The sequence below is a fragment of the Paenibacillus sp. S02 genome (assembly GCF_019454065.1).
In the GTDB taxonomy this organism is placed as follows: Bacteria; Bacillota; Bacilli; order Paenibacillales; family Paenibacillaceae; genus Paenibacillus; species Paenibacillus polymyxa_B.
In genome coordinates, this window is record NZ_CP073682.1 from 1,396,102 (window position 1) to 1,453,338 (window position 57,237).

At 47.1% G+C, this 57,237-nt stretch carries 62 protein-coding genes (1 of these 62 only partly in view); 49 read left to right on the plus strand and 13 right to left on the minus strand.

Annotated features, from left to right (window positions below; all coding sequences use genetic code 11):
• Window positions 1-25 precede the first annotated feature (25 nt).
• Window positions 26-208, plus strand: a complete 183-nt coding sequence (locus KAI36_RS06020; protein WP_025720481.1) for a hypothetical protein — start codon at window positions 26-28, stop codon at window positions 206-208.
• Between the two features lie 53 nt (window positions 209-261).
• Here the strand turns inward: KAI36_RS06020 and KAI36_RS06025 are convergent, their stop codons facing one another.
• Entirely contained in the window at window positions 262-630 is a 369-nt protein-coding gene (locus KAI36_RS06025; protein ID WP_023987431.1) for a helix-turn-helix domain-containing protein, read from the minus strand.
• 327 nt (window positions 631-957) lie between these two features.
• Here KAI36_RS06025 and KAI36_RS06030 point away from each other — a divergent pair, with 327 nt between their 5' ends.
• From KAI36_RS06030 to KAI36_RS06105, 16 genes are all read left to right on the plus strand, one after another.
• Window positions 958-1,707, plus strand: a complete 750-nt coding sequence (locus KAI36_RS06030) for a YveK family protein (RefSeq protein ID WP_023987432.1) — start codon at window positions 958-960, stop codon at window positions 1,705-1,707.
• Window positions 1,688-2,374 carry a CpsD/CapB family tyrosine-protein kinase gene (locus tag KAI36_RS06035; RefSeq protein WP_023987433.1) on the plus strand — a complete coding sequence of 229 codons (687 nt, stop codon included), beginning with the start codon at window positions 1,688-1,690 and terminating at the stop codon, window positions 2,372-2,374. Before KAI36_RS06030 ends, KAI36_RS06035 begins: the two co-directional genes overlap by 20 nt.
• Before the next feature lie 85 nt (window positions 2,375-2,459).
• The gene (locus KAI36_RS06040; RefSeq protein WP_023987434.1) at window positions 2,460-3,158 is read left to right on the plus strand and encodes a sugar transferase; all 699 of its coding nucleotides are present in this window, start codon (window positions 2,460-2,462) and stop codon (window positions 3,156-3,158) included.
• A gap of 36 nt (window positions 3,159-3,194) precedes the next feature.
• Window positions 3,195-4,133 (plus strand): GDP-L-fucose synthase, encoded by a 939-nt coding sequence (fcl, locus tag KAI36_RS06045; protein WP_220027250.1) that lies wholly within the window; start codon window positions 3,195-3,197, stop codon window positions 4,131-4,133.
• Window positions 4,134-4,154: 21 nt separating this feature from the next.
• Entirely contained in the window at window positions 4,155-5,144 is a 990-nt protein-coding gene (gene gmd, locus KAI36_RS06050; protein ID WP_013309172.1) for a GDP-mannose 4,6-dehydratase, read from the plus strand.
• 77 nt (window positions 5,145-5,221) lie between these two features.
• Entirely contained in the window at window positions 5,222-6,565 is a 1,344-nt protein-coding gene (locus tag KAI36_RS06055) for a flippase (protein WP_053324853.1), read from the plus strand.
• On the plus strand, window positions 6,552-7,817 hold the full coding sequence (locus tag KAI36_RS06060; protein ID WP_220027251.1) for a hypothetical protein: 1,266 nt from the start codon (window positions 6,552-6,554) through the stop codon (window positions 7,815-7,817). Before KAI36_RS06055 ends, KAI36_RS06060 begins: the two co-directional genes overlap by 14 nt.
• A 696-nt stretch (window positions 7,818-8,513) precedes the next feature.
• Window positions 8,514-9,746: a glycosyltransferase family 4 protein gene (locus KAI36_RS06065; protein WP_220028063.1), complete on the plus strand. Its 1,233-nt coding sequence runs from the start codon at window positions 8,514-8,516 to the stop codon at window positions 9,744-9,746.
• On the plus strand, window positions 9,743-10,984 hold the full coding sequence (locus KAI36_RS06070; RefSeq protein ID WP_025720465.1) for a glycosyltransferase family 4 protein: 1,242 nt from the start codon (window positions 9,743-9,745) through the stop codon (window positions 10,982-10,984). The genes KAI36_RS06065 and KAI36_RS06070 overlap by 4 nt, the downstream gene beginning before the upstream one ends.
• Complete coding sequence (locus KAI36_RS06075) at window positions 10,962-11,771, plus strand: WecB/TagA/CpsF family glycosyltransferase (RefSeq protein WP_220027252.1); 810 nt, start codon at window positions 10,962-10,964, stop codon at window positions 11,769-11,771. The genes KAI36_RS06070 and KAI36_RS06075 overlap by 23 nt, the downstream gene beginning before the upstream one ends.
• A gap of 51 nt (window positions 11,772-11,822) precedes the next feature.
• Window positions 11,823-13,163, plus strand: coding sequence for a UDP-glucose dehydrogenase family protein (locus KAI36_RS06080; RefSeq protein WP_220027253.1), 1,341 nt, complete (start codon window positions 11,823-11,825; stop codon window positions 13,161-13,163).
• Between the two features lie 14 nt (window positions 13,164-13,177).
• The gene (locus KAI36_RS06085) at window positions 13,178-14,155 is read left to right on the plus strand and encodes an LCP family glycopolymer transferase (RefSeq protein WP_220027254.1); all 978 of its coding nucleotides are present in this window, start codon (window positions 13,178-13,180) and stop codon (window positions 14,153-14,155) included.
• 131 nt (window positions 14,156-14,286) lie between these two features.
• On the plus strand, window positions 14,287-14,778 hold the full coding sequence (locus tag KAI36_RS06090) for a hypothetical protein (protein ID WP_220027255.1): 492 nt from the start codon (window positions 14,287-14,289) through the stop codon (window positions 14,776-14,778).
• A 109-nt stretch (window positions 14,779-14,887) separates the two neighbouring features.
• On the plus strand, window positions 14,888-15,808 hold the full coding sequence (locus KAI36_RS06095; RefSeq protein ID WP_220027256.1) for an ABC transporter ATP-binding protein: 921 nt from the start codon (window positions 14,888-14,890) through the stop codon (window positions 15,806-15,808).
• The gene (locus KAI36_RS06100) at window positions 15,801-16,583 is read left to right on the plus strand and encodes an ABC transporter permease (RefSeq protein WP_025720453.1); all 783 of its coding nucleotides are present in this window, start codon (window positions 15,801-15,803) and stop codon (window positions 16,581-16,583) included. The genes KAI36_RS06095 and KAI36_RS06100 overlap by 8 nt, the downstream gene beginning before the upstream one ends.
• 242 nt (window positions 16,584-16,825) lie before the next feature.
• Window positions 16,826-17,911: an AI-2E family transporter gene (locus KAI36_RS06105; RefSeq protein WP_023987447.1), complete on the plus strand. Its 1,086-nt coding sequence runs from the start codon at window positions 16,826-16,828 to the stop codon at window positions 17,909-17,911.
• 39 nt (window positions 17,912-17,950) lie between these two features.
• Here the strand turns inward: KAI36_RS06105 and KAI36_RS06110 are convergent, their stop codons facing one another.
• On the minus strand, window positions 17,951-18,412 hold the full coding sequence (locus KAI36_RS06110) for a bactofilin family protein (protein ID WP_025720451.1): 462 nt from the start codon (window positions 18,410-18,412) through the stop codon (window positions 17,951-17,953).
• A 45-nt stretch (window positions 18,413-18,457) separates the two neighbouring features.
• Window positions 18,458-19,489, minus strand: coding sequence for a M23 family metallopeptidase (locus KAI36_RS06115; protein WP_075153895.1), 1,032 nt, complete (start codon window positions 19,487-19,489; stop codon window positions 18,458-18,460).
• A gap of 121 nt (window positions 19,490-19,610) precedes the next feature.
• Between KAI36_RS06115 and cls the strand changes: the two genes are divergently transcribed.
• On the plus strand, window positions 19,611-21,041 hold the full coding sequence (gene cls / locus KAI36_RS06120) for a cardiolipin synthase (protein ID WP_023987450.1): 1,431 nt from the start codon (window positions 19,611-19,613) through the stop codon (window positions 21,039-21,041).
• 195 nt (window positions 21,042-21,236) lie between these two features.
• On the plus strand, window positions 21,237-22,181 hold the full coding sequence (locus KAI36_RS06125) for a YitT family protein (protein ID WP_025720446.1): 945 nt from the start codon (window positions 21,237-21,239) through the stop codon (window positions 22,179-22,181).
• A gap of 69 nt (window positions 22,182-22,250) precedes the next feature.
• Here the strand turns inward: KAI36_RS06125 and ligD are convergent, their stop codons facing one another.
• A complete protein-coding gene (gene ligD, locus KAI36_RS06130; RefSeq protein ID WP_220027257.1) occupies window positions 22,251-23,153 on the minus strand; it encodes a non-homologous end-joining DNA ligase in 903 nt (300 codons plus the stop codon).
• Window positions 23,154-23,365: 212 nt separating this feature from the next.
• On the opposite strand from ligD, the gene KAI36_RS06135 reads away from it, so the two are divergent.
• The 8 genes from KAI36_RS06135 (at window position 23,366) to KAI36_RS06170 (ending at window position 32,220) form a co-directional block, all read left to right on the plus strand.
• Window positions 23,366-24,634 (plus strand): sulfotransferase family protein, encoded by a 1,269-nt coding sequence (locus tag KAI36_RS06135; protein ID WP_220027258.1) that lies wholly within the window; start codon window positions 23,366-23,368, stop codon window positions 24,632-24,634.
• Window positions 24,631-26,556 carry an asparagine synthase-related protein gene (locus KAI36_RS06140; RefSeq protein ID WP_220027259.1) on the plus strand — a complete coding sequence of 642 codons (1,926 nt, stop codon included), beginning with the start codon at window positions 24,631-24,633 and terminating at the stop codon, window positions 26,554-26,556. The genes KAI36_RS06135 and KAI36_RS06140 overlap by 4 nt, the downstream gene beginning before the upstream one ends.
• Window positions 26,557-26,608: 52 nt before the next feature.
• Window positions 26,609-26,737: a paeninodin family lasso peptide gene (locus tag KAI36_RS06145; RefSeq protein WP_023987454.1), complete on the plus strand. Its 129-nt coding sequence runs from the start codon at window positions 26,609-26,611 to the stop codon at window positions 26,735-26,737.
• Window positions 26,738-26,927: 190 nt separating this feature from the next.
• Window positions 26,928-27,971, plus strand: coding sequence for a dephospho-CoA kinase (locus KAI36_RS06150; protein WP_220027260.1), 1,044 nt, complete (start codon window positions 26,928-26,930; stop codon window positions 27,969-27,971).
• Entirely contained in the window at window positions 27,958-28,260 is a 303-nt protein-coding gene (locus KAI36_RS06155; RefSeq protein ID WP_025720436.1) for a lasso peptide biosynthesis PqqD family chaperone, read from the plus strand. Before KAI36_RS06150 ends, KAI36_RS06155 begins: the two co-directional genes overlap by 14 nt.
• 1 nt (window position 28,261) lies before the next feature.
• Window positions 28,262-28,747, plus strand: coding sequence for a lasso peptide biosynthesis B2 protein (locus tag KAI36_RS06160; protein ID WP_220027261.1), 486 nt, complete (start codon window positions 28,262-28,264; stop codon window positions 28,745-28,747).
• A gap of 28 nt (window positions 28,748-28,775) precedes the next feature.
• A complete protein-coding gene (locus KAI36_RS06165; RefSeq protein WP_220027262.1) occupies window positions 28,776-30,272 on the plus strand; it encodes a nucleotidyltransferase domain-containing protein in 1,497 nt (498 codons plus the stop codon).
• Between the two features lie 142 nt (window positions 30,273-30,414).
• Window positions 30,415-32,220 (plus strand): ABC transporter ATP-binding protein, encoded by a 1,806-nt coding sequence (locus tag KAI36_RS06170; protein ID WP_220027263.1) that lies wholly within the window; start codon window positions 30,415-30,417, stop codon window positions 32,218-32,220.
• Window positions 32,221-32,242: 22 nt separating this feature from the next.
• Here KAI36_RS06170 and ku read toward each other — a convergent pair whose 3' ends face one another.
• Complete coding sequence (gene ku, locus KAI36_RS06175; RefSeq protein ID WP_013309197.1) at window positions 32,243-33,157, minus strand: non-homologous end joining protein Ku; 915 nt, start codon at window positions 33,155-33,157, stop codon at window positions 32,243-32,245.
• Window positions 33,158-33,582: 425 nt separating this feature from the next.
• On the opposite strand from ku, the gene KAI36_RS06180 reads away from it, so the two are divergent.
• The 3 genes from KAI36_RS06180 to KAI36_RS06190 all read left to right on the plus strand — a co-directional run bounded on the left by KAI36_RS06180 (window position 33,583) and on the right by KAI36_RS06190 (window position 34,792).
• Window positions 33,583-33,981, plus strand: a complete 399-nt coding sequence (locus KAI36_RS06180) for a RidA family protein (protein WP_025719294.1) — start codon at window positions 33,583-33,585, stop codon at window positions 33,979-33,981.
• Window positions 33,982-34,316: 335 nt separating this feature from the next.
• Window positions 34,317-34,556, plus strand: coding sequence for a hypothetical protein (locus tag KAI36_RS06185; RefSeq protein ID WP_023987461.1), 240 nt, complete (start codon window positions 34,317-34,319; stop codon window positions 34,554-34,556).
• A 56-nt stretch (window positions 34,557-34,612) separates the two neighbouring features.
• Window positions 34,613-34,792, plus strand: coding sequence for an H-type small acid-soluble spore protein (locus tag KAI36_RS06190; protein ID WP_023987462.1), 180 nt, complete (start codon window positions 34,613-34,615; stop codon window positions 34,790-34,792).
• A 241-nt stretch (window positions 34,793-35,033) separates the two neighbouring features.
• Here KAI36_RS06190 and KAI36_RS06195 read toward each other — a convergent pair whose 3' ends face one another.
• The 5 genes from KAI36_RS06195 to KAI36_RS06215 form a co-directional block, all read right to left on the minus strand.
• Window positions 35,034-35,690 carry a 3-oxoacid CoA-transferase subunit B gene (locus tag KAI36_RS06195; RefSeq protein WP_220027264.1) on the minus strand — a complete coding sequence of 219 codons (657 nt, stop codon included), beginning with the start codon at window positions 35,688-35,690 and terminating at the stop codon, window positions 35,034-35,036.
• Window positions 35,687-36,352: a CoA transferase subunit A gene (locus KAI36_RS06200; RefSeq protein WP_220027265.1), complete on the minus strand. Its 666-nt coding sequence runs from the start codon at window positions 36,350-36,352 to the stop codon at window positions 35,687-35,689. The genes KAI36_RS06195 and KAI36_RS06200 overlap by 4 nt, the downstream gene beginning before the upstream one ends.
• A 43-nt stretch (window positions 36,353-36,395) precedes the next feature.
• On the minus strand, window positions 36,396-37,136 hold the full coding sequence (locus KAI36_RS06205) for an acetoacetate decarboxylase (RefSeq protein ID WP_220027266.1): 741 nt from the start codon (window positions 37,134-37,136) through the stop codon (window positions 36,396-36,398).
• 55 nt (window positions 37,137-37,191) lie between these two features.
• Window positions 37,192-38,376 carry an acetyl-CoA C-acetyltransferase gene (locus tag KAI36_RS06210; RefSeq protein ID WP_220027267.1) on the minus strand — a complete coding sequence of 395 codons (1,185 nt, stop codon included), beginning with the start codon at window positions 38,374-38,376 and terminating at the stop codon, window positions 37,192-37,194.
• 610 nt (window positions 38,377-38,986) lie between these two features.
• On the minus strand, window positions 38,987-39,517 hold the full coding sequence (locus KAI36_RS06215; RefSeq protein ID WP_028543084.1) for a cysteine hydrolase family protein: 531 nt from the start codon (window positions 39,515-39,517) through the stop codon (window positions 38,987-38,989).
• A gap of 134 nt (window positions 39,518-39,651) precedes the next feature.
• Here KAI36_RS06215 and tsaE point away from each other — a divergent pair, with 134 nt between their 5' ends.
• Genes tsaE through tsaD form a run of 4 tightly spaced genes read left to right on the plus strand, consistent with a single transcriptional unit; the run spans window position 39,652 to window position 42,565 of the window.
• Window positions 39,652-40,131: a tRNA (adenosine(37)-N6)-threonylcarbamoyltransferase complex ATPase subunit type 1 TsaE gene (gene tsaE / locus KAI36_RS06220; protein ID WP_220027268.1), complete on the plus strand. Its 480-nt coding sequence runs from the start codon at window positions 39,652-39,654 to the stop codon at window positions 40,129-40,131.
• 3 nt (window positions 40,132-40,134) lie between these two features.
• The gene (gene tsaB, locus KAI36_RS06225) at window positions 40,135-40,971 is read left to right on the plus strand and encodes a tRNA (adenosine(37)-N6)-threonylcarbamoyltransferase complex dimerization subunit type 1 TsaB (RefSeq protein WP_220027269.1); all 837 of its coding nucleotides are present in this window, start codon (window positions 40,135-40,137) and stop codon (window positions 40,969-40,971) included.
• A gap of 17 nt (window positions 40,972-40,988) precedes the next feature.
• A complete protein-coding gene (gene rimI / locus KAI36_RS06230) occupies window positions 40,989-41,504 on the plus strand; it encodes a ribosomal protein S18-alanine N-acetyltransferase (RefSeq protein WP_071639897.1) in 516 nt (171 codons plus the stop codon).
• Window positions 41,501-42,565, plus strand: coding sequence for a tRNA (adenosine(37)-N6)-threonylcarbamoyltransferase complex transferase subunit TsaD (tsaD, locus tag KAI36_RS06235; protein ID WP_220027270.1), 1,065 nt, complete (start codon window positions 41,501-41,503; stop codon window positions 42,563-42,565). The genes rimI and tsaD overlap by 4 nt, the downstream gene beginning before the upstream one ends.
• 547 nt (window positions 42,566-43,112) lie before the next feature.
• On the opposite strand, the gene KAI36_RS06240 is transcribed toward tsaD, so the two are convergent.
• Window positions 43,113-45,077, minus strand: coding sequence for an ABC-F family ATP-binding cassette domain-containing protein (locus tag KAI36_RS06240; protein WP_220028064.1), 1,965 nt, complete (start codon window positions 45,075-45,077; stop codon window positions 43,113-43,115).
• 270 nt (window positions 45,078-45,347) lie between these two features.
• Here KAI36_RS06240 and KAI36_RS06245 point away from each other — a divergent pair, with 270 nt between their 5' ends.
• The 7 genes from KAI36_RS06245 to groL all read left to right on the plus strand — a co-directional run bounded on the left by KAI36_RS06245 (window position 45,348) and on the right by groL (window position 50,704).
• Window positions 45,348-46,001 carry a 5-formyltetrahydrofolate cyclo-ligase gene (locus KAI36_RS06245; RefSeq protein WP_025718300.1) on the plus strand — a complete coding sequence of 218 codons (654 nt, stop codon included), beginning with the start codon at window positions 45,348-45,350 and terminating at the stop codon, window positions 45,999-46,001.
• A 38-nt stretch (window positions 46,002-46,039) separates the two neighbouring features.
• Window positions 46,040-46,528: a cyclic pyranopterin monophosphate synthase MoaC gene (gene moaC, locus KAI36_RS06250; protein ID WP_013309211.1), complete on the plus strand. Its 489-nt coding sequence runs from the start codon at window positions 46,040-46,042 to the stop codon at window positions 46,526-46,528.
• Between the two features lie 113 nt (window positions 46,529-46,641).
• Window positions 46,642-47,124 carry a MogA/MoaB family molybdenum cofactor biosynthesis protein gene (locus KAI36_RS06255; RefSeq protein WP_013309212.1) on the plus strand — a complete coding sequence of 161 codons (483 nt, stop codon included), beginning with the start codon at window positions 46,642-46,644 and terminating at the stop codon, window positions 47,122-47,124.
• 103 nt (window positions 47,125-47,227) lie between these two features.
• A complete protein-coding gene (locus tag KAI36_RS06260; protein WP_220027271.1) occupies window positions 47,228-47,479 on the plus strand; it encodes a twin-arginine translocase TatA/TatE family subunit in 252 nt (83 codons plus the stop codon).
• 111 nt (window positions 47,480-47,590) lie between these two features.
• A complete protein-coding gene (gene tatC, locus KAI36_RS06265; protein ID WP_023987474.1) occupies window positions 47,591-48,358 on the plus strand; it encodes a twin-arginine translocase subunit TatC in 768 nt (255 codons plus the stop codon).
• 362 nt (window positions 48,359-48,720) lie between these two features.
• Complete coding sequence (gene groES, locus KAI36_RS06270; RefSeq protein WP_007429271.1) at window positions 48,721-49,002, plus strand: co-chaperone GroES; 282 nt, start codon at window positions 48,721-48,723, stop codon at window positions 49,000-49,002.
• A gap of 73 nt (window positions 49,003-49,075) precedes the next feature.
• Window positions 49,076-50,704, plus strand: a complete 1,629-nt coding sequence (groL, locus tag KAI36_RS06275; RefSeq protein ID WP_013369880.1) for a chaperonin GroEL — start codon at window positions 49,076-49,078, stop codon at window positions 50,702-50,704.
• A 73-nt stretch (window positions 50,705-50,777) separates the two neighbouring features.
• Here the strand turns inward: groL and KAI36_RS27135 are convergent, their stop codons facing one another.
• Together KAI36_RS27135 and KAI36_RS27140 are read right to left on the minus strand one after the other, a co-directional pair.
• Window positions 50,778-51,227 carry a tyrosine-type recombinase/integrase gene (locus tag KAI36_RS27135; RefSeq protein ID WP_258382258.1) on the minus strand — a complete coding sequence of 150 codons (450 nt, stop codon included), beginning with the start codon at window positions 51,225-51,227 and terminating at the stop codon, window positions 50,778-50,780.
• 35 nt (window positions 51,228-51,262) lie between these two features.
• Window positions 51,263-51,787, minus strand: a complete 525-nt coding sequence (locus KAI36_RS27140) for a site-specific integrase (protein WP_258382259.1) — start codon at window positions 51,785-51,787, stop codon at window positions 51,263-51,265.
• Window positions 51,788-51,800: 13 nt separating this feature from the next.
• Between KAI36_RS27140 and KAI36_RS06285 the strand changes: the two genes are divergently transcribed.
• The 8 genes from KAI36_RS06285 to KAI36_RS06320 form a co-directional block, all read left to right on the plus strand.
• Window positions 51,801-52,175: a hypothetical protein gene (locus tag KAI36_RS06285; protein WP_258382260.1), complete on the plus strand. Its 375-nt coding sequence runs from the start codon at window positions 51,801-51,803 to the stop codon at window positions 52,173-52,175.
• 489 nt (window positions 52,176-52,664) lie between these two features.
• Entirely contained in the window at window positions 52,665-52,922 is a 258-nt protein-coding gene (locus KAI36_RS06290; RefSeq protein WP_220027272.1) for a hypothetical protein, read from the plus strand.
• A gap of 318 nt (window positions 52,923-53,240) precedes the next feature.
• Complete coding sequence (locus tag KAI36_RS06295; protein ID WP_220027273.1) at window positions 53,241-53,747, plus strand: superantigen-like protein SSL4; 507 nt, start codon at window positions 53,241-53,243, stop codon at window positions 53,745-53,747.
• Between the two features lie 591 nt (window positions 53,748-54,338).
• Window positions 54,339-54,791 (plus strand): hypothetical protein, encoded by a 453-nt coding sequence (locus tag KAI36_RS06300; protein WP_220027274.1) that lies wholly within the window; start codon window positions 54,339-54,341, stop codon window positions 54,789-54,791.
• Window positions 54,792-55,032: 241 nt separating this feature from the next.
• Window positions 55,033-55,656, plus strand: a complete 624-nt coding sequence (locus KAI36_RS06305; RefSeq protein WP_220027275.1) for a LysE family translocator — start codon at window positions 55,033-55,035, stop codon at window positions 55,654-55,656.
• An 85-nt stretch (window positions 55,657-55,741) separates the two neighbouring features.
• Window positions 55,742-56,164, plus strand: a complete 423-nt coding sequence (locus KAI36_RS06310) for a ParB N-terminal domain-containing protein (protein ID WP_220027276.1) — start codon at window positions 55,742-55,744, stop codon at window positions 56,162-56,164.
• A 3-nt stretch (window positions 56,165-56,167) separates the two neighbouring features.
• Window positions 56,168-57,046, plus strand: a complete 879-nt coding sequence (locus tag KAI36_RS06315; RefSeq protein WP_220027277.1) for a DNA-methyltransferase — start codon at window positions 56,168-56,170, stop codon at window positions 57,044-57,046.
• 127 nt (window positions 57,047-57,173) lie between these two features.
• Window positions 57,174-57,237 carry the start of a hypothetical protein gene (locus KAI36_RS06320; RefSeq protein WP_220027278.1) on the plus strand. Its footprint extends 155 nt past the window's final position, so 64 of the gene's 219 nt are visible here — the first part of the coding sequence; its start codon is at window positions 57,174-57,176; its stop codon lies off the right edge, out of view.

Genomic DNA, 57,237 nt, shown 5'->3' on the forward strand with positions numbered 1-57,237 from the left:
AATAATAAAGCGAGGTTAGTGCTGAATGAACAAGGAGACAGAATTAGGGGTGAACAACCCTCTTTTTCGAAACAACGTACAGAAAGCAGACAAAGCTGCCATCCACTTGGACATCCGGGACATTTTGCTCCAATGTGGTATCACGATACCAGAATGGCTAGAAAGCGACGCTGATGGAACCACATACCGGAAGGACAAGCGCGTGTAAATTCCAACGGCTGGTCTTACTTGAGCGAGACGTATGGCAGTCGGCCGCGTTCTTTATTCCATCATTCGTTCCATTCGGACAAATGCAATAAAACGTTTGGCTTCTTCCTCAGACAAGGTGCGTCCGTCAATGGTCAGGTTGAAACGTCGCAGAATATCCTCGTCGGACAGTTCAAGCTGGTCCACAAATTCCCTCACATCTGAATCCAATATTGCCGCCGGATGACTCGTACGTCCCACCAAGTAGTCAATCGTTACCCCAAAAATATCAGCGAGCTTGGTCAGGATCTCAAAATCTGGCTTGCGCCTATTTTTTTCATAGTGAGAAAGAGCTGCCCGCGTAATTCCGAGGGATTGCGCTAGTTCCTCTTGTTTTAATCCCTTATGTTCTCGTAATTCAGCGATGCGGGTGCCATAATTCATCTGTTTTTCCTCCTGAAGGCAAGGTTAAGAAAGGTAAAAAAGCAATTTTACGCTTGACAAGATACGTTTTGTATCATAAATTAGTTATGTAAGTTACATAACGTATCTTTATTTCATAGTTTTCACTTATGTCTTCGTTTATATACCCTAAGAGGCCACCGATGATTGAGCATTTTGTGCTTATTCGCTGGCTGGACCTTCTATGCGCTATTATACAACATTTTACTATAGATTAGAGGGTCATGCATCGTTCTTTTCCCCGTTATGCAGAGGATCAGTACAAGCGTTATTGCATCGAAAACAAGTCAATCAGGGAGGACTGGTCTTGTGCAGTTGAAAGAGTACATCCGTTTGATCCGTAAAAGAATGTGGTTGATTGGTAGCATCGTACTGCTGGTATGTACTGTAGTGGGCATAAAAAATGTATATTTTACCCCGCAGATTTACGAAGCTACCGCAAAGCTCATTATCAACCAGACGCCACGACCGGATCGTGCAGGTGTCGTTGATTACAGTGTAGTGCAAACGAATATAGCCTTAACGAACTCCTATAAGCAAATTATGATCTCCTCGGCGATTATGGATCAGGTGGTCGCCAGCTTCCCCGACCTTAAGGTCACTCCGTCAGCTTTGGCGTCAAAATTAAGAGTGAACACCGCAGGTGATTCACAGGTCATGGATGTAACAATCCGCGATTTATCGTATACGAAGGCTGTGAAAACCGTCAATGCGGTAGCCAAAGTATTCAAACGGCAAATCCCCTCTATCATGAAAATGGACAATGTCACCATCCTAAGCGAAGCCAGTCTGAATGATCCAGCAGTTCCCGTGAACAGTAATCCCGCTATACAGATATTTATTGCTTTTGCCACCTCTTTATTGTTGGGAATAGGCTTGGCGTTTTTGCTGGAGGTACTGGATGATACATTTAAGAATGAAGAGGATATTGAAAAAGAACTCGGTCTGCCTACCCTATCCCTGATTACGAAAATGAAAAAAGAAGATAAACGCTCTGACAGCTCCACTACAACTCCTAAACAGGTAGGTGAAGGGCAATATGCCGCGATTAATCAATAATCAGCTCGTTACATCCCTACATGCTCAGTCTTCCGTTTCGGAGGAGTACCGCATGCTTCGTACTAACATCCAGTTTTCTTCTATAGACGAGCCGATTGAGGTTATGATGGTGGCGTCCGCTCAGGCGGGTGAAGGCAGAACGGTCACGATTAGCAATTTGGCTGTAACCTATGCGCAAGAGGGGAAAAAGGTGCTGATTATGGATATGGATCTGCGTCGCTCCTCTTTGCACCATATGTTTGGTTTGCGTAATCACACGGGGCTGACACGGGTGCTTGCCAATCAACAGGCATGGCAGGATGTGGTTCAGGAAACCGGGATTGACCATCTGCATGCAATTACAGCCGGACCGAACCCGCCCAATCCGTCCGAGATGCTCAGTTCCCGCAGAATGAATGCTCTGCTGGTTGACCTAAAAGAACATTATGACGTGATCTTAATGGATACGCCGCCGTTGCTGTCCTTTCCGGATGGCTTAATTATAAGCGCCATGTGTGACGGAGTCATTTTGGTGGTGCAGGCAGGGAAGGTCAAAAAAGATATCGTCAAGAAAGCAAAAGCGAATTTGGAAAGAGTAAAGGCGCGCATTCTGGGTGTAGTACTTAATAATGTAAAGCGTTCGAATACCCGCGCCGAGCGGGGGATGGAGGAACGTAATCTGACATGAATAAAAAGGAGGAAAATGAGAGTATATAAAATTCTTTTAACAATGTATAAATAATACTTATCAATAAGGAGCGAGGTGATGAGACGTGTCTTCTTCCCGCTCGAACGAGGCCGAAGTGCTGGGCGCGTCAGTGGATGTTTATTCGGTCGCTCATGGGCTTGAACGGCGGCAAGGATGGAACGTATACCCGTTCGTGAAGCGAAGCATGGATATTATATTGTCTTTCATTGGAATCATCGTGCTATGCCCGGTATTTCTGCTTGTCATTTTGCTGATTAAGCTGGAGGACCCAAAAGGAAGTGCAATATTTTATCAAGTACGTATTGGAAAAAATGAGCGGCCGTTTCGCATGATCAAATTTCGTTCCATGGTGTCTGATGCCGAAGCCAGATTGTCCGCACTGCTGGTGGAAAATGAAATTGAGGGTGCGATGTTCAAGATGCGGGACGATCCCCGAATTACCCGCGTGGGTCGCTTTCTTCGCAGAACGAGCATCGACGAGCTGCCACAACTGTTCAATGTACTGCGTGGGCAGATGAGTCTGGTAGGACCCAGACCCCCATTGCCAAGAGAAGTCCATGATTACACTGTGAGGGATAAGCTGCGTCTGACGGTTACACCGGGCTGCACCGGTTTATGGCAGATCAGCGGTCGTAATCATCTAAGCTTTAACCAGATGGTAGAACTGGATTTGGAGTACATATCCAGACGCAGTTTCCGCACAGATATGATCATTATGCTGAAAACATTTCGTGTGCTGCTAGGCTCCAAGGATGCGTATTAAAGTCTTTCATTTTCACGAAGAAGGTAGGGAATAATTATGGATCTTCATTCCAACATATATGTAGCAGGGCATAACGGACTGGTGGGTTCCGCTATTGTCCGAGCGCTTCAGGATACGGGTTACCGTCATATTATTACTCGCACAAGCCGTGAGTTGGATCTACGCAATAAAGAGGCAGTAGATCATTTTTTTGAAACAGAGCCTGTGGATTATGTATTTCTGGCAGCGGCTAAGGTTGGTGGGATTTTGGCGAATAACGAATATCCGGCTGATTTTATCCGTGACAATCTGCTTATACAAACGAATGTGATTGATGCGGCATACCGGGCGAATGTGGGCAAGCTGTTATTCCTCGGCTCTACCTGTATTTATCCTAAATTTGCTCCGCAGCCGTTGCGGGAAGAATATCTGCTTACGGGTGAACTGGAGCCTACTAATGAGGCCTATGCGATTGCTAAAATTGCCGGGATTAAAATGTGTCAGTCTTACAACCGTCAGTATGGAACCCGATTTATTTCTGTGATGCCGACGAATTTATACGGTCCGGGCGACAATTTTGATCTCCAGACCTCTCATGTGCTGCCTGCGCTCATCCGCAAGTTTCATGAAGCCAAGCTGAATCAATCTCCGACTGTAGAAGTATGGGGCTCTGGTACGCCACGGCGAGAATTTCTTCATTCTGATGATTTGGCTGAAGCCTGTCTGTTCCTGATGAACAATTATGAGGGAAATGAAATTGTAAATATCGGCGTAGGTGAGGATATCTCCATTCGTGAGCTGGCTGAACGAGTGAAGAATGTAGTCGGCTATGAGGGTGAAATTACCTTTAACACCTCAGCTCCTGATGGAACGCCGCGTAAGTTGGTAGATGTATCCCGAATTTCCGAGCTGGGTTGGTCAGCGCGTATTTCACTAGAAGAGGGATTAAAGTCTGTGTATCAGGCATTTCAAGGTCTGGATCTGGTTGAACAATAAAAAAACGGTGGGGGAATGGGAATGAAAAAAGCGCTGATCACAGGGATTACCGGACAAGACGGGTCCTATCTGGCTGAGTTGCTGCTGTCCAAGGATTATGAGGTGTACGGGGTGCGCAGACGAACCAGCACACCGAACTTTGAAAATGTAGCGCATATCCAGAATGACATCCACTGGCTTTCCGGTGATATGACCGATCTGGCTTCATTGATCGAAGCCGTGCGTCAGTCCGACCCGGATGAGGTCTACAACTTGGCTGCTCAATCCTTCGTAGCGGCCTCATGGCCACAGCCGTTGGCTACAGGGCAGATTACAGCGCTGTCTGTCACCAATATGCTGGAGGCGGTTCGAATTGCCAAACCGGAAGCGCGCTTTTATCAGGCGTCAAGCAGCGAGATGTTCGGTAAGGTGCTGGAGACACCGCAGACGGAAACGACTCCGTTTTACCCACGTAGTCCCTACGGTGTCGCCAAAGTGTACGGCCATTGGATTACAGTGAACTATCGTGAAAGCTTTGATATGTTTGCTTGCTCTGGCATTTTGTTCAATCACGAATCCCCACGCCGAGGACTGGAATTTGTAACGCGTAAGGTGTCGGATGCGGTAGCTCGTATCAAGCTGGGGTTGCAGCAAGAGCTGCGCATGGGAAATTTGGATTCACTGCGAGACTGGGGTTTTGCAGGCGATTATGTAAAGGCGATGTGGCTGATGCTTCAGCAGGATCAACCGGATGATTACGTCATTTCCACGGGAGAAATGCATTCTGTGCGTGAACTGCTGCAAATTGCCTTTTCCCATGTAGGCCTAAATTACGAGGATTACGTCGTGATCGATCCTCAATTTGTCCGTCCGGCAGAGGTAGATCTATTGCTCGGCGATTGTGCCAAGGCGAAAGAAAAGCTGGGCTGGCGATTGGAAGTAGGCTTCGAGCAGCTTATTCATATGATGGTGGATACAGACTTGGAGCGGGTAAAAAGGCAGGCTGCAGTTGAAGCTTCTGTCGTCGTGTAAGAGATGGAGAGGCCATCCGCCTGGGCGGGGGTCTCTTCGCTGTACGCAAGGTCATTTTTCAAGATGGAGTAAAACCTATGACATTAGTCGAAAAACGCGCCAAACCGCGCAGAAGTTTGCTGGTGAATACATCATGGCTGTTCGGTGACAAAATGATTCGCATGGTGTTCGGCCTGGCAGTCAGCATCATCATGGCGAGAGTGTTGGGACCAGAGGAACTGGGAAAGTGGAATTATGCGGAATCCTTTTTCGGGATGTTTCTGATTTTCACGACCCTTGGCTTTGATTCTATATTAGTACGCGATCTTGTCAAAGACCCCAAGGATGAGCATGAGCTATTGGGTACGGCGGTTCTGCTGAAATTGGTAGGTACTTTGATAGCCATTGTACTGTCCTATTCCTTCATCTCACTGCTCAGACCGGAAGACAGCTCGGTGCGATTGATCAATCTGATCCTGGCTACGGCCTCGGTATTTCAATTGTTTGATATCATCGACTACTGGTTTCGTGCGCAGATGCTGTCCAAATACACGGTCGTTGCCAAGAATACCGCCTTTGTTCTCGGCTCCACCATCAAAATTATTCTGTTGTTGTCCGGTGTTCCGATATGGGTGGTGGCGCTGTGTGCTCATGGAGAGTTTCTGTTGGGGAGCCTGCTGCTGCTGTATTTCTTCCATAAGGAAGGACGACGTGTGAACCGATGGACGTTCCGTTTAGCCACAGCTCGGCGAATCATGAATCACAGCTGGCCGCTAATACTGTCATCCTCCGCTGTATATGTACAGGCACGGATCGATCAAGTCATTATCGGTGAACTGCTGGGGAACGCTGCGGTTGGGCAATACTCCGTTGCACTCCGACTTATCGAAGTGCTGGGCTTCATTCCGGTTGTTCTGACAACGGCCTATGCTCCAGTAGTAACCCGCTCCAAGCAGAAAGGAAGCGACGAATACAGACAGACATTGTCTACGGTGTATCGCCTGATGTTTATATGCTTTCTTGTGACCTCGGTACCTTTATTTTTTCTATCCCAATGGGTAGTGGTTGTGCTGTATGGGAAAGAATTTACCGAAGCAGGTTCGCTGTTGTCTCTGTTTGCGATTCGTCTGTTTTTCACCAACTTCAGTGTTGCTAAAAGCTTGTTTATTACCAATGAAAATTTGTTCAGATACACGCTGCTGACCTCGGTGGTGGGTGCGGTTACGAATATCGCTTTCAATTACGCGCTAATCCCGTTGCTTGGTGTCCGAGGGTCGTTAGTGGCGACGATCTTGTCCTTTACGATATCTGTATTTCTATTAGATTTGCTATTTAAGGAAGTTAAATCTAATTTGGGTTGGATGATGAAGTCCATCCTGACCTTCTGGCGTGTTCATATTACAGTACCGAAAGTTGGAGAGAACAATCATGATACCCATTAAACCGTTTGTTCGGCATGAGGAACAGTGCCCGCATTGTGGAAGTAAGGTACGTGGTGGAGAGGTGCTGTGGCAGGGAATCCATGTATGTGTCAGCACTGCGTGTGAGGGGTGCGGACGCGAATATCTCGAGGACATGAGGGTCGGTCATGCCACGTATTCACCTTATCGTGTAGAAATGCCTGACTATATTCTGACCGGTGATGCGAAGTCGAGAAAATGGCTCGGAGAGCCTTTGCGGCAATCGTTGATGAATCCTTCCTATGACTTAGCAGTCGGCATGACTGTGCATAAAATGAGAGCTTCTACACGTGTGATTATCATCAACACAATGGATTATTTGTATGGTCATGCTTTGCTCAAGCTGCTCAATGTGCAACGTGAATACGAGCAATCGCCGGACCTAGGCATCATCGTCATTGTGCAAAAGTCGCTGGAATGGATGGTACCAGCATACGTGTCTGAAATTTGGACGGTTGATGTGCCGTTCAGCAGGGCACGAAACTTTTATCCTGTACTACATCATCGGATGATTGAGGAACTGATGCGTTTTGATGAGGTGTATGTCAGCCCGGCATATTCACATCCCAATCAGTTTGATATTGAGCAGTTTACAGGTGTCTCCCGCTATGATGAGGGGCGTGAGTCGGAGCCGCGCATTACCTTCGTATGGAGGGAAGATCGCTTGTGGAGCGGCAGCCATCATATCGCAAGAGCGGTACAGAAATTTCCACAGCTTAAACGTGGGCTAAAACCGCTAATTTATCATCAGCGCAGTAAAATCATACGGCTGTTCCGCAGGCTAAGAGAAAGCTTCCCAGATCATCGTTTTACAGTCGCTGGACTTGGGCGTACCGGGAGCTTCCCGGCATGGATTTCTGATGAGCGTGTCACACGCTTTGACCGGGAAAGTGAGCTGCGGGTCTGCGAGGTATACGCAGCCAGCCGATTAGTAATCGGTATCCACGGTTCTAATATGCTGCTGCCCTCTGCGCATGCCGGCATGACCATTGATTTGATGCCCAAGGACCGATGGGGGAATTACGCTCAGGATATTTTATTTCACGAAACGGATCATCGGCTTACAGCCTACAAATACCGCTTTGTGCCGATGGAATCGAGTGTGACTCTAGTGGCAGATATGGCAGCTGCCCAGCTCAAAGGGGCAGATCATTTTAATATGCAGATGACGGAGGAAAGGCGGCAGGGGGAGCATTCAGTTTGGAGGGGGGAGGCCGCTTCGGGACGGATTTGATCTTCCGATCGCTGTTGACGAGGAATTCCCTGGATTGAATAGGCCCTGCAAGAGGGCGGAATCCCCCGTCAAAGGCGAACGCTACGCTTCTCCAGATTCAAATCCTACCCTTCGCTACGTCCCGCCGTCACCAAAAAGAATTTCCCCCAGCCCATAAGGTGGGGAAAGTAAGAGCCATATGGCGATAGCTTCGCCCTATCGCCGCGAACTTCTCGCCGGGCATGTATGCCGGCAAAATTAATGCTCTGTACCGTTCTCTGTCAGGGTGACAGCGTTTGGTGGATAACACTCACGGCAAGCAACAATCAAGCCTAGTTAAGGTCTTGTGTCAGCCCGGCGGTAGTAGCTCTATGCTGTTCAATCGTTTATCGCTAATGTGATCGGTATACAAGGTAGCGCGCAGTCAACGCCTGCGTGCATTCGCTCGCGTATATCGCGCAGCGATGGCATTTCATGCCCAGCATTCCCTTTTTTGAAATGGGGTGACTTTATGGACCCGGCGGTCAGTAGCAGAGTGGTCCATTTGAATCTGAAGAAGCGCTAGCTTTCGCCTTTGCAGTGGGATTCTTACCTCGGAATGTTTATATATCCAAGAATCCCACTGCAACAGCGATCGGAAGATCAAATGGAGTGCGCAGCGGTCTCTAAACCCCGCCGCCATAACTCACCCAATATGAAATGGCAGGAGCCCTGATGATGATTCAAAAAATATTGTATCTCCGCAATTTTGCCAGCAAGGTGAACGGGGACTCATACAATTTACAGGAAGTCGGTTTGGGCAAAGCACTCGTTCGAAAAGGCTACGATTGCGATATTGTTTACTACAACGATCGTAAGGAAACCCATCTGGAACAAGTATACCGTCACGAAGGATGCACCTTGCGTATAATCTGGCTCCACGGGTTTAAGTTCTTAAGCAACAGCATCTACAGAGATGTTCTCAAAGATTCGTTTCTGGATGCTTATGGTCTGGTCATTACTACAGAATACAACCAGATCATGACCTATCTGCTTTCCCGCAAATGTCCTGATAAGCTGGCGTTGTATCACGGTCCATACCGGGATAACACGCACGCGCTGATCCGCAAACTGTACGATATTATGCTGCTGCCGAAGGTAACAAAATCTCTACGCTGTACCTATGTCAAATCCGACCTCGCCAAGCGCTATCTAGAGAATAAAGGTTTTGACAACGTGGTTACGATTGGAGTCGGGCTGGATCGCAGTAAAGTAGAGAGAGCATCCGACAGTGACACCAGTAACAACAGTGAAGACATAAGCGGAGAACGTGAGGAAAACCGTGAGGTCGCGAATGAGTTGCGTCGAATCGGAGATCGTCCGGTGCTACTGTATGTTGGTGTACTGGAGGAACGGAGAAATATACGTTTTATGCTGAGTACGTTCAAAAGGGTACTCCAAAAGCATCCTAGCTGCCTTTTGTTAATGGTCGGGAATGGACGGAAGACGGACACAGATCGCTATTGGACATATGCTCATGAACTGGGAATAACGGACAGTATTATACATTTTTCAAGAGTGGAACAACGTCATCTGTGGCAGGTTTACGGAGCGGCGGATGTGATGCTGTTTCCGACCCAATACGATATTTTTGGTATGGTGCTGCTGGAAAGCATGCTGTTTCGCGTTCCGATTATCTCTTCGGTAAACGGGGGCTCGGTTACCTTGATTGAGGACGGAGTGAGCGGAGTGATGCTGAGAAGCTTTTCAGAAGAGGAATGGTCTGATCGGATAGGCGCTTTGCTGGATAATGCTGAGCTGAGACGAAGTATGGCGGAGAAGGCCTTCCTTACGGTCGAGCGTATGTCGTGGGATCGCATCGCAGATGAAATAGTAAGCCATCAAGGGATCAAGCCCGGGAATTCTAACCACGTTATGCAATCAACGCAGGAAAGAGGGGCAGCCACGTGAGCCAACAGGTCAGCAGACAGATGAACCCTCCTGTAAGCAAGGTGCTGATCATCCATAACTTTTATCAGCAAAGCGGGGGAGAAGACAAGGTTGTCGAGCAAGAATCGGCTATGCTGCGTTCCAGAGGAATAGAGACAGAGCATTACTATGTGCACAACGACAGCATTCAAAGCAGAGGGCTAGCGAACATGGCAAAGCTGGCAGTAGAGGCGGCATGGTCCCTGCCGGAATTCAAAAGAATTAAGAAGCTGCTTTTACAGGTGAAGCCGGATGTGGTGCATGTGCATAATTTTTTCCCGGTTATATCTCCTTCGGTCTATCATGCTTGTGAACGGCTGGGGATTCCGGTTGTCCAGACACTGCATAATTACAGGCTGATTTGTCCGGCGGCAACCTTTATGCGAGGGAATAAGGTTTGTGAAAAATGCCTGCACGGCACGCTGCTGCACTCCATCCGTCATGGATGCTATCGAGGTTCACAGCTTCAGACGATTCCGGTGGCGGCGATGATTAAGTTCAACGATCTAATCGGCACATGGCAGCACAAGGTAAGTCGCTATATTGCGCTGACGGAGTTTGCACGGGACAAATTTGCCGAAAGCGGTATTCCGCTGGATCGTATCGCGGTAAAGCCGAATTTTATCCATCATAAAAAAGTGAAAACCCAGTATGACCCGAATGATCGCTATTTGTTGTTTGTGGGGCGGATTTCTGCTGAAAAAGGGGTTCGCAATCTGCTGCAAGCCTGGTCACAGTTGGAGGATCGGGGGGGATTGAGACTGGTCATCATTGGGGATGGTCCGGAAAAGGCTGAATTGGCCGCTGCTTATCCGCAGGAAGATGTTCGGTTTCTCGGTAAGCAGGATGGAGACACGGTACTGGATTGCATGAGCCGGGCTATGTATGTCATGGTACCTTCCATTTGGTATGAAGGATTTCCCATGACAATTGTAGAGTCTTTTTCTGTTGGAACTCCGGTATTATGCAGCCGGCTCGGCGCACTGGAGGAAGTCGTGGAGGACGGGGTGACGGGTTTCCATTTTCAACATGATGATTTGGAAAATATAAAGACTGTGATTCGCTGTGCAGTAGCCTATGAAAACTATGCAGCTATGAGACAGAAGGTGTCGGAAAACTATGCTGCACGCTATACGGAAGAAGTGAATGTAAAGCAGCTGATGGCGATATATAGCGAGGCGATGGAGGAGCGTGATTATGAAACAGCTGCCCCAATATAGAGTTGGAAGGATTGCGGATGCCGATATTGCAGCACTTACGTTTCAAGAAACGGTACACACGCTGGAACAATGGGCAGTCGAACGAAAGGACGGCTATGTATGTATTTGCAACACGCATTCCATTGTCACGGCCGGGAATCATTCCGAGTTCCACAAAGCGCTCACTCAAGCCGATTTGTGTACTCCGGATGGTATGCCGTTGGTATGGGCGCTTAAGCTGTACGGATTTGAGCGTCAGGATCGGGTAGATGGTCCCAGCCTGATGCTCAAGTTATGCGAACGTGCGCCACAAACGAAGGTAAGTATATATTTTTACGGCAGTACGCCAGATACGCTGGAGAGCTTAAAAGAAAGAGTAGAACAGGATTACCCCGGAATCCGCATCGCGGGCAGCTTTTCACCACCATTTCGTGAGCTTCACCCAGATGAGGAGGAGCGGATCATTGATGAAATCAATGCGTCCGGCGCGCATATCATATTCGTCAGCTTAGGCTGCCCGAAGCAGGAAATATGGATGTATCGAAACAAAGACCGCATCCGTGGCGTGATGATTGGAGTAGGGGCGGCCTTTGACTATATCACTGGAAAGGTTCGTAGACCGCCGCTAGCGATACAAAAGCTGGGGCTGGAGTGGCTGTATCGTCTGATCTGCGAACCGAAGCGATTATGGAAGAGGTATGCCTATAACAATCCGATGTATGTATACCGTTTTCTAAAATCTTATCGGCAAAACAAACGGCTTACGCTCTATCATAACCAGCCTGCAGGAAGAGATATAGAGAAGTGAAGTCGGCAAAAGCAGGATGCAATGAGACAGCATGTAAAAGGGGGAGTTGCTTTGAAGCTATGTGTAATTGGTGCAGGGTATGTCGGGCTGGTGTCGGGGGTCTGTTTTGCAGCACTCGGGAATACCGTCGTTTGTGTAGATCAGAATGAGGACAAAATTCATCAGCTGCGTGCAGGTGGGGTGCCGATTTATGAACCGGGATTAAAGGCTCTAATTAAAGATAATGTAGAACAAGGTCGACTAAGCTTTACAACAGATACGGCAGCTTCGGTGGAGGCAGCTGAAATTATTATTTTGGCGGTCGGCACGCCTTCGCTGCCAGGCGGAGAAGCGAACCTGTTCTATATTGAAGAAGCCGCCTGTGAGGTGGCAGACGCCATGAATGGCTACAAAGTAATTGTCACCAAAAGCACGGTGCCTGTCGGAACGAACGAACGTATTCAAAATTGGATTGCGAGCCGCACAAACTATCCTTTTGGTGTGGCTTCGGTTCCAGAATTTTTACGCGAAGGCTCAGCAGTCATAGATACCCTACAGCCAGATCGAATCATCATCGGAGCTTCCGATCCGCATGTGTCCGCAGTGCTGACTACACTGCACGAGCCGCTGACGACAAATATCGTAACCACGGATATCCGTTCGGCGGAGATGATCAAGTACGCGTCGAATGCTTTTTTGGCGACCAAAATTTCGTTTATTAATGAGATTGCAAATATTTGCGAAAAGGTGGGCGCAGACGTTACACGCGTGGCACACGGTATGGGGCTGGATCAGCGGATCGGTTCCTCCTTTTTGTCTGCTGGTATCGGCTATGGGGGTTCCTGTTTTCCCAAGGATACACAAGCCCTGATCCAAATTGCTGGCAACGTGGACTATGAATTCAAGCTGCTTAAATCTGTGGTAGAAGTGAATCAGGGGCAACGTTTTAACGTGATTCGTAAGCTAAAAGAGGCGCTGGGTGATCTGGAAGGAGCTACGATTGGTATATGGGGACTGGCCTTTAAACCGAATACAGATGACGTAAGAGATGCCCCGGCGCTGGATATTATGCATTCGCTGCTGGAAGCAGGGGCGCAAATTCGTGCATATGACCCGATCGCTACCGCTAACTTCCGCAGACTGCTGGACAGCTCGGAAGTAACGTGGGCAGATAGCGCACGGGAAGCAGCAGAGGGATGCGACGCACTGTGTCTTTTGACGGAATGGGAGGAGTTTGGTGAAATCGGGCTGGGTGAGCTGAATGAGCTTATGAAATATCCTATTATGATCGACGGACGCAATGTGTACAGCGAGGAGCAAATCAGACAATCTGCCTTTGCATACTATTCTGTCGGTAGGCCACAGTTGAACAATCTGGATGTAGATCGTCATCAGTCTGTAGTAAATCCGTAAAGGGGAGGCTGCATATGAAACGATGGCTGAAGATGACATTGGGGGCTGCGGCGTTACTGGTCGTAGGGGCTACTGCCTACACCGCTTATGTGTATCATTCCTTTAAAACAGCGGCGAATGCGATGTATCATCCGCGCAGCATCGTGCAGCCTGGGGCGGTTTCTACCCTTGCAACGGGCGGAGCAGGGCGATCCGTAGATACAGACTCTGGATCAAGTACACCCAATCCGGCAGCCATCTCCCAGTTCAAGCCGTTCACCGTGCTGGTACTGGGCGTAGATCGGCGGTCACACGATCCAGGACGATCGGATACGATGATCGTTTTGTCTGTTAACCCTGCCGAAGGCTCTATGTTGATGTTCAACATCCCGCGTGATACGCGAACAGAGCTGATCGGCAGGGGGCGTGAGGACAAAATCAATCACGCTTTTGCTTTTGGGGGCGTGGATATGTCGATCCGTACGGTAGAGTATTTTTTGAACCATCCGATAGATTACTATGTACAGATGAACATGGAAGGGTTTGCAAAAATGGTGGACCTTATGGGGGGAGTCGAGGTTCATAACCCACTTGATTTTCAATATGAGGGCCATCATTTTGCGCAGGGCAATTTGAACTTGAACGGGGCTGAGGCGCTGGCCTACGCCCGTATGCGTTTTGATGATCCACGTGGGGATCTCGGAAGAAATGCCCGCCAGCGGGAGCTACTCAAGCAAATTCTTGCCCAGTCCATCAGCAAGGAAGGGCTGTTGAGGGTAAAGCCGATACTGGAGGCAGCGGGGGAGCAGATTCGCACAGACATTACCTTTGACGATATGACCACCTTCCTGACCCGGATCGGTCCGTCCCTCAAGCAGACGGATACCGTTGAGCTGAAGGGACATGGGCGTAAAATCAACGGCGTGTATTATTACATTGTGGATGAGCAGGAACGCCAGCGTATCCATGGAGTGCTGGAGAAGCACATGCTTACCACGGCCATATCGCCTTAGGTAAGCCTTATGTAGACGGGTGCCCTATTGGGAGGTCACCCGTTATTTTCTTATAAAGTCTTCTAAAAAAGGCTTGTCCCACATACATCTGTAGAGAATTCGGTATAGTCCAACAGAGGGAGGGGCAATGTGTGCTGTTTAGAAGGAGAGCGGCTTCGGCGTTCGTCCGTAAGCTATTATATTTTGCAATCATATGTGGATTGTTATGGCTGCTGTTGCTGGGTCTGCATGGGGTGATGTCTACAGGCGAGGGCGATCAAGCGGTAGAAGCACTGAACGAGTTCTACACTATGGAGCAATCGGGAAATTTCGGAGGCTCATGGGAGTTTTTTCATTCGCAAATGAAAAAGAAATTCGAGAAGTCCACGTATGTACAGCAGCGCGCGCACGTTTTTATGCAGGATATGGGGACGGATACGTTCACGTTTGAACTGGGGGAGCCGCAGGCTGAATATGACATTCGTACCGATCAGAATGGAGAAGAGTTAGGGAAGGTTTACCGTATTACGGTCACTCAGCATTACAAGACCCGATTCGGCAATTTTGATATCGTACAGCCTTGTTATGTGACGCAGGAAGATGAGAAGTGGCGGGTGCTTTGGATATACAAGGACAAGGAATAGAGGTTGCGTGGTGTTTCTAAAAGGTTAAATATGGTACAATACTTCCAAAACCGGAAATGTACAGTAAAATGGATCACAGCTTCACTCCGGATGGAAGGAGTTTCAAAGCATGCAGCAAGCGACAGGACAGGTTCCCGTCATACGTATGGAGGGTGTGAGTAAAATCATTTCCTCAAAAGCGATCGTGGATGATCTGACGCTGGAGGTTCCGGCGGGGCAGGTATTTGGTTTCCTTGGACCCAATGGTGCGGGAAAAACGACCACCATCCGTATGATGGTTGGCCTGATTTCGATCAGCAAGGGCGATATTCATATTTGTGGAGACAGCATCAATACCGATTTTGAAAAGGCTGTTTCCCATGTCGGCGCGATTGTTGAGAACCCGGAGATGTACAAGTTTTTGACAGGCTATCAAAATTTGCAGCATTTTGCGCGAATGTCTCCTGGAGTGACCCAAGAGCGTGTGGATGAAGCGATTCGTCTGGTGGGACTCGGAAACCGGATTCACGATAAAGTAAAAACCTATTCGCTCGGGATGCGGCAGCGACTTGGGGTAGCTCAGGCGATTTTGCATCGACCGAAGCTGCTTGTGCTGGACGAGCCGACCAATGGCTTGGACCCGCAGGGTATTCGTGAACTGCGGGATTATTTGCGTCAATTGGCCCGTAAGGAAGGAATTACCGTATTCGTATCAAGCCATTTGTTGTCCGAGATGGAGCTGATGTGCGACCGTGTAGCTATTATTCAGAGCGGACGGCTGGTTGATATCAAGCAACTGAAGAATACAGGGGAGGAAGTGCAAAAGGCGGAAATTGCTTTTGAGGTAAATGATGCCGAACAAGCTTATGCGCTTGCTGGAGCAGGGCGCGTCGAAGGTAATCAACTGCTGCTTCATCTGGAGCGGGAACAGATTGCAGAGATGAACAGCCTGCTGGCTGCAAATGGCATTAAAGTATATGCGATTCGCTCGGTTGCCCGTACGCTGGAAGATCAATTTTTGGAAGTGACGGGAGGCGGGGTCATTGGGTGATTTCTTCAAGCTGGTACATAACGAAAATCTGAAAATTTACCTGCGTGTGCGCACATGGATTATGCTGGGATTGCTGGCGGTCATCACTGCTGCGATTCCGATGCTGATTTCCCTGGTTTCCGATCAGGTCAGTGTGTGGGATGGGATTGCGTTGACGACGTTGTTTACATTTTTCCTCAATACGACGTTTACGGTCATTGTAGCCGCTGATTCGGTGGCTGGTGAATTTACTTGGGGAACGATTAAGCTGCTGCTCATCCGACCTTGGACTCGCAGCAAGATATTGTTGTCCAAGTATATATCCGTGATTTTGTTCAGTTTGCTCGGAACGATCATTTTGATCTTGATGGTTACGCTGTCCTCATGGGTGATGTTATCCAAGGATGCACCAGCGGGTTCTGTTCCGCTGTTCAGTGATCCGATATCTTACGTAACGCTGAATTTCTTGTATAGCTATATCGCCTTATTCGTGACGATGGCCTTTGCTTTTATGCTGTCCGCTGTTTTCCGTTCCAGTGCCTTGGCGATTGGGCTGTCACTGTTCATGATGTTCACCAAAACAGTTTATAACACGATTGGCTTGTTCAGCACAGATCGTTTTGAATGGACCAAATACGTTCTATTTACGCATATGGATCTGAAAAAATATTTAGATATGCCGCCGGGTACGGTAAGTTCAAGTCTAACCTTTTCGCTCACCGTGCTGGCCGCATATTATGTGATTTTTATCGCCATTGCCTGGGTGGTTTTCGTAAAACGGGATGTTTCAACCTAAATCGAAGTGTCTTAGAGTTACATAAAGGACGTTCAAATGCCTAGCATTTGGACGTCCTTTTGTTATTTAAGGATTTTGCAAAATCCTCATTTAAGACTATTTTATCCTGTATTTAGGTCATTTTTGCTACACATTCTGCGTACGTGGGGTATATTGTAATCTATTTTCAGCAAGAATCAATCAATAGGGTCATTTTGCGTTTAAAGAGGTAGAGAGAAACAGAACAGAGGGGGTCGCATGATATGCTGCAAAATAATCGTTTTTTTCGTCTGACTACAGGTATCGTCATGCTATTACTCATCATTTACTTGGGCACCAAAGTAAGTTTTATATTTAGTCCTCTCGTATCCTTGGTCAGCTTGCTGGTAGTACCGTTAATGCTATCTTTTTTCCTCTATTATTTATTGAGGCCGATTGTAGATGTAATGGAACGGAGAAAAATCAAACGATCTATCTCCATCTTGCTGATTTATTTGGTCATTGGAGTGTTATTGTTTGTTTTCTCATGGGGTGTGTGGCCTACGCTGCGTGATCAAGTTACCAATTTATTTGAAAATGCGCCGAAGCTCATTAAAAGTCTGGTTGATCAATTGAGCCAATGGCGGCATAATCAATCCTTGAGACAAGTGCTGCCTCCGGGTGAAGACCCGCTGTCACAACTGTCAGATACGTTGAACGAAGCTTTTTCGACACTGTCTGATTATTCGGTAAAGCTGGTATCGTTCGTGTCCTACTTTTTTATCGTATTGGCTACCTTTCCAATATTGCTCTATTACATGCTGAAGGAAGGGAGCAAGTTTGGCCCTAAAATGCTAAACTTCTTTCCAAAAAAATATCACAAGGACGCATTGGAGGTTATGGAAGATATCGATAGTGCACTCAGCAGCTTTATCGTGAGTCGGGTGCTGATTAATGTCGCGTTGGGTGTGATGATGTTTCTTGGATTTTTAATTATTGGTTTGCCTTATGCCTTGCTGCTTGCCGTTATTTCGATTTTTCTTAATTTTATTCCCTATGTGGGGGCAGTGGCTGCTTCTATACCTGTGGTTATTATTGGATTACTCGAATCACCTTCGATGGCACTCTGGTCGCTGGTTGTGGTGATCGCTGCACAGCAAATTCAGGATAATTGGCTGTCACCTATAGTTTTTGGCAAGCAGCTGGATATTCATCCGTTGACTGTCGTTATTTTACTGTTAGTTGGTGGCGACCTGCTCGGGATTCTGGGTATCATTTTGGTGATTCCATTGTATATGTGCGGAAAAATCGTCATACGCAAGGTGTACCAATTATTTTTGGAGCGCAGAGTGGAGGATATTATGGAATGAATGGAAAATGCACTGGATTTAAAGGAGTATATACTGACTTTATCCTGCTTCGGATTGCAGAGCGGCTTGGCTGTCCTCCTTGTTTTTGCTGAAACTAGATTGGGTTTCGTCGTTTGACTCATCCGTAGAAGTTGACAACTCTACATCCTTTGTTCGGTTCATTTGAATTGTGCCGTCCAGTATACCGCCTTCAGAAATGACCAATGCAGCGGTCGCCGTATTTCCGTACAGTTCACCTGTCGGCGTAATGGTCAGTCGTCCTTCTGTAGTAATGCTGCCGAACACCTTACCGGCAAGAATGACGTCTCGTGCGATGATGTCCGAACGTACAACAGCAGATTCTCCAATGACGACAGTACGAGTGCTGCGGATATCGCCCTGAAAATGACCGTCGATCCGAATATTGGCCTCTGCCTCAACTGTACCTTCAAAGCTGGTGCCATTAGCAAGCAGTGTATCCATAGCTGGGGCGGAGAGCTTTTTTTTGGATTCCTTGAACATGATGGTTTTCCCCCAATCTTTTATTGTAAAGATTTTGAAAAATCCTTATTGTACATACAGTAATGGATCGACAGGTTGGTTATGCTTGACGATCTGAAAATGAAGATGAGGTCCTGTGCTTCTCCCGGTACTTCCCAGCAGACCGATGGTCTGTCCTTTGTGGACACGATCCCCCGGAGCCACCTGCATGCCGCTCAGGTGCATATACCAGCTCTGGAGTCCGTCAGGATGCTGGATGATGATGCACTTGCCGCGGGCTCCGCTAGAAGCAGCCTCCAAGACGGTGCCTGCTCCTGCTGCATAGACAGGATCACCGGTTTGTCCGGCAATGTCCACGCCTGAATGAAAGGCAGATCTGCCCGTAAAAGGGTCGCTGCGATAGCCGAAGCTGGAGGTCATTCGCCGTGAACCTACAGGCCAAATGGAGGGATTCCCTTGCTCGGCAAGAGCCAACCTACGAGTCTGGAGTAGCTGTGCGGCTTGTTTGCGCTCCAGATTCTGCTGTACGGCATTTGCTTGCTGAATAGAGCGGGGAACCGTACGTTCCACCGTGTCCAACAGAGATTCGATCTCCTGAAAATCATCCATTGCCTGGCGAGTTAGGAGGGCAGTATTTTCATGCACTGCGATCAGCTCGCCCCCGATATGGCCGGAAGCATCCCAGGAGAGCGGAGTCATGGTTTTTTTATGGTTACTTGTGGCAGATGAGTTTCCGTGTTTACGAATGAATTGCTGCATTTGCTGTTCCAGCTCCGTTACACGCTGAAGGCGTTCACGAATATTGGTGGCTTGATTCGTCAGCTCCATGACTTCCTGCCGTAGTCGCCCAATGGCTGCATCCTTGTCCGCTACCGTGACCTCCATCTGCAAACTCTGGACAGCAAGATTCGTTTCCATTTGGGAGATAATATGGGAAGAACGGATTTGCAGCCCGATCACGAGTGTAGAGATAGACGCGATCACAAGAGTTGGGACGAGAATGACAGCGGCTGTAGAGCATTGTAGCTGCTTGGGCGGTTGCTGTGCATCCCGAATAACAAGCAGGGTCATCCGGCGATTTAGGCTTCCTTTTTTCATAATCGCTCCTTTCCGGACATCGCTCCTATAGTGCTTGGTTACTATCTATTCAGCTTAAGAGGCAAACATGTCAAAAAAATTGGAGCTTAGTATAAAACGTGATATATAAGGAGGCTTAGACATGCTGTGGTTGCTGTTGGTTTTAATTGTTTTTATTTTTCAGACCGGGACGATCCTGCTCTTTGAATTTCGCAAGCCGTCCAAAGCGGTAGCCTGGCTTTTTATTTTGTTTTGCTTCCCGCTCATTGGCTTTGTCGTGTACTACTTTGTTGCACAGGATTATCAGAAGCGCAAAATGGTTCGAAAAGGGGGATCGCAGCTGTTTCGTGAATTTCGCGAGCGTCTGTGGGCGCAATCCAAGGTGATTGAACAGGTGGAGCAAATGCATAATCCTCATTTCAAGCATCAGGAGCGTCTGTTTAACCAGTTAATTCGTATGTCGGAAAACCCGTTGACTGGATGTAATCGCACACGTGTGCTGACGAACGGTGAGGAAACCTTCGAGGCTATGCTGACAGCGATGGAACATGCACAACATCATATCCATGTGGAGTTTTACATATTTCGGGCCGACGAAATCGGAAGAAAGTTTCAAGAGGTCATGATCCGCAAGGCACGTGAGGGAGTAAAGGTACGATTCGTTGTGGACGGTGTAGGAAGCTACCATTTGCCCTATTCCTTTATTCGTACCTGTAGTGAGGCGGGAGTGGAATTTCATTATTTTCTACCTCCGTTTTTCGCCACGTTGGACCGCCGGATTAACTATCGCAATCACAGGAAAATCGTGGTAGTGGACGGCATGATCGGATTTGTGGGGGGGATTAATGTAGGCGACGATTATCTCGGAAAATACCCCAAAGTGGGATTTTGGAGGGATACGCATTTGCAGATTGAAGGAGATAGCGTCTATTTTCTGCAAAATGCATTTCTTAGCGACTGGAAGCTGGCCTCAGGGGAAAGGCTGATGGATGTGAATTTATTTCCTCCACATACCTGCACCGGGGATGAGGAAGTACAGATTTTGAGCAGCGGTCCCGATCAGGTTTGGGATACGATTCAGGAAATGTGTTTTGGAGCGCTCACAGTTGCCAAAAAGCGGATTTGGATTACGACGCCGTATTTTATTCCCGATCTGGGGATTTATGAGGCGCTCAAGCTGGCAGCAGTCAGTGGCGTAGATGTGAAAATTATTATTCCCTACCAATCCGATTCGAAGCTGGTTCATCTGGCGTCTTTATCCTATGTGCAAGAACTGCTGGAGGCAGGGGTGGAGTTCTACCAATATCGAAAAGGATTTATTCACGCCAAAGTGGTGATTGTCGATGATTTACTCGGCTCGGTCGGGACCGCCAATATGGACATGCGCAGCTTTTTCTATAATTTTGAGTTGACCGCTATAGTTTTTGCTAATTCAGCGCTGGAACGGCTTTCGGCAGATTTTGTAGAGGACATTTCCAACTCCTCACGCATAGATTTAAACGTGTTCCGCAGGCGGCCTCGATCTCAGAAAATAGCTGAAATTCTAACTCGCATGCTCTCTCCACTCCTTTAAAGGCGGTTTTCGCCGTTTTTATCGATATAATCCCACTTTATTGTGATTTATGTGCTCTTTGCTAACTTTTTTGCGCAAAATCACAGTTTTATGGTATACTATTCATATAACACAAGCGCGGTAAAGGAGAGGGGACTGCGGATAGCAGCCCCTTTTTCGGTCCAATATACCATACTGTAACGGGGGGATTTATATATGAGTGTAGTGAGCAAGGAAGTTCAAAATCTGTCTGATATCACAGATGTAACCGGAGAGTTGACCAAGATCAGCAAAATTCCAGCTAATCCGAAGAACAAAGCAAAACGCCTGTTTCAGCGTGCGGCCATGATTATTTTCGGTGCGGCGCTTATGGCAGTGGGCCTCGAAATATTTCTGGTTCCTAACGGCGTTATTGACGGAGGCGTTACAGGTATTTCCATCATGGCCTCCAAGATTACTGGCTATCCGCTCGGCATTTTCCTGACCCTGTTGAACCTTCCATTTTTACTTATCGGATACAAACAAATCGGTAAAACCTTCGCTTTATCCACATTATTCGGCATTATCGTGATGTCCATCGGTACCGCGTTACTTCACAATGTAAGTGCATTGACTCCTGGCGAACCACTATTGGGTGCTATCTTTGGGGGCGTCATTCTCGGCGTTGGGGTGGGTCTTGTGATTCGGTCCGGCGGCTCGCTGGATGGAACAGAGATCGTAGCTATTCTCGTCAGTGAAAAAACTCCTTTTTCGGTCGGTGAGATCGTACTGTTCGTTAATATCTTTATTCTGGGAAGTGCAGGTTTTGTGTTCGGTTGGCCGAATGCCCTGTATTCCATGATTGCTTATTATATCGCCATGAAAATGATTGATATTACAATTGAGGGTCTGGATCAGTCCAAATCGGTCTGGATTATTAGTGAAAAATACCGTGATATCGGGGATGCCCTGACAGACCGTCTTGGACGGGGCGTAACTTATCTGGAAGGTGAAGGCGGCTTTACAGGCGAAAGCAAGAAAGTGATTTTCGTCGTCATTACCCGACTGGAGGAAGCGAAGCTGAAGAGCATCGTTGAAGATTGGGACCCGCACGCTTTCGTTGCGATCGGTAACATTCACGATGTGAAGGGCGGACGCTTTAAGAAAAAAGGAATACACTAGCGCAAGGGGACAATTTCTCAGCCTAATGGCTGCGGGGTTCGTCCCCTTTTTTGTTCTTCCAAGCATTGATCAGGTTCGGTGTGCCTTGGTGCGCATATGCTTGAGGACGTCTTCTACGGGCTGGGGAGGAACCTTGTCGATCAAGTCGCCTACCTGGTTTAGTCGTTCCTCAATATTCAGCAAATGGTAGTCAAGTGGTGATACATCTTGCCGTACCTCTTCCCATGTTAGCGGAGTGGAGACCGTAGCGCCGGGGCGTGCCCGCGGGGTATAAGGAGCGGCCAGAGTTTTCCCCTGATAATGCTGCAAATAATCAAAATAGATGGCTGTTCCCCGATCCTTCTTTAACCGTTCGAGTGTGAACAGATGCGGGTGCTTTTCTGTCACAAACTGTCCAACTAATAGCCCGATGCTGCGAAGTTCGTCGAAGGTTATGCCTGTACGGATCGGAACGATAATTTGTACACCTGTGGCCCCGGATGTTTTGGGGACGGAATCCAAACCAAGCGAAGCCAGTACTTCACCGACAATAGAGGCTGCCTCCATAATACGTGGCTCCACCTCTCTGGATGGATCAAGGTCAATCATCCATTCACAGGGCAGCTTGCTTCCCGCTTCATGCAGAGAGGGGTGGAATTCCAACGCAGCTTGATTACCAAGCCAGAGAAGTTGTGGCAATTTGCCGAGCACGATATATTCAATACCATCATGCAGAGCGGTTTCAATATAGTCCGGCCGAGGACGTGGGGCATTTTTCTGATAAAAAAAATCACCGTGAATCCCATGTGGCCAGCGAATGACGGTCAGCAGACGATGATGGCAATATTTGAGCAGGAAGGGAGCTAATGCCGCCAGCTTGCGAAGATATAGCGCCTTAGTCACGCCTGCTTCAGGCCACAGTGGTTTATCCGGGTTTGTGATAGGAATTTCCTGGCCTTCAATGGTAATAGTACCTTTAACGGCTTGTCCCATAGTGCTATCCTCCTTTGGCTAACATGCAGCAAAATCTTTATTTACAGGCTGATTGTTGAACTTATAGATCTACATATGGTTTAACATGAACGTGAAGTGCTGAATTTATCCATCAAAGGGATTGACAAGATACATTATGTATCATAAATTTATAATAAAATACGATATGTATCTATTAGAGTGTCTTGAGCAGAGGTAGAGGAGGAGTTTGCTTGATTGAAAAGCAAGGCGGAGGGCTGGTATTCCTGTTAAGTGTCCCTCGGAGTGGAAGCTCGCTGCTTACCGCCATTTTGCAAAACCATTCCCACCTGTTTGCCACACAGGAAATGTGGTTTCTGCTCAGTCTATATGATCTTCCTCAGTCACATGCACGGCCATATGGAGGAACAGGGATACTTCGGCAATTTTTTAAAGGTATGGTTCCCTCCGACGTATTGGAGCAGGCCTCCCGTTCATATGCACTTGAAATATATAATGGTCTGCTTCAAGGAACTACAGCAGATATGCTTATCGACAAATCTCCGCGTTACTATACGGTGCTGGAATTTATAGACCGTTTATTCCCTGCTGCCCGCAGGCTGTGGCTTATCCGGAATCCTTTGGCCATTGTGGCCTCATTCAAAAAGGTCAATCAGCTACGGAATGGACGTTTTCAACTGCTGGAGGAACTGGGGAGTCCGCATTTTAATATGAAAATGACGGATATTACGGTTGGTTTGTTCCGTTATGCTCATTATTTTGCCACACCTCATCCACTTGCATACCCGCTTAAGTATGAACAGCTCGTATCCAATCCAACGATGGAGATCGAGAAGCTGTGCAGTTTTCTGGGGATCAAGTATGAGCCGGGGATGGAAAAGTACGGAGACTTTGCGGATACGCCCAAATCCAGTCTTTTTTATAGTATGGGAGCGGGTGATCCATTCGTAGGAGAGCATGAGCAGGCGCATCAGGATTCGGTACATAGCTGGCAACATTTGTTGAGTAAAGCGGAAATTGAGCTATATTGCAGAAGCATTGGGTCCCGCATGTTTAGGCAGCTTGGTTACGCGGAAGCGTTGGAGCAGGCTGAGCAGATGACTGGAGTCCGCTTTGAAGATGAGCCGGATATAGAGCTGCTGAGTCAACGTACACAACAATTTCTCCAACAAAGCGGCTTTGAATGGAAGGCAGCTTATCGGATGCTGGAAGACCAGGATGCAGATAACAGAGAACTTGTGATAAATGCAACCCGTCATACTGTACCTCAAGATCTGGCAAGGATGCAGGTGGACCAGATCGTGAGCGATCGGCGGATCCAATCACTGGAAAACAGGTTGGCACATAGCTATGAGGATCGGAACCGTCTTATCGCTCAGCTCCAAAGCTATCAACGCCCAAATCAAGGTCTCCGATCTCGCAGCCTCTTTGCCCGTAAGCTCGGGCGCTTGGCGTCTGTAGCGTTATCAAGTATAGGAAAAGAAAAAGGGGGAAGAACGTGAGTGCGATTGCCGGAATCTATAGCTTTGGGCATGAGTCCGTAAGCACCGAAGAAGGCGGTAAAATGATGCAAGCCCTGCGAAAATATCCCGCTGACCGCGTATGTGCTTGGTGCGAAGGCTCAATATTTTTGGGTTGTCATGCCCAGCATGTGACCCCGGAATCTGTTCATGAGCGTCTTCCCTTCTATGATGAGCTAAGAGATTTGGCAATCACAGCGGATGCGATTATTGACAATCGTTCCGAGCTGTTTGAACGGCTGGGAGTTGAGCAGGAACGGCGGCAAGATATCACGGACAGCGAGCTGATTTTGCTGACATATGACAAATGGGGAGTGGAAGCAGCCAGTTATCTGATAGGTGATTTTGCCTTTGTCATTTGGGATGCCAAGGAACATCGATTATATGGTGCTCGAGATACGACAGGAAATCGTACGTTGTACATCTACCAACATGACCGAGGATTCGCGTTTAGCACGGTAGTCGCTCCACTTTTGGCCCTGTCCTCTCTGCGAAAAGAACTGTATGAACCGTGGCTGGCCGAATTTTTGTCCATCCGTGCCATGCAGGAATCCGTCGATATCGGAACGACTGCATACAAGCATATCAACCAGCTTCCTCCTGCACATTGGTTCACTATGGAGGAGGGGAAGCGAACTCTTCATAAATATGCATGTCTGGATGAGGTAGAGCCACTGCGGCTCAAAACAGGAGGCGAGTACATAGAAGCTTTCCGCGAGGTGTTCACACAGGCGGTCACTGCCCGACTACGGACGCATCGCGCTGTAGGGGCTGCCTTGAGCGGAGGGCTGGATTCCGGGGCGGTTGCCAGCTTTGCCGCGCCATCGCTGCACTTGCAACAAAAGCCGCTGCATGCCTACAGCTATGTGCCTGTTCAAGATTTTACAGACTGGACACCGCCTACATTGCTGGCGAACGAACGAAGCTATATTCAGTCTACGGCTCGCTATGTAGGCAACATTCACGAGAATTATATGGATTTTGAGGGGAAAAGTCCGTTTTCAGAAATTGATATTTGGCTGGAACTCATGGAAGCACCCTACAAATATTTTGAAAACTCCTTCTGGATCAGAGGTTTTTATGAAAAAGCACAGGAGCACAATGTCGGTGTACTATTGACCGGGGCACGAGGCAATTTTACCGTATCGTGGGGCCCTGCACTAGACTATTATGCCCGGCAGTTTCGTCGTTTGCACTGGTTGCAATCCTTTCAGGGATTGTGGCGGTACAGCAAGCTTACGGGCAGGCGTATGTCTCATCTACTCCCTGTGATGTTGAAAAAAGCGACTTCGCTTGAATCTCGTTCATGGCTGCGGCGTAGCAATCGAAGTCCCGTTCCTTCACTGATCCACCCGGAGTTTGCCAAACGGATGCATGTAGAAGATATTCCTGTATTGAGCGGAACAGGCTGGATGAAAAACGCCGATCAGACGAGAAAAGAGAAATTTTCGAATTTGGCGATTGCTAACAAAAATGGTGTGGTCGCGACCAAACTTTCACTACGGTATGGCCTGTGGGAACGTGATCCGACCGGAGACAGCCGAGTGATTCGCTTTTGCTTATCGGTGCCTTTTGAACAGTATGTGCAAAACGGTCGGGACCGTGCCCTCATTCGTACGGCCATGCGTGATCATCTACCTGATGATGTTCGGTTGAACCAGCGGGTACGCGGTGTACAGCCTGCGGATTGGCTACATCGAATGCTTCCTTGCTGGGATACGTTTATGGGAGAGCTTCAACTGATGTGTCATGATTTACGAGCCGCCGAATATCTCAATATTGAGTTTATTAAGACGGCTATGGCGAAACTTCACCACCCCCGCCCTGAGCAGGCTTCTGATCCGAATATACGACTACTAATGCATAGCCTGATCGTGTACCGTTTTCTCTGTAGATTGAACTGATCGAACCTATCCGGTCAGACAGTTCGCCATTCGTTGGAGGGGAGGTGATGAGATGAGTAAAAAAGAATGGCAGGAACCGACGATAGAGGTGCTGGATATTAACCAGACTATGGCGGGTAAAGGCTGGAAACAGATTGACTGGGTATCTGACCACGATGCCGATCTTCATAATCCAAGCTAACACATGGTTATACATGCAGCCGATGTTGGGCTGGAAGCAAAAAAACTGGTCCGATAACGACTGAATGAACGAGAATAGCATAATCCATTGGACTCGTATTCAATACAAAGCCGTCTTTATTTCTTCGGGTTAGAGGTGTTGCCCAAGAAATAAAGACGGGATTTTTAAGGACAGAGGAGTGAGTCCTATCGTGCATGACAGGAGTGCAAATGTCAGTTGGACGAAATATACAGCCTTTGGACTCAGGATTTCCAGTGAGCTTAATCTGCCTGAGCTGATCCTGGCAGCACCGGAAGCAGTAGAGGATGTAGTCATTCGACAGGCTGATTTAACTGCATGGAGTGATCAGTTGGAGCAGGCCAATTTTGTGATGCTAGATGAGCGATTTATGTTCCAAATACCAGGCACGGCCATTTATGCCGTCAGGGAAGGCAAGGAGATCGAGGTAAGCATATTCTCCGGGGCCGATCCTGACACCGTGCGGCTGTTTGTGCTGGGTACATGCATGGGTGTTCTGCTGATGCAAAGAAGAATATTACCTATTCACGGAAGTGCGGTCGTCATCGGGGGGAAGGCCTACGCATTTGTGGGTGAATCGGGTACGGGGAAATCGACACTGGCTGCTGCTTTTAGGCAGGCAGGTTATCAGATGGTTAGTGATGACGTGATTGCTGTAAAAGCTACGGCTTCCTCAGCCATCGTGTATCCAGCTTATCCGCAGCAAAAGCTGGGGGTGGATAGCTTGCTCCAACTGGAGGCTTTACGGGAGAACAAGCATGCACGCAAAAGAAATCACATACGTTCCCTAACTGATGGCAATTCTGTAATGCCACAATACAGAGATCTGCGTATGCTTGCAGGTGAGCTGAATAAATATGCCGTATCCGCCGTAGATGAATTTTTTAACGATCCGCTGCCCTTAGGGGGCATATTCGAACTTGTGGCAGATTCTCCAATCCGTGCGTTGATGCGCGAAGGGGAGCTAATGGCGGTTACGGAACAGCCCTTGAACGTTTTGGAGTGCTTGCATACATTACTACAACATACATATCGTAGGGTGATTATTCCGCGAATGGGTTTGAGTGAATGGTCGTTTGATACAGCGGCTAGGATGGCTCGTAAAGTAGAGGGCTGGCGGCTGCTGAGGGATAGTTCCGTCTTTACTGCGTCCGAGGTTGTACAACGGGTACTTGATATCATTCGTAAGGAGGAAAAGAGTTATGGCAGCCACTAATCCAGCTAAAGACCATTATCGCGTCATTTACGGTGAAGAGGTCTATGTCAGTGATATGGACGGAGAAAAAGTGATGATGAGCATTAACACTGGTAAATATTATAACTTAGGTTTCACAGGAGGACGAATCTGGGAACTGGCAGAATCCGGTCCTTCACTTGGCGATATCGTAACTGTCCTGACGAATGAATATGAGGTGGACGAGGAACAGTGCAGACAGCAGGTACATACCTTTGTGGCTGAGTTGGAGCGGGAAGGACTGTTAAAGCTTCTACGGGAGTCGGTATAACATGCGGATACAACGGCTTCTTCTCCTGTCTCCAGAGGTTAGGAGATTGTTGCCGGAAGCCTGGCTGGAGCTGGGATGGGCGAGGCTGCGCCAGCGTCGTTCTTTTGGGGATTACTCAAGGGTTTGGGGCATATGTATGGAAGAAACTCCATGGCAGTGTGATATCAGGCAGGAGAAGTGCATTCAGCAGATTTCGCACGCTGTGGAGCTGGCAAGCCGTTATACTCCTTGGCGCAGTAGTTGTCTTGTACAAGCCGCTGCGGCGATGACGTTGCTGGGGCGCAGAAAGCTGGACTGCACGCTGTATCTGGGCACAGCCAAAAATTCCGCTGGACGCTTGGCCGCACATGCATGGGTACGTAGCGGACCGATTTATGTTACGGGGAAACGGGAGATGGAAGCATTTACGGTGGTGGGGATATTCGGGAGACGTGCTGTGATGGCTACAAATACGAAGATGGAAGATAAAGGTAGTTCTTTGCTTTAATGCGATGAGACAAGAAGGAGAAGAATACATGCCCACCAAGTCTGTTTTGGAACTTGCGAATTGGAATGAGGATCAAGAATTAACGTTGTTACTCTCTCTATTGGGGAAAGACGTTTCTCATTGGCAGGATAAGACTGCTGCTACCCAGCTGCGTGAGATGGATTGGGTCCGCTTTTTACGTCTGACCGAGCACCATCGAGTGGTACCTACGGTATATCTCCAACTGAAAACATTGAATCATCCGTTCATTCCCGCAGAATTGTTGCGAAACCTTCAGGCGCAGTATCATCGAAACACGCTTCGCATGCTCCATCTTCAAGCAGAAGCCGAGCGTCTGACCAGGCTGCTCATAGCTCATGGAATTCGTGTGCTTATGTTGAAGGGTCCTGCTCTGGCGCAGCAATTGTACGGGGATGTTTCTCTGCGTACCTCCAAGGATATAGATTTACTCATTGCCTCTGACGATATGGATGAGGCTGAGTATTGGATGAAGGAAGCCGGATATGCGTCCAAGAGCGGAGAAGTGCGTGTCCTTGGCAGTTGGAAATGGAAGGACCATCATGCATCCTACCTACATCTGCAAAAACGGGTAGAGATTGAGCTGCATTGGCGGCTTCACCCGGATGGGGGTGGGGAACCCTCTTTTGACGAGCTGTGGAACTGCCGGAAAATGGGCAAAGCTGCAGGAGCCAGTCGGCAGGTACCATTGGAATCTGCCGACAACAGGACTGTGATGACGTCCTGTATGTATACGCTTGGCAGCGAGCATCAATTTCTGTACTTGAGCGCGCATGGTGCGCGTCACGGCTGGTTCAGGCTGCGTTGGCTGGTTGACATCGACAGGCTTGCGGTATGTGCTGTCGATTGGGAGGCGCTACTGCCGATGATGCGCCGCTACGGGGGCCTGCCTGCTGGCGGGCAGGCTTGGGCACTCGCCGCTGCGCTGTTGGGTACGCCGATACCGGAGCCGATGCGTCCGGTATCGGCTACCCGGCAGGCGCACAGGCTCGCGCTGAGCGCGCTGGCCTTCATGCAGGCCAGCGTTCCCGCACCGTACCCGATTGCCCACGGGTCGGGTACAGGTAGGCTTGCTCCATCAGAGCCGCTGCACAGCAGAGCTTTGGCGGAGCAAGCGGAGGCCGCACCTCCGAATGGCGGTGCTTCAGTATGCGATACCTGTGGCGAAGCAGCCATGCTTGCCACCAGTGGCGTTACTAGCATCACGGAAGATGCCAGTAACGACGATCATAGCCCGATGAGCACCGCTACCAGTTGTGCCCCCATTACTCCAGCTGTCGCCTCCAGCCAAGTCATGACCAGAAACACGGCGGCTGCCCATCAGCCGATCAGCCGCACTTACTTGCTTTCCTTAAAAGAGCCAAGACACAGACTATGGTACCTCATCAGCCGTTTGTTTCCTTCTATGGGGGATTCGGCCGTTTTTCCACTGCCTCGCCAGCTGCATTTTTTGTATATCCCTTTACGTCCATTTCTTTGGCTGAAGCGGCGATTTTCAAAGCACTGACTCGATAGAGGATTTTGCAAAAATCCAATAAGCGACTTTCAATGAACAATATATAGATCGAAATGGTCTAGTTCGTCTATATATTGCACTTTGGAGCGACTGGAATCGAATTTTTCAAAATCCTGGATAAGGAGTGTGCGTTATGGTTCACCTGCGATTATATATGACAAAGCTGTATAGCGTGAACGGCAGTGCGTTATTTCTCAATATTGGATGTATGATCATTGTCAGCCTGCTGGAGGGTTTTGGCATTTATATGCTTGTTCCTATGCTGGCGGCCATCGGCGTATTTGTCGGTCATTCAGGGATGCCATTTCTGTCTGATGGATTGGATCATTTTTTGCCGTTCATTCCTAAAAGCTGGCTGTTGCCGGGGATGTTGATGGTTTTTGTAGTGCTGCTTACAGGGCAGGCTTTGCTTCAGCGTTACCAATCCATCCTGAATTCGCGGATTCAGCAGCGTTTTATGCGTTCCCTTCGAATAGACGTGTACACTTCCTTTATGAAGGCGCAGTGGGCATTTTATTTGCGTCAGCGTAAATCTGATTTTAGCCATGTGATGACGACCGAGCTGGCGCGTGTCAGTCAGGGAACGAATTTGCTTCTTCAACTGACTACAGCCGTCATGTTTACGATGATCCAGATTGCGTTGGCTTTTTGGTTATCCCCCTCTTTAACCGGACTGGTATTTCTGAGTGGATTGGGGCTGTTTGTCGTGTTCCGCCGCTCCATTCGAAATGCCAAACAATTAGGTGATCGTACGACTGAGTTGTCGCAGGTTTATTTTGCTGGAATTACGGATCACATGAACGGCATGAAAGATATTAAAAGCAATCTGTTGGAAGCGGCGAATATCCATTGGTTTCGCTCCCTGACACAACGCATGGAGGATAATACGACCCAATTTGTCCGGCAAAATGCGACCACACAGTTTTTTCATCGTACAGCAGCAGCTGTTTTTGTCGCTTGTGTCATATTTATATCGCTGCAGTGGCTGCATGTTACTCCTGAAAAACTGATTGTGCTGATTCTTATATTTTCCCGCTTATGGCCCCGATTTGCTCTTATTCAAGCAAGTCTGGAATACATCATGTCTATGATCTCCGCTTTTGAAAGTGTCACCAAGGTGCAACAGGAGTGCGAAGCTTTCACAGATCCGTCATTGATTGTATCTGCATCTGTACGGCAACCCCTGTCCCTTCGTCATGGGATCGAATGCAGCCATCTGGATTATCGCTACGATGGTGCAGCAGAGCCTGCGCTGCGTCATATTAATTTGTTCATACCCGCCCGGGGAATGACAGCCATTGTAGGGAAATCGGGAGCAGGCAAAAGTACAATGGTCGATGTTCTGATGGGTTTTTTACGTCCAACTGGGGGACAGATTACAATAGACGGGCTTGTGCTGGACGACGAATTGTTGCTCCAGTGGCGGCAGTCGTTTGGCTACGTGTCACAAGACCCATTTTTATTTCATGCGACTGTCCGCGAAAATTTGATGCTGGCAGATAAGGATGCTAGTGAGCAGCAGCTATGGGAGGCGTTACATTTTGCCGCCGCAGACAACTTTGTATCCAGATTGCCCGAAGGGCTGGACACAGTAATTGGAGATCGCGGGATTCGTCTGTCTGGAGGAGAACGTCAACGGCTAGTATTGGCACGGGCTGTCTTACATCATCCTTCGGTACTTATACTAGATGAAGCGACAAGTGCGCTGGATGGTGAGCATGAAGCCGCAATTCAGGCAGCACTGGAACGGATGAAAGGTCAAATGACGTTGATCGTCATTGCTCATCGTCTGTCAACCATCAGACATGCGGATCAAATTGTCGTACTGGATCAAGGCGAGGTCATACAGCAGGGGAACTACCACCAACTGGAACAAGAGGAGCGGGGGGCGTTCAGTCAGCTACTATCGTATCAAAGCAGTGTCACCGCCACCCCTTAACCAGACTTTTCTGTAACTCAGCTTAAGTTTCTTTACGTTTGGCAGTGCTTCTTTTCTTTTTGACTGGAGTCGGAGAGATGTTCTCGCCTGCAACAGCCTGCTGTGCTGTTGGGGCCGCTGGTTTACGCGCAGGGCGTTTTTTCGCAGCAGGGCCGGGATCGGTAACGACAGGTTGCACTGCCTCGATGCTGGCCTGAAGGGCGGCCATTAAATCTACTACATTGGTCTGAGGCTGTGTTGGGGCGATTCGCACCTCTTCACCAGCCACTTTATGTTGAATGAGATCCAGCAGACGCTCGCGGTACTGATCCGTATACTTTGCTGCATCAAAAGGTGTAGATAGCTGCTCGATCAGCATTTTTGCCATGGTCAGCTCCTTCTCTTTAACCTCCTCCTGCCCCGGTAAGTTAGGCACTTGAGCAATGGGGCGAATTTCATCGGGGTAAAACATCGTCTCCACCGCCAAACATTCATCTAATACCCGAATAGCCGCCAGGCTGCTTTTAGAGCGAATGGAGATTTGGGCAATCCCGATTTTCCCGGTATCCTTCATCGCATTCATGAGCAGCTTATACGCATTGGAGCCTGCTTGATCCGGTGACAGATAATACGTTTTCTGAAAGTAAATCGGATCAATTTCCTGCAAATCCACAAAATCTAAAATAACAATATTTTTATCCGCTTGTCCGCTAACTTGCTCCAGTTCCTCCTTGTCGAACATGACAAATTTTCCTTTTTCATATTCGTAGCCTTTTCCAATTTCCTCCCACTCGACCTCCTTATCACAAACGGGACACTTTCGTACATAGCTAAGTGGGCTTCCACACTCCTTGTGAATATAACGCATGGAAATGTCCTTATCCTCAGTAGCAGAAAACATTTTAACGGGCACATGAACCAGCCCAAAACTGATCGCACCTTTCCAGACTGTATGCATTACGCCGCTCCTCCTTTTCTTTAATCCGCATTTTGTATCCTTCGATTCCAACGCTCGGCTGTGAGCATATCCATTTTTCACTTAGATTTTTCACTTAGTATGCTTCGGAGAAAGGAATGTATGAGGTTGTAAAGAAAAGAGCAAGCCAACTAATCTGCATTCTGAGGTATGACTACATCGCATAACACAATGATATGAAGTTGTTAAGTTACATTAGTTATATTAAGATAAGGGATAACCAACGATTTTGACATTTTATAAGAAAGGAGTGTTCATGTCATGAAGAAAAGATCATTAAACTTTATATCTTTTGGATATGGATACTCTACTGCTGTTTTTTTCTAAAATCATTTTTATTGGTGGAGTCTGCCTAAAAATGGTTAGAAGAAACGGTAGAAAAATTTAAAAATGACGAGGTCGATTAAATGAAAAATGAAAAAATAACTAGAAAAAACCCGGCAGGTATGCCGAAACCAGTAGGGAATTACACACATATAACTAAAATTCCCAGAAATTCAGAGCTATTCGTGACTTCGGGTCAAGTTGGAGTAGATCAGAATGGCCAATTCCCAGAAAGCTTTAACCTACAAATCAGCAATACTTTTAATAACATTAAATCAGTTTTGGACGCCGAACAATTAACCGCTGACAATATTATAAAAGTAAATGTATGGGCAACTGAGCAGATAGATTGGGATTACATGTATTCCCAATGGGAAAAGTTATTCGGGAATGATTATCCTGCAATGACTATCGGCTACCTTACTGCTCTAGGATTGCCTGAAATAAAAATTGAAATTGAAATTTGGGCAGCTAAAGCATAAAAATAATACGCACCTCATTTATGGGATGGAATCATAGATAGCCCCGGTCTTCGTGAGAAGCTGGGGCTGTTTTATGTTTAAATTCACGAAAAATGTACATCCGTCGTCGCAAGCAAACGCACTAAACGATTACCGAGCATCGCATAGTGAGGAGCTATCCGCATCTGCATCCTTCGATTCCAACGCCTTGGCTGTGAGCAAATCATTTTTATGCTTCATACAAAGGATTTGTATGAGGCGTAGATGAAGACAACGAATTGCTTCCGCATGCGCATGGTTACAGCAATTTTGGTACATAGTAAGGCATATCCGATTCAAAAGGGGGTACACAATTTATGTCCGGAAAATCCTATCCTCAGCAAATCAGGCATCGTGTGGGTCAAAGCCAAATCGCCTTTCGGGGCCCAGCTGGAGGCGAACAGGATGCATTGCCGCCCGAGTTTGCTCTTTCACATGGAATCCGTCCGCCTTTTCCCGTAGCTGTGGCTCATGTGGATTTGGAGGCTGTAGTTTCAACTTCGCCTTCTCATAGCATCCCTTCATTAGACGTTGAACGGATTATAGATGAAGACTAGGTGAACTATATTTTTGAATTAATGCACACAACAACAATCAGGAGGGGAAGAATAACATGAACGTGGAACGAGCAAAAGCTATTTATGATTCATCCGAAAATATTGCCGTACAATTGGATGGTAAACCGATCTGGATTGAGCATGTAGACCAAGCAAACGGTATGGCAACGGTACAGATAGGTAGCAGACCAGGAAATACTCAAACCGTCCGTGTGGATCGTCTGGAAGAACAATAGGAGAGGGGCACCAAACAGATTTTTTCCCATAGTATGGGGTAAAGCTTTAGAAAGATTTTGGACAGCTGTAGGCTTTCATCGTAGAATGCTGCTTGAATGGTCCCGCTCCAACCCTAAAAGGCTCGCAATTGCTCAATGAGCAATTAGCGAACCTTATTTGTAATAATAAATGCAGTCGAGGGGGCATGTTAAACGCCAGACAAGTTAATTTGAAGGTGCAACTGTCTCCTTTCTATGACCTTTATACTGCAATGGCCTTCAAATGTGGTGAAACCATCAGCTTAGCCTCTGTTGCCAATTGAACGTCTTCCACCGACAAACCCGGAGCAATTTCCTTTAGCATCAGCCCTTTACCCGGAATAACATCGATGACAGCTTTTTCGGTTACTATAGTCTTTACAACATTTACAGCAGTCAGGGGCAGCTTGCATTGTTTCAGTATTTTCGGCGCCCCATTTTTGTTCACATGCTCCATGGCTACAATCACTCTCTTGGCTCCAACCACCAAATCCATGGCTCCCCCCATGCCTGGAACCTTTTTCCCAGGGATCATCCAGCTTGCAAGGTTGCCTTTCTCATCGACCTCCAGGGCGCCCAACACGGTGATATCCACATGCCCTCCGCGGATGATGGAAAATGAAAGTGCACTGTCAAAAAAGCATGCTCCTTCCATAGTTGTAACGTAGTTTCCGCCTGAATCGATACAATCGAGTCTTTCTTTTCCATGAGCCGCTTTGGGGCCTACACCGAGGATTCCATTCTCAGCCTGCAGCATAATATGAATGTTTTCGGGGATATAGTCCACTACCATTGTAGGCATTCCGACACCAAGGTTGACAACTTCGCCATTTTTAAATTCCTGGGCTATTCTTCGAGCAATGAATTCTCTGTTATTCATGCGTTTCCACCCACCTTTACAATTGCATCGACAAATATTCCGGGAACGTTGACATGATTGGGGTCAATTTCTCCTGTCTTTACGTATTCGTCTATCTGAGCAACTACATACTCTGCCGCTGTAGCCATAACCATATTGAAGTTACGTGAAGAGCCGTTGATGACAAGATTCCCCGCTTCATCAGCCTTATGGGCTCTGATTAGCGCCACATCCGCTTTGAGTGGGAGTTCGAGCAAATATTCCCTTTCATCAATTTCTATTTTCTGTTTTCCTTCCTCTACAATGGTGCCTACACCTACAGGTGTTAAAACACCGCCCAAACCGGCTCCTCCTGCGCGTATTTTTTCAGCGAGCGTGCCTTGCGGGAAGAGTTGGACCTCCGCTTCTTTCGTCATCAGGAGCCTTCCCGTTTCCGGATTGGAGCCGATATAGGATGCAAAAATCCGCTTTACTCTGCCGCTTTTTACAAGCTTATAAATAGATAATTCCGGTGTGCCTGTGTCATTGGAAATAATCGTAAGATTGCTGGCGGAATTGGTGTCGACAAGCGCACGCACCAGGTCCTCCGGAAAGCCTCCTGCCAGAAAACCTCCGACCATCACCGTGTCTCCGTCTTTGATCTTCTTAACTGCTTCTTCAGCGGAGATTACTTTGTTATTCATGGTTCCTTCTCCTTATATATATATATTTTTAGGAAAGCAAACTTTATTGGAGATAATCGTAGAGGACTCTTCCATATGGAAGCGTTAAATCAGCAATAAAATGTTTTCCGCCAATATAAGCTTTAACCGGCAAATCTGCCACAGGAGCGTTGACATGGGGGATCAGGCTTAATCTGGCAGGCCCTGACCAGGCGCCTTTTACAGTAATGTTCTCGAGATTATACGCTACTAACTGAGCGATTTTTGGGGTACCGTCAACGTCAGGAATTAACTTCAAATTAACTTGCGTTTTTGCGATGGCTTTAGCCGTTTCCTTTTCATCAAGAATGTTATATTTGAAAGGCATGGTTCCCGTGGCCACCAAGACGTTGTTGTAATGCAATGTACCCGTCAGCGTCTTCGTCTCCTCAACGATCAAGCGAGGCTTCGCCCATTTTTTCGGAAATCCCCAGATTTCACGTCCTCCAAGAATAGCAGGCGCGTTATCTAAATACATTTGGGCAACAAAATTACAGGGTTCTCCATGAAAAGTACACGGAATGACAATACCGCTTTCCTCATAGCTTCCTAACCCGGATGAATCGGGCATCTTGATCCATTCATAGGAAACGGTATTGCTTCCATCCGGCTGAAGAGGTTCCGGGACCGCCTGTCTAATCGCAGCGGGATCGGATTCATAGGTAATGATCAAAAATTCCCGGTTGATGAAGCGACATGGCGGGCGCCCATAACTGCCGCTGGCCGCAGGCATGGATTGGAGTGAAAGTACATCTTTTTGATTCATAGCGATCTCCCTTTCTTTTAAGAGGTAGTTCTAAAAGTCATCCTGAACTCGCACTTTAAATGAGTGCATTTTCAACTAGCATCGCTATTCCCATTCCCGTTCCGATGCATAACGAGGCGATGCCGTAACGTGAAGAGCTTCGCACCATTTCATGAACCAGCGTAACCAATACCCTAGCACCGCTTGCACCGACAGGATGCCCGATCGCGATCGCACCGCCATTGACATTCACCTTCTCCGGATTGATTCCAAGCTCTTTCAATACCGCTAGTGCTTGTGCGGCGAACGCTTCATTAATTTCAAAGAGATCAATGTCATCAATAGACATTCCCTGTTGCTTCAGAAGTGACGAAATGGCCTTTACCGGTCCCATTCCCATATATGCAGGGTCAACGCCAACAAGTGAATAACCCTTGATATATGCCAACGGCTTTAACGCATGTTCCTTACATTTGTCTTCCGACACTACAAGCATAGCCGCCGCGCCATCATTGATTCCTGAAGCATTTCCGGCGGTAACTGTTCCGTTCTCCTTAAACGCAGGTTTTAATTGAGAAAGTTTTTCTTTCGTTGTATTTCCTCTTATGTGTTCGTCCTCCGTGAAAGAAATAGTTTCTTTTTTGTTTTTGATCATGACTGGAACAATCTGCTCTTCAAAAAGCTTCTTGTTTTTAGCTTCTACGGCCTTTATCTGGCTTTGATAGGAAAATTCATCCTGCTCAAGTCTTGAAATTCCATATTTCTCGGCAACATTTTCTGCGGTAATTCCCATATGGTAATGGTTGATCGGGCACGTAAGACCGTCGGCCACCAGGGAGTCTACCAACTCACCGTTGCCAAGTTTGTAGCCGTTTCTTGCATTTCTTAGCAGGTAAGGGGCATTCGACATGCTCTCCATGCCTCCGGCCAAGACGATGTTGCCTTGTTCAGCCAATATTGAATTGTAAGCTAAAGCAACGGCATGGAGTCCTGAACCGCAAACCGTGTTTATCGTTGTTTCGGGTACATCAATAGGGATACCGGCTTTTAGTGCCGCCTGTCTGGCAGGATTTTGGCCATTGCCCGCCTGAAGAACATTTCCCAAATAAATTTGATCAATCAAAGAAGGCTCTAATTTACTTTGCTGAAGGCATGCTGTCATCACAGTTGCTCCCAGTTCAGGAGCGCTTAGAGGCGCAAGGGTTTTGTTAAAAGAGCCGACCGCTGTTCTCAACGGGCTTACTAAAGCTACTTTTCTCATTAAAAACTCACATTCCTTTCGCTGTGTTCAAGACACAATACATCCATGATTGCACTTCAATTTGTAATTTCCGCTCTTAACCTACGAGACGCAGCGACTGCAAGATACATTTGCTTGCGGGCATATCATGGTGCCTAAGACAGTGAGTGTGACGGTTCGATCGCCTTCTCTCATTGGAAATTAAAACCATTTTTATCATAGTTCTAATGCAGTTTTTGCTCAATGTTCAAATATTTACATATATCTATGTACAGATGTTTATAGGGCCATATACTCCACAATAATTAGGCCATTCTAATGTTTTCTGTTAATTTCTTAATTTTTCTGAAAATTATGATCATAAATTGAATTTTCTGTTAAAAATGAAAGTTACAATCCATACGTGAAAAAGTTTTCCTCGCAAATATCATCTAACTCATCGCTGGGAAATAAAAAAAGCCTCCAGAATGTTCTGAAGACGGCTTTGCCTTTCAATATTCATGATCTTCGTCATATTGTGCCAGCTTGCTTCTTGTTAACGGTGTCACTCGAAAGGGCGCTTTTTTCGCATGAAAAAAAAGAAGCCGACTTGCTTGAAAGCAATCGGCTTGGAACATAAAACTTTAACAACTCACGAAAAATGTACATCCGCTGTCGCGAGTAAACGCACAAAACGATTGCCAAGCATCCCATTATGATGAGCTACAATTTGTTCACTGCTCAGCACCTTGCTATCAAATGTACTATGCGCATCCAATACGAGCACGTTGTTCTGGTATCCCAGACTATAGGCGCTTCGGCAAGTCGTGTCGAGGCAAAACTCGGTCTGCATCCCCGCGATTACGAGTTGATCGGCCCCCAGTTCTTTCAGCACATGGCCCAATTCGGTTTGGTAGAAGCTGTCCCAAGATGATTTACGGACAATTCGTTCATGAGGAAGAGGACGCACCACGTCGGCGATGGCCCAGCCTACACTGTTTTCCCGAAAATCCTCATCCGCTTCATCGGTATGCTGAACAAAAATCACCGGTGTACCTGTAGCTCTGGCTTTGTCCAAAAGCTGCTGCAAATGCGCTACAACTTCCTGTTCACGATACAGCTTCTCATCATACATGAACATAGCCTGCTGAACATCAATCATGAGTAAAACGGTTTGCCCCATCGTTTCAATCCCTCCCTATGTGTATCACCTAACTTACAATAGCATGTCTTCATGCCTTGCGGCGACATAAGGTGAACTATATAATAAAGAACAAGTTGGAACGGTCCGATTCGGACGAAAGGTGATTAAAATATATGACAATTTCGCAGGAGCAGTTTACGTTCCGTTCTGTCTCAGAGGCACAGACCGGGGCATTGGCAAGTTTTTTGGCAGCCAAAGCGGTTCCCGGAACGGTGATTGTGCTGGATGGAGATCTGGGAGCGGGCAAAACTGCTTTTTCCAAGGCTTTTGCCAGCCATTTAGGTGTGCCGGGTATCGTAAATAGTCCAACCTTTACCCTCATTAAGGAGTACGAGGGCCGATTGCCTTTGTATCATATGGATGTGTACCGGATTTCCCAGGACGAGGCAGAGGATCTCGGGCTGGACGAATATTTTTACGGGACAGGAGTATGTCTGGTGGAATGGGGTAGTATTATACCGGATATATTGCCGGAGCAGCGGCTTCACATGTATATAGAAACAACGGATGTCGGGGAGCGCTTGATTCACCTGACAGGGTACGGCGAGCCTTATGAACAATGGTGCCGCAGTTTGCGGGAGAATGGAGTTTGAACCATGCAAAGAGAGCATACAGATGTGAATGTAAAGCCGCGTGAGCGGTTTTTGACGTTAGATACAGCGACGACCGTGATGGCGGCCGCTCTGATGAACGGAAGAGAGCTGCTGGGAGAAAGCAACGTCTATGGCGAACGTAATCACTCCGTGCATGTGATTTCCGAGCTAGAGCGACTGCTGAATGAAGAAGGGCTGACACGAGATGATGTAGACGGTATTGCAGTTGGTGTTGGACCGGGGTCTTATACCGGTATCCGGATTGCCGTGACCGCAGCCAAAACACTCGCTTGGGCCTGGGGTGTCCCGGTGACGTCCATATCCACTTTGCACGCTTTGGCGTGGGGTGGTTGGAATCGCGGCATCGAGATGAAGGGGCAAGAAGGTAAAAATGAGTCTGTGAATAACGGTTCGTCCGGAGCACAGGCAGCAGACTGGATTGTGCCCGTGCTGGATGCGCGCCGTGGTCAGGTTTACACGGGGCTGTTCGACGTGAGTACAGTTGACGACGTCGAGAGTCCGCAACGGCTGGAGCCAGATGCAATCCGGTTGATGACTGCTTGGACCGATGACCTGCTGCAACGGCTGGAGGCTTTGCCCTCTGAAGAGCGTCCTCCAGTCATTTGGCTAGTCGGTGAAACGGCGGTTCACGCCGAAACAGCCGAGCGCCTGCGTGCTTGGAGCGAACTTCGCATCGTACCTTATGAGTTGGAAGGAAGATGGGTTGGCCGCCTTGGGGCGGATAAGCTGCTTCGTCAAGAACATGACGAGCTACATACGCTGGTTCCTAATTATACCCAGCTGGCGGAGGCGGAAGCCAATCTGCTTCGCCAGCGCTGAAGAGAGCGGTGAACAACATGGCAAAGAACATACAGCGGGAAGAGAAACTTGAGTTTCGCTTGATGCAACTGAATGATATTCCCGATGTGCTGGAGATTGAGCATGAAGCGTTCACGCTACCGTGGACAGAGGAAGCATTCCGCAATGAGCTGACGATGAATCATTTCGCTAAATATATGATTATGGAACTAGACGGACAAGCCATTGGTTACGCAGGCATGTGGACGATTATGGATGAGGCCCATATTACGAATATTGCGATTCGTGAGGCTTATCGCGGACGTAAGCTTGGAGACAAGCTGTTGGATGAGCTGATGCAGACCGCCTCTTATTTAGGGATGGAACGTATGACGCTGGAGGTACGGGTAACGAACCGGATCGCTCAAGGCTTGTATGAGAAAAAAGGCTTTAAGCCCGCAGGTGTGCGCAAAGGCTATTATTCGGATAATAACGAGGATGCTGTGATCATGTGGGCGGATCTTCCCGCGCATGGGGCATCCGGTGAACAGGAAGGAAGCGTGCAGAAGCAATGATGCAAGAGGAAAAAGCAGGTACAGGCTCCGCCTCCGGCGAGCCTTGCTATATACTGGCAGTGGAAACGAGTTGTGATGAGACGGCTGTTTCTGTCGTGAAAAATGGCACAGAGGTGCTCTCGAATCTGATTTCCAGTCAAATTGAAACACACAAAGCCTTTGGTGGTGTTGTGCCAGAGGTGGCTTCACGCAAACATGTGGAGAGCATCACCTATATGCTGGACGAGGCCATGCAAACATCAGGAATTACCCCACGCGAAATTTCGGCGGTTGCCGTGACACAAGGACCAGGACTGGTTGGTGCATTGCTGGTTGGTATTGTCGCCGCTAAGAGCACTGCTTTGGCGTTCGGCAAGCCGTTAATTGGGACGCATCATATCGCGGGACATATTTATGCCAATCAGCTGGAGCATGATATCGTATATCCGTGCATTGCTCTCGTTGTGTCAGGAGGACATACAGAGCTGGTGCTAATGGAGTCCGAAGGTCATTTTCAACTCATTGGTCGTACAAGGGATGATGCGGTTGGAGAAGCCTACGACAAAGTAGCGAGAGCCATTGGATTTCCGTATCCCGGCGGTCCGCATGTGGATCGTGTGGCTCATGAATCGGAGGAAGTGGTTACTTTGCCGCGTGCATGGTTGGAGCCGGATTCATATGATTTTAGCTTTAGCGGTTTGAAATCTGCAGTGCTGAATGTAATTAACCAGACGAAAATGCGCGGAGAAACCGTTCATGTCGGAGCGATCGCAAGAGGCTTTCAAGAGTCGGTCGTCGAGGTGCTGGTGGAAAAGGCGATTCGTGCCATGCGTGAATACGGTGCGAAGCAGCTCCTGCTTTGTGGCGGTGTGGCTGCTAATCGCGGACTGCGTACAGCATTGCGGGAGCGCTGTGAGCGCGAAGGAATTGAGCTGCTTGTACCCTCGATGAAATATTGCACAGATAATGCAGCGATGATCGGCGCTGCGGCCTACGCCAAATGGAAGCGCGGGGAATTTACCTCATTGGATATGAAGGCTGATCCAGGACTGTCTCTGGAAGAATGGTCTGTCCAAACTTAATTGAAGAAGAATGAGCAAGACACGGCACAGTTGAGTCGTGTCTTTTTTGTTCCGCTCCATAACTATCATAAAAATATAAATTCAAGAGGATAAAATACAGGAGTTTGAGCAAATGAATGGCAGCATCTCATTGCCTCGCATTATTCGTCACAATTGTTCACGATTTTTCATGATCCATCAAAAAAATCTGGTATTTTGATACTGCCCGAATAATGATGTGATTTGTCAAGTTGTGAACAAAGTTATCCACATATACCGCTTCGAATGTGGATAACCTAGCCCGAAGCAAGCAGGCTAAGACTTTTTGGAGATAGCAAGTTGGGGGATATGTAACACCTTTAGTTCTTGTGAAATCTGTGGATAATGTGGATAAAAGGGTGGATAAATTTGGTTTTCATTTGAAAATGGCTTTTTATCAATAAAAAAATGGCCCAAAAGGCCATTTTTCAATCTCATTCATACACATAAGCTGTGGATAATCTTGTGTACAAAAATATAGAAGAGGAAAATGTGAAATTTTTAAGGCTAAGATTTTATGCAGTAATGTTTATTCTTCTAACAGCTCTTCCCAAGCGGTATAGGTTTCAGTCAATTCCTGTTTATGGGTGTCGAGTTGTGCCTGAATATTCTGAAGCGCTGTGTAATCCTGATAGATCTCAGGCAGGGTCATTTGTTCCTCCAGCCCTAAAATTTGTTCTTCCAGCGTTTTAATCTGGTTTTCCAATGCCTCCAGCTTGCGTTGACGGCTGCGTTCCTCGCTTTTGGCTTGTTTGTCTGCCGCATAGGTGGCGGCGCGTGATTTGGTTGTGGTCTCGTCTGTCACGGATGCAGAGGCAGCCGATGTTTTGCCGCGTGTGGCCTGATTTGCCTCCAGAGCTTCCTGCGCAATTTCCTCTAACTCCTGCTTTTTGGCTACATAGTCATCATAATTCCCCAGGAAATGTTCTATCCCTTCAGGATGAAGCTCGATGACACGTTCCGCCATTTTGTTCAGGAAATAACGGTCATGGGAAATGAACAACAGCGTACCGTCATAGTCCATCAAAGCCGCTTCCAGCACTTCCTTGCTAAACAGATCCAGATGGTTGGTAGGCTCATCTAGAATTAATACGTTGGCTTCGCGCAGCATGAGCTTGGCCAGAGAAACGCGGGCTTTTTCCCCTCCGCTTAATGCAGCTACCTTTTTCAGTACATCGTCACCGCTAAACAGGAAATTACCCAGCACTGTACGAATACGTGCTTCTTCCATATGAGGGTACTCGCTCCACAACTCCTCCAGTACGGTATTGGCGGGGTTCAGGTTCGTCTGCTCCTGGTCATACAGGCCGATTTTGATTTTTGTGCCCCAGTGGATGGAGCCAGCAGCAGGTTTAAGTGATCCGGTCAGACATTTGAGCAACGTCGATTTTCCGATCCCGTTCGGACCAATCAGTGCCACGGTATCTCCACGTTTTAAGTCGAACGATGCGTGCTGGAATAAAGGCTTTTTACCTTCATACCCCACAGAGAGGTCACGTACCTCCAGCACTTCCTTACCTGACATATGGGCTGTTTCAAAGGAAAAATGAGCCTTTTTCAAGTCTCCCATGGGCCGATCCATACGCTCCATTTTATCTAACTGCTTGCGCCGACTTTGAGCGCGTTTGGTCGTGGAAGCCCGTACGATATTACGTTGTACGAATGCCTCTAAACGGGCAATTTCTCCTTGCTGCTTTTCGTAATGTTTCAGGTTCGTTTCGTACTCGGCAGCCTTCAACTCCATGTAGCGGCTGTAGTTGCCTGTATATCGGGTAGAACGATGGCGTTCAATTTCAATAATCGTCGTTACCAGTCGGTCCAGAAAATAACGGTCATGTGATACAACCAGCAGAGAACCGGAGTAGCCGCGCAAATAGTCCTCCAACCAGGTCAGTGTTTGAATATCCAGATAGTTGGTAGGCTCATCGAGCATAAGGACATCTGGGGCGAGCAGTAGGATGCGCGCTAGCGCAAGCCGGGTTTTCTGTCCTCCGCTCAGAGTAGCTACAGGCGTCTCAGGTGCAAATGAACCAAAGCCCATGCCATGCAGCACGCTGCGAATACGGGTCTCCATTTCATAACCACCGTGATCCTTGAACCAGTCTGAACGACGTGCATAGCGTTCCAGCAGATCTGCGTAGCGTTTTTCGTTTTGAGCATTGGCCAGGTCAGCGATGTCCTGTTCCATTTGCCGCAGCTCCCGTTCCGCTTCAATCAGGGGAGCGAACACCAGCATCATTTCCCCCCAGATAGAACGATCAGAATTCAAGCCGCTGTTTTGCGCCAGATAACCGATGCTGGTCTCCTTCGCCTTGAAAATTTGTCCACTGTCATAGGATATTTCACCAGCAATGATTTTGAGCAGGGTCGATTTGCCCGCACCGTTCACACCTACGAGTCCAATACGTTCACGTTCCAATATTTGAAGGTTAATCCCGTCCAGAACGGGCTCAATTCCATAGGATTTAGTAATTCCGGTTACTTGCAATAGCATAGCGTATCGTTCCTCCATTACAATTTGCACAGTTCTACCTGCTTTCTTCGCAGGTATCTTCCTTCCAGTTTACATGAAATTACCCACTATTGCACTGCTTTCACCCTGTAAACCCTTGAGCCGCGTGTAGTCAATTTGTATAAACAATGATAAACTTAAACGAGAAGTGAAAAAGAATGAAAAAAAATTGCAACGTACAGCACTTACTGACAAATGGGACAATAGCAACGTTTTAAAGATTATCGACGATTGTGCGGGAGGGCGGACGTGATGGATGTCTGTAATGTGAAGAACGCGCTGCGTTTGCAGCAACGGGAAGCGCGTGACTCCATGGACCCGCTGACAAGGCAGAAGGCATCGGCTGTGGCCTGTCGGCATGCAATCGAGGCATGGGAGCAGCTTAGAATAGACAGAAACGGAGATAAGCTAACATTATTTAGTTATCTCTCTTTTGGCAGCGAGATTTCGACGACTCCCCTCATTGAGCATTGCTGGTCACAGGGAGATCGTGTCCTGGCCCCAAGAGTGGATCCGGTAACTCGGACTATGGAGCTGAGGGAGATGGATCAGTACGGAGATATTGTACCCGGCATCTGGAACATCCCTGAGCCTGCTTTGACATGCAAGGAATGGTCGCCTGAAATGTGGGCGGGAATTGACTGGGTTGTTGTGCCTGGCTTGGCCTTTGATCGTCGTGGGGGCAGGATTGGTTACGGCGGAGGCTATTATGACCGCTTTACCGTACAGGTAGAGGCAGAGAAGCGTAACATCAGTCACGTAGGTCCGCTTTATGTTTCGCTGCTGCTGCCGGGACAATTGCTGACACAGGTGCCCATGGAGCCAAGGGATTTGCGAGTGGACGTGCTGTTTACTCTGGATGGACGCTTAGATTGTGATTATGCAAAATTGACAAATGATGAATGAAGTAAAGTTGGGTATGTGAAAGGAGCTGTGAGGGAGTCGTGGATTCCTTTACTCATTTTAACGAACAGGGACGGGCTCGGATGGTAGATATTTCGGGTAAAACGTCTACGATTCGTACAGCAGTTGCCGTGACTCAGATTACGATGAATCCGGCTACATTGACGGCTGTAAAAGAAGGAAGAATCGGCAAGGGTGATGTTCTTGCTGTGGCCCAGGTCGCAGGGATTCAAGGTGCGAAAAAAACATCAGACTGGATACCGATGTGTCATCCACTGGCCCTGACAGGCGTGAACATTACTTTTTCCGATAATGGACATGATGTGCTTCATATTGAAGTTGAAGTGAAGACTGAAGGTAAGACAGGTGTAGAAATGGAAGCTTTGACAGCGGCTTCAGCCGCAGCGTTAACTGTGTATGATATGTGCAAGGCGCTGCAAAAAGATATGATCATCGGCCCTACCATGCTGCAATCCAAAACAGGTGGCAAGCATGGGGATTTTCAAAGGGAGGACCACCGGGAACCTTGACATAGACAACATTGTCGCCGAGAGGGTACTGTGATGTGATGGAGGATGCAGCGTGGCTGTTTCTGATTTTCAGAAGAGAAAGTATTCTTTCATGATAGGAGAAGGGTGATCTTATGGTGTGGAAAACGGCGATCCTAACAGCCAGTGATAAAGGGGCAAGGGGAGAGCGTGAGGATACAAGCGCACAGGTCATCCGGGAACTCATCGAAGAAGAACTGGGCGGAGAGATTGTGGAATACCGGATCGTTCCCGATGAACCGGATGAAATTATTGCAGCTTTAATCGAAATGACCGATTATTTTCATGCAGACCTGGTACTAACTACGGGCGGAACTGAGCTGGCGATCCGTGATGTGACACCCGAGGCGACTAGGCGGGTTGTGGAACGGGAAGTGCCAGGCATGGCGGAAGCCATGAGAATGATCGTGATGCAGAAAAATCCAGCGGCTATGCTATTCCGTGGAATCGTGGGAATACGCGGACGTACACTGATCGTCAATTTACCAGGAACGCCTAAAGGTGTGCATGAAAATTTGGCAGCGATAATGGACCAACTTCCAGAAGCGTTGCTTATGGTGACAGGCCAGTTCCGGTAGAAGGCAGCACATCGTGTGTGGTATGATACCTATAAGAATTTATAAGGCCGTATACGGGCAAAGATGCTTATTTTGTCCGTCAACATAAGGAGGATTACTACACATGCCCAATATTGGAGCACCGGGTTATATTTTGTTGATTATTCTGGCGCTGCTGTTATTTGGTCCGAACAAGCTGCCTGAGCTGGGTCGAGCTGTAGGGCGTACATTCCGTGAGTTTAAAAACGGGGCACGCGATATTTTATCAGAAGATGAACGGACTGAGCGTAAAGACAGCAAAGATAGTGTGGTCAAAGTATCACAAACGACGTCTTCAGAAGTTCAACCTCAGCCTGAGGATAAACGCTTGTCATAGATTTAATTATAATTCTTGATGCTTGTACAATAAACAAGAGCCTCTTCTTCAGTGAAGGGCTTTATTTTTTAGGAGGCGCTGCTGCGTTCCGTTCAGAAAGGAGGAATGGACTTGACCCCATCAGAGCATGAAATGCCGCTAATGGAACATCTGGGAGAGCTTCGCCGCAGAATTATTTATGTGCTAATTGTATTTGTATTGGCACTGGCTGGTGGTCTGTTCGCGGCGGGTTCTGTCTATGACTGGCTTATTCGCTCCGGTTCGGCGCAAGCTTTTCAGTTAAACGCGTTTTCCTTTTGGGACGGGATTGGTATCTACATGAAGATCGCCATGATCATTGGGATTGCGGTGGCGCTACCGTTTGCCTGCTACCAACTGTGGAAGTTTGTCAGCCCGGGCTTAAGACCGCAAGAACGGAGTGCGACTTTGCGGTATGTGCCTTATGTGCTGCTTTTGTTCATCATTGGGGCAGCTTTTGCTTATTTCATTATTTTCCCAATGGCGATTCAGTTTACATCATCCGTCACCAAAAGTATGGGATTACAGGAAACGTACGGGATCGCACAATATTTCACCTTTATGTTTAATATTGTACTGCCTGTAGCGCTGTTGTTTGAGCTCCCACTGCTTATCATGTTTCTGACGGGGATTCATGTTATAACACCAATGCGGCTTCGCAAATGGCGGAAGATTTCTTATTTTCTGCTTGTGTTCGTCGCGGTTGTCATTACTCCGCCGGACTTTATTTCCGATTTTTTGGTGGCGATTCCGTTGCTGGTGCTATATGAAGTGAGCGTGTATTTGTCTTCGGTCGTGTACCGCAGGCAGCTGCGTGCGCAGGAGGAACGTGAGGCCCAGTTGCGTGTAGCTTCGGAATAATAAGGCAGGACCTGAATGGCTCAGTAAACATTTTATTCGGGTCCGCTAGCTACATGGCAACTTGCAGATGATGAATAGCATTTGTATATCATAACTATTTACAGAGTATGAACAGCAGCAGCTTAGCTGCCTTAAAAATAACTATTAGCCTTGGGTTAACGGTTATTTTTCAGATAGATGGATATAATCGGGAAGGGCTGTCCATAAAAATTCCCATAAAAAATACATTAGGGACTTGAAATTCAATCTCAAGTTGAGTATCATAAAGTTGGTTGTTAGCACTGACGACTGTCGAGTGCTAATACATACAACATAACAACCAAATTACAGGATAAAACACTTAATAAGGAGGCTATTTTTTCATGATCAAACCTTTGGGTGAACGCGTATTGGTGGAAGCAATTGAGCAAGAGACAACGACTTCCTTCGGGATCGTACTTCCTGACTCTGCCAAGGAAAAGCCGCAAGAAGGCAAAATTATCGCGGTTGGCGCAGGCGCATTGAAAGACGGTGCCCGTATTCCTCTGGAAGTAAAAGAAGGCGACCGTGTCATTTTCTCTAAATACGCTGGAACGGAAATCAAATATGAAGGTAAAGAATATTTGATTATGAAAGAAAGCGATATCCACGCGATCATCGGTTAACCGGAACCCGGACAAGACCTGAATATAGGAATTGAAACAAATCATTCATAATCCATAGGGAGGTTTATCACAAATGGCTAAAGATATTAAATTCAGTGAAGACGCTCGTCGCTCTATGTTGCGCGGGGTTGACGCATTGGCTAATGCTGTTAAAGTAACACTCGGACCGAAAGGCCGTAACGTTGTACTGGAGAAAAAATTCGGTAGCCCGCTCATCACCAATGACGGTGTAACGATTGCAAAAGAAATCGAGTTGGAAGATGCGTTCGAAAACATGGGCGCTCAACTGGTTAAAGAAGTAGCAACTAAAACGAACGATGTAGCTGGTGATGGTACGACTACTGCTACTGTTTTGGCTCAAGCCCTCATCACAGAAGGCCTGAAAAACGTAACTGCGGGCGCAAGCCCAATCGGTATCCGTAAAGGGATCGACAAAGCGGTTAAAGCGGCTGTTGCTGAACTGCAAGCCATCTCCAAACCAATCGAAAGCAAACAATCCATTGCTCAAGTAGCTGGTATTTCCGCTGCTGATGATGAAGTAGGCGAACTGATCGCTGAAGCTATGGAAAAAGTGGGCAAAGACGGTGTAATTACTGTTGAAGAATCCCGCGGTTTTGCAACAGAGCTGGAAGTGGTTGAAGGTATGCAATTTGACCGTGGCTACATTTCCCCGTACATGATTACAGATACGGACAAAATGGAAGCTGTACTGGACAATCCGTATATCCTGATCACAGACAAAAAAATCACAAACACACAAGAAATCCTGCCGTTGCTTGAAAAAATCGTACAACAAGGCAAGCCACTCGTTCTGATCGCTGAAGACATCGAAGGCGAAGCGCTGGCTATGCTCGTTGTCAACAAACTGCGTGGTACATTCAACGCTGTAGCTGTTAAAGCTCCAGGCTTTGGTGACCGTCGTAAAGCAATGCTGCAAGATATCGCTGCCCTGACAGGCGGTCAAGTGATCACGGAAGAACTGGGTCTGGACCTGAAAACAGCTTCCGTAGACCAACTGGGTACAGCACGTCAAGTGCGTATTACAAAAGAAAATACGATTGTGGTTGACGGTGCTGGAAACAAAGCCGACATCGACGCTCGTGTTAGCCAAATCCGTACGCAACTGGAAGAAACCACTTCCGAGTTCGACAAAGAGAAACTGCAAGAGCGTCTGGCTAAATTGTCCGGCGGCGTAGCAGTCATCAAAGTTGGTGCGGCAACTGAAACAGAATTGAAAGAACGCAAACTGCGCATCGAAGATGCCCTGAACGCAACCCGTGCTGCGGTTGAAGAAGGTATCGTATCCGGTGGTGGTGTAGCGCTCCTGAACGTATACAAAGCAGTTGCAGCTGTTGAACTGCAAGGCGACGAGCAAACAGGCGTGAACATCGTGTTGCGCGCTCTGGAAGCTCCAATCCGCACCATCGCTGCTAACGCAGGTGAAGAAGGCTCTGTAATCGTTGAGCGTCTGAAACGCGAAGAAGTTGGCGTAGGCTTTAACGCAGCTACTGGCGACTGGGTAAACATGATCGAAGCTGGTATCGTGGACCCTGCGAAAGTAACTCGTTATGCATTGCAAAATGCTGCTTCCGTAGCAGCAATGTTCCTGACTACTGAAGCGGTTATCGCTGACAAGCCAGAACCAGAAAAGGCTGCAATGCCTGACATGGGCGGCATGGGTGGAATGGGCGGCATGATGTAACAAAGCCAAAAACCCTTGTTACAGTAAGGGTTTAGGTGATTGTTATATTGATTTGTTAACGGTTTGTTAACACTCAGTCGTTTTTTTTAGAGGCTCTCATTAGTTCTCCGAACTTATGGGAAGCCTCTTTTCTTTTTGGTTTCGTAATATGCAGATATATTCTTTTCGTTATGTCGTCGTTCGAATGGCCGAGTCGATGCATAATCTGTTCTAAGCTAATGCCGATCTCAGCTAGTAGTAAAGTGTGAGTGTGTCTAAGTGAATGAGGTGTTAATTCCTGATTGAGTCCGGCTAACTTAAGCAACCTTTTCATTCGTAGTTCTACCATTTTTATCACTTGAGGGTAACCCGCAAACTCACCAGTTTTTGCGAACACGAATCCCGCATCGTGGTACGTGGAAGGCCGCTTATTCCTTTCTATTTCTTGAATCGTAAGAAGGTTAGTGAAATCTTGAATTAATTCCGGTTCCACGTCGATTTCCCTTATAGAAGAAGTTGTTTTAGGGATATTTAGTTTGTACATCCTGTAATTGTTGTTTGGGTTATATAGTGTTCTGATTATACGAATTTTGTGCTCTTCGAAATTAACATCATTTTTTTAAGGGCGCACAACTCGCCTACTCGTATCCCTGTGCACGCTAGAGTCCTGAATGTTTCGTAATCGTTATCCAAACCATGCTTTTGTGCCGTATCTAGAAAATGGATCAATTCCATCTTTTTCAAGATATTTAGGGGGATTTCATCTTTGTTTTCTAATTCTTCAACTGTTGCTACATCTTGTGGTACATATGCATCTGCTGTAGGATCATTTTTGACTGCTCCTATTTTAATGCCATACTTAAAAATTATCCTTCCAGTAGTGTGCACGCCTGATAGTGTGTTTTTGGCTAGTCCGTCTTTTTCTTCGTCGCCATCCTTTAGTTTTTGTAACGCGTTTTGATATTCTTCCGGCGTTACATCCAAAGATTTTCGCTTAGCCAAATGGATGAGCAGATTATCCCTCTCGTTATTTCTAATTCTGATTGTTCCTTCCGCTTTCGGCTTCCCGTGCTTACTATAATGTTTTATCCAAAGTTCTGACAACTCTTCAAAAGTGATGTTGTTTGAGCAGGACCTTCAGCAAGTAGGTATTGATGGCGAAGCAGCTCGCCGCATCGATCGGACTGATCTGCATGCAGATAAGACGGCAAATGCCACGATTCTGATCGAAAAGCAGCGTTGGGTCTACAGCAGGTATGATTTTTATACGAGGCAGCTTCACCGGGCGCACAGTTTGATTAAGGATGATGACGCCCGTAAAGCGGTAGAGTACCGATACATTCAGAGCTATACCTATAAAGAGACATTACTTTTCTTCCGTCGTAGTCTCAGCGACAGTACTATCCGACGCAAAATGAGTGATGGAGCTGAGAGCATGGCGAATACGTTGAAGCTTATGGGCTTCTTCGAACAAGACGACGCGGAATTTTAAGAGCGGATTATTCCCGCTCTTTACCCAGACAATCAAAGAAAATTTGAGCAATAAAAAAGCCACATCCAGGATAGTTCCTGATGTGGCTAAGTCAATAAACAATTCTGCAATTTGTTCTTTGTAAAACATTACTTTAATGAATAACCAAAACATAAATCTCTTCATATAACCATCTCCTATAAATTATTGAGGGCTTTTCCCTCCTACCCTAAAGGGAGTTGGTAGGACGATGTACAAGCTCTCAATATAGAAAGTGATTTGAGAAGAAGAGATTTGCGGTTCTGGGTAAAGGGGAATATGCACAGATTTTTTGACTCTAAAGTGAGCACTAGGTGAACGTAACCTGCCCCTAAATTGAACACCACATGACGGTTTCCCCATGATATATTGATAGCGTGGAATTGAAGGGAACAGACGAAGGGCTGGCGAATACGCCGGTCCTTTTTTGTTGCCAATTTTCCTAATAAACCATATTCGGAGGAATTATTCATGTCTACAAATCCACGTTTCGCATTTTTGAGTGAGGACGGCATCCTGCGCTTACACGATGAGGAGCACGCTTCACAGCACGGCAAGCACGTACAAACAAGCCTGACTGACGACGAGAGCGGCTACCCAGTCGTCGAGGGTCAGGGCGTTGTGTATTATGCCTATGAGGACTTGGCTTACGTCAAGGGCAACAAAGGTGACGGCCAACTCATCCCAACACTGTTGGTGCTCAAGCAGCTCGCAGCAGAGCTTCTGTAATTCAGCAGCGTCCAGAATCATTCTCCGGGTTATCCCGGGTTTTATGGGTGCAGGCGGCAAGGAACCAGTTAACCAGCGGAAAAATAAACAGCCTGGTCAGAACCCTTGAGCGGTTCAATTCCGCAGTGTGCTTTAATAACAATATGGAATCAAAAACCAATTTTATGTTGAATAATTACAATAAAAGACTTATAATGTAAATTTGTATAACTACCTGTAAAAAAATTATCGATCATGAATACTATAATAGTTTCCATACATACTGGTTGATTGATAAGTACACAGGTTAAAAAAATCAAAGAAAGTGGGCTTATGAGTATGAAAAACATCAAAAAAGCTTCTGTAGTATCTGTTTTGTCTTTAGCTCTTGCAATTCCATTAACTGCTTCTGCCGCAGCTACTACGAATGTTGCACCAGCTACAACTGACTCAACAGCAGTTTCCCAATCTGCAAACACATCAACTGATGTGAACACACCAAAACCGGGAGATCATGTTATTACTCCTCAATCCACACAACCTGCGTTTGACATTACATTGGGCGGTCAACAATCTGAAGCGTCTTTTAAGATCCCGGCGGGATCGGGTTATGTTAAAATATGGGTTAAAAATACAGGCGATGAAGAAATTAAATTCGCCTTACACAAGGGCTCAGCTAGTGGATCGGTTGTAAAAGATGCAAGAATTGCTAAGGGATCCACTTTTGAGTGGATTAGTTCCTCAGCTTTGTCGACTGGTGATTTTTATGCTACTTTTAACACAAGTAATACTAATATGAAAGGTCAGGCTTATGGTAAACTAGCTTCGTCAAGAAATGAGTTGTAATTATAAATACAAGTGCTGTAAGTTGATTTAGCATTAAGATATGCCCCTGCTGCATAGTTTTATATTGTGTAGTAAGGGGCATTTATTGTTAATGAGGATAACCCTAAAAAAGTGGGCATTTCAAAGAATATACCCTGCTGGCTATTTCATCTGAAGATATTTTCTTAGATGATCGTTTGGCGGCCATTTTCGGTAATCAGTAAAATGGTCTTGTCATTCCTCTCTAGTAACAAAGTACGTAAAGATTTTATGCAAGAGCACAGCGTTTTGCATCCCGCTTGCGGGAATAGGTGTTATCGCTGTTTATTTTTTCGGGTTTTAAATAAGCGCCTGTGTTGCTTTGGTGCTGTAAATACATAGGCAGATACAAGTCACTCATTTGGGTGGCTTTTTTTATTGCCTTTTGAAAGGATTTTAGTCTTGAAGAAGAAGCAGAAGAAAGGAATTTTGCTCCCGTTGAAAGGACCACCAAAACAGCCGAAGAAATGCAAAGGTTGTGTATGGGGTAGGTGGGATGGAGTTAAACAGTTTTGTTTGCGCCCATGTGTTAAAGAGGAAAAACCTCCCTGTGTGTCGAAATGAGCCGAAGGGGTGATTCTAATAGAGATTAAAGACATAATTGCTACGTACGCAGCTTTTGTATCAACACTGGTTTTAATATGGAATATTTATAACTCCTTACGAGATAAGGGGAAAATAAAGGTTTCTGGCTTCTTTGGATTAATGCTGGACGATTATGAACAAACTCAAAAGATTCTATACTATGAGTTTACTAATGTAGGAAGCAAACCAATCCATTTAGATCGGGTAGCCACTGATTTAAAACGTGAGGTCGAAGGTGCGGGGCATTATATAATGGTTGCACCGGGATTGCCTAAAAAATTGGAGCCAGGTGAACGACACCAAGTCGTTTTACACACTTTTGATTCTGTTGATGAAAACACAAAATCTCTATACGTAATTGATTCAATAGGAAAAAAACACAAGATGAAAAAAAAGGTATTGAAAAAATTAATACGTCAAAAAGGAAAGTCCCAAGAATAGATGAGCAAAGAGCACCCATTGAGGTGCTTTTTCTTTTGCCTTCATATGGCAATGTGTGAGCCGTTTAAGCTTGTTTCCTTGATGCCGGAAGGAATACAGATGAAAGCAGAGAGAGGGCATACACACGCTCTGACAGCCTGTTAGCCACCCACCCGGATAGTGAAAACCAACTCAACACAATTGTCATACCCCTTTATTGTGGTGTAGTATATATTCAAATTATCCAAAGGGGGGAAGTTTTGTGGAGCTTCAAACTATATTAGCTTTTCTGGGAGCAGCAATTGTTCTCACCATTATGCCGGGTCCTGACAACGTGTTCACACTGACACAGAGCATAGTAAAAGGTAGGAATGCAGGGATATTTACTACTTTAGGCCTTTGCACGGGATTGATGGTTCATATTTTTGCGGCAACCTTCGGTCTCGCGGCAATAATTTATCAATCTTCCTTGGCGTTTGCAGTAATAAAATACGCTGGAGCAGCTTATCTATTATTTTTGGCGTATAAGTCATTTAGAGCAAAAGATACGAGTTTTGAACTAAAGAGTGGAGATACCTTAAATTACAAGTCATTGTATAAAAAAGGTATTATCATGAATCTGTTGAATCCAAAAATATCACTTTTTTTCTTGGCTTTTCTTCCTCAATTCGTAAACCAAGAAAGCGGAAATGTTTCAATTCAAATGCTAGTTCTTGGAGTAATATTTTTAATGCAAACTTTGATGCTTTTTATTTTGATAAGTATTTTTGCTGGGAAAGTAGGCTCCTTTCTACGGGGAAATCCATCTTTTTCTAAAAAACTCAACTATATTCAAGGTTCGTTATTTACGCTCATCGGTTTAAAAATCGCATTTACCCAAAAATAATAAAAGTAGCACTTTTCAAACCAATCATTGAGGACTAGCTGTTGAGCTAGTCCTTTTTTGTTAACAAAAAACGGAGGTACATCAAATGAACATCAGAGTCCTACCGATAGAGCAAATCAACGCAGCAGCATATAACCCACGGGATGACCTTCAGCCTGGTGATCCAGAATACGAGAAGCTGAAAGCCAGCATTGAATCATTCGGCTATGTCGAGCCCATCGTCTGGAATGAGCGCACCGGCAACATGGTTGGTGGTCATCAACGCTATAAGATCATGGTTAACGAGCTGGGGCATACGGAGCTGACTGTAAGTGTTGTTGACCTGGACGATCAGCAGGAAAAGCTTCTCAACCTAGCGCTTAATAAGGTCAGTGGAAGCTGGGATGATGAAGCACTATACCGTCTGCTCGGTGAGCTTCAGGAAAGTGGAGCGGATCTGGCCCTGTCCGGTTTCGATTTGGAAGAGTTCGAGGACCTGGCGGGAGAGTTTGCTGTTCCACAGGATTAAGCTTTGGACCTTCCCGTTACCGACGATGATTTTGATGTCCAGCGTGCTCTTGATGAAATAAAGGAACCAGAGACCAGGCGCGGGGATGTATGGCAGCTTGGTCGGCACCGCTTGGTGTGTGGAGATGCAACTAATCCTGATGATGTGGCGCTTTTAATGGACGGAGCCAGAGCAGCGCTGGTCGTTACTGATCCGCCTTATAATGTAGCGGTAGAGAGCACTTCTGCCCGTTTGGATGCTGATGGTCGCGGCTCCATAATGAACGACAACATGCCCGCTGAGGACTTCGCGGGCTTTTTGTATGCCGTTTTTTCCAACTACGCAGTGGTGATGCAGCCAACTGCAGCTATATATGTATTCCATCCTTCGTCCTATGAGCGGGAGTTCGAGGATGCGATGAACGCAGCCGGCATCGTCGTCCGGACACAATGCGTCTGGGTTAAGAATGCGGCTACCTTCGGCTGGGCGCAGTATCGCTTCAAACATGAACCTGTCTTTTATGCTCACATGAAGGGCAAAGCTCCTGCCTGGTACGGTGATCGGACACAGACAACGGTATGGAAGGCTGGTCTGCCTGTGGAGGAGCCATTGCCAGAGACGGTATGGGAAGTTTCACGGGGCGATGTGAACAAGTATGTTCACCCCACTCAGAAGCCCCTTGACCTGCTGGCTATTCCAATTAAGAATAGCAGCCAGCATGGTGACGAGGTTGTCGATTTCTTTGGCGGCAGCGGCTCCACGCTTATGACATGTGAGCAGATGGACCGAACATGCCGGACACTGGAACTGGACCCGATCTTCTGCGATGTTATTAAGAAACGTTTCCTTGAGAGCATTGGTATTGAGCCGATCCTATTGCATCGGGCTGAACCCGAAGCATAGGAAAAAGGAGGACGCTGTAACGTCCTCCTGATCATCCAGGGTATCCCCCGGCTGAGATAGCGGCCCGCCACGCGTGGCGGGCCGCTATCTCGCATTCCAGTATATAGGAAAGCCGAGGGATACGACAATGGGAACAGCAGACGGACAATACAACACAGCATTACAACGCGAGATTGAAATCATAGAAGGTA

Excerpts from the sequence above, each read along its gene's own strand:
- KAI36_RS06155 (WP_025720436.1), top strand. The coding sequence starts at position 27,958 with ATGGCAGCCACTAATCCAGCTAAAGACCATTATCGCGTCATTTACGGT.
- KAI36_RS06115 (WP_075153895.1), bottom strand. The coding sequence starts at position 19,489 with ATGAAAAAAGGAAGCCTAAATCGCCGGATGACCCTGCTTGTTATTCGG.
- KAI36_RS06060 (WP_220027251.1), top strand. The coding sequence starts at position 6,552 with ATGATACCCATTAAACCGTTTGTTCGGCATGAGGAACAGTGCCCGCAT.
- KAI36_RS06205 (WP_220027266.1), bottom strand. The coding sequence starts at position 37,136 with ATGAATCAAAAAGATGTACTTTCACTCCAATCCATGCCTGCGGCCAGC.
- KAI36_RS06200 (WP_220027265.1), bottom strand. The coding sequence starts at position 36,352 with ATGAATAACAAAGTAATCTCCGCTGAAGAAGCAGTTAAGAAGATCAAA.
- groES (WP_007429271.1), top strand. The coding sequence starts at position 48,721 with ATGATCAAACCTTTGGGTGAACGCGTATTGGTGGAAGCAATTGAGCAA.
- KAI36_RS06165 (WP_220027262.1), top strand. The coding sequence starts at position 28,776 with ATGCCCACCAAGTCTGTTTTGGAACTTGCGAATTGGAATGAGGATCAA.
- KAI36_RS06055 (WP_053324853.1), top strand. The coding sequence starts at position 5,222 with ATGACATTAGTCGAAAAACGCGCCAAACCGCGCAGAAGTTTGCTGGTG.
- KAI36_RS06215 (WP_028543084.1), bottom strand. The coding sequence starts at position 39,517 with ATGGGGCAAACCGTTTTACTCATGATTGATGTTCAGCAGGCTATGTTC.
- tsaD (WP_220027270.1), top strand. The coding sequence starts at position 41,501 with ATGATGCAAGAGGAAAAAGCAGGTACAGGCTCCGCCTCCGGCGAGCCT.
- KAI36_RS06035 (WP_023987433.1), top strand. The coding sequence starts at position 1,688 with ATGCCGCGATTAATCAATAATCAGCTCGTTACATCCCTACATGCTCAG.
- KAI36_RS06240 (WP_220028064.1), bottom strand. The coding sequence starts at position 45,077 with ATGCTATTGCAAGTAACCGGAATTACTAAATCCTATGGAATTGAGCCC.
- KAI36_RS06020 (WP_025720481.1), top strand. The coding sequence starts at position 26 with ATGAACAAGGAGACAGAATTAGGGGTGAACAACCCTCTTTTTCGAAAC.
- KAI36_RS06110 (WP_025720451.1), bottom strand. The coding sequence starts at position 18,412 with ATGTTCAAGGAATCCAAAAAAAAGCTCTCCGCCCCAGCTATGGATACA.
- KAI36_RS06025 (WP_023987431.1), bottom strand. The coding sequence starts at position 630 with ATGAATTATGGCACCCGCATCGCTGAATTACGAGAACATAAGGGATTA.
- KAI36_RS06170 (WP_220027263.1), top strand. The coding sequence starts at position 30,415 with ATGGTTCACCTGCGATTATATATGACAAAGCTGTATAGCGTGAACGGC.
- ku (WP_013309197.1), bottom strand. The coding sequence starts at position 33,157 with ATGCATACAGTCTGGAAAGGTGCGATCAGTTTTGGGCTGGTTCATGTG.
- KAI36_RS06105 (WP_023987447.1), top strand. The coding sequence starts at position 16,826 with ATGCTGCAAAATAATCGTTTTTTTCGTCTGACTACAGGTATCGTCATG.
- KAI36_RS06210 (WP_220027267.1), bottom strand. The coding sequence starts at position 38,376 with ATGAGAAAAGTAGCTTTAGTAAGCCCGTTGAGAACAGCGGTCGGCTCT.
- KAI36_RS06145 (WP_023987454.1), top strand. The coding sequence starts at position 26,609 with ATGAGTAAAAAAGAATGGCAGGAACCGACGATAGAGGTGCTGGATATT.
- gmd (WP_013309172.1), top strand. The coding sequence starts at position 4,155 with ATGAAAAAAGCGCTGATCACAGGGATTACCGGACAAGACGGGTCCTAT.
- groL (WP_013369880.1), top strand. The coding sequence starts at position 49,076 with ATGGCTAAAGATATTAAATTCAGTGAAGACGCTCGTCGCTCTATGTTG.
- tsaB (WP_220027269.1), top strand. The coding sequence starts at position 40,135 with ATGCAAAGAGAGCATACAGATGTGAATGTAAAGCCGCGTGAGCGGTTT.
- rimI (WP_071639897.1), top strand. The coding sequence starts at position 40,989 with ATGGCAAAGAACATACAGCGGGAAGAGAAACTTGAGTTTCGCTTGATG.
- KAI36_RS06290 (WP_220027272.1), top strand. The coding sequence starts at position 52,665 with ATGTCTACAAATCCACGTTTCGCATTTTTGAGTGAGGACGGCATCCTG.
- KAI36_RS06125 (WP_025720446.1), top strand. The coding sequence starts at position 21,237 with ATGAGTGTAGTGAGCAAGGAAGTTCAAAATCTGTCTGATATCACAGAT.
- cls (WP_023987450.1), top strand. The coding sequence starts at position 19,611 with ATGCTGTGGTTGCTGTTGGTTTTAATTGTTTTTATTTTTCAGACCGGG.
- ligD (WP_220027257.1), bottom strand. The coding sequence starts at position 23,153 with ATGGGACAAGCCGTTAAAGGTACTATTACCATTGAAGGCCAGGAAATT.
- KAI36_RS06260 (WP_220027271.1), top strand. The coding sequence starts at position 47,228 with ATGCCCAATATTGGAGCACCGGGTTATATTTTGTTGATTATTCTGGCG.
- KAI36_RS06195 (WP_220027264.1), bottom strand. The coding sequence starts at position 35,690 with ATGAATAACAGAGAATTCATTGCTCGAAGAATAGCCCAGGAATTTAAA.
- KAI36_RS06190 (WP_023987462.1), top strand. The coding sequence starts at position 34,613 with ATGAACGTGGAACGAGCAAAAGCTATTTATGATTCATCCGAAAATATT.
- KAI36_RS06310 (WP_220027276.1), top strand. The coding sequence starts at position 55,742 with ATGAACATCAGAGTCCTACCGATAGAGCAAATCAACGCAGCAGCATAT.
- KAI36_RS06245 (WP_025718300.1), top strand. The coding sequence starts at position 45,348 with ATGGATGTCTGTAATGTGAAGAACGCGCTGCGTTTGCAGCAACGGGAA.
- KAI36_RS06295 (WP_220027273.1), top strand. The coding sequence starts at position 53,241 with ATGAAAAACATCAAAAAAGCTTCTGTAGTATCTGTTTTGTCTTTAGCT.
- KAI36_RS06160 (WP_220027261.1), top strand. The coding sequence starts at position 28,262 with ATGCGGATACAACGGCTTCTTCTCCTGTCTCCAGAGGTTAGGAGATTG.
- KAI36_RS06065 (WP_220028063.1), top strand. The coding sequence starts at position 8,514 with ATGATTCAAAAAATATTGTATCTCCGCAATTTTGCCAGCAAGGTGAAC.
- KAI36_RS06095 (WP_220027256.1), top strand. The coding sequence starts at position 14,888 with ATGCAGCAAGCGACAGGACAGGTTCCCGTCATACGTATGGAGGGTGTG.
- KAI36_RS06075 (WP_220027252.1), top strand. The coding sequence starts at position 10,962 with ATGAAACAGCTGCCCCAATATAGAGTTGGAAGGATTGCGGATGCCGAT.
- tsaE (WP_220027268.1), top strand. The coding sequence starts at position 39,652 with ATGACAATTTCGCAGGAGCAGTTTACGTTCCGTTCTGTCTCAGAGGCA.
- fcl (WP_220027250.1), top strand. The coding sequence starts at position 3,195 with ATGGATCTTCATTCCAACATATATGTAGCAGGGCATAACGGACTGGTG.
- KAI36_RS06185 (WP_023987461.1), top strand. The coding sequence starts at position 34,317 with ATGTCCGGAAAATCCTATCCTCAGCAAATCAGGCATCGTGTGGGTCAA.
- KAI36_RS06255 (WP_013309212.1), top strand. The coding sequence starts at position 46,642 with ATGGTGTGGAAAACGGCGATCCTAACAGCCAGTGATAAAGGGGCAAGG.
- KAI36_RS27135 (WP_258382258.1), bottom strand. The coding sequence starts at position 51,227 with ATGTACAAACTAAATATCCCTAAAACAACTTCTTCTATAAGGGAAATC.
- KAI36_RS06085 (WP_220027254.1), top strand. The coding sequence starts at position 13,178 with ATGAAACGATGGCTGAAGATGACATTGGGGGCTGCGGCGTTACTGGTC.
- KAI36_RS06285 (WP_258382260.1), top strand. The coding sequence starts at position 51,801 with ATGTTGTTTGAGCAGGACCTTCAGCAAGTAGGTATTGATGGCGAAGCA.
- KAI36_RS06180 (WP_025719294.1), top strand. The coding sequence starts at position 33,583 with ATGAAAAATGAAAAAATAACTAGAAAAAACCCGGCAGGTATGCCGAAA.